The sequence below is a fragment of the Sphingomonas sp. TDK1 genome, assembly GCF_001650735.1.
Lineage (GTDB): Bacteria > Pseudomonadota > Alphaproteobacteria > Sphingomonadales > Sphingomonadaceae > Sphingomonas.
The window spans coordinates 113,223-170,763 of the sequence record NZ_LXVY01000025.1 but is presented as its reverse complement, the minus strand read 5'-3'; the positions used below and the strand labels follow the sequence as shown (position 1 = coordinate 170,763).

The window sequence follows — 57,541 nt, the reverse complement described above, 5'->3', positions numbered from 1 at the left end:
GCACGCCGGCGAGCGTCAGCGGATGCTGGGCGGAAAGGATCGTCTTCAGGTCGGGCATGGGATCTCGTTCGGCAGCGATCTCCTCGCCCGCGCGCGCCGGCCACGGGCCGAAAGGCTAGGAGATCGGAAGGGTCACTCGGAAATGGGCACGTAATTCAGGGTCTTGAGTGCATCGAGGATCGTGCCCCGGTAGCGCTCCGGCGCGGTGTCGGTTCCCATCGCCCAGGCCATGATATCGACGTCCTGCTCTTCCAGCAGCGCCTCGAACAGCGCGATCTCCGCGTCGCTCCAACGCTCGCCATGCTGGTCGAAGAAGCCGCCGATCAGCAGGTCGGCCTCCTTGGTGCCGCGGTGCCAGCTGCGGAAGCGAAGGCGCTTGAGGCGGGTTTCTCGGTCCATGGCGGCTTTCCAACGGCAGGCGTGCGGCTGCACGCCAGAGCGTGGCCGACACGGGGTTGATAACGGGAAGGCAGATAGGGATGCGTGCCGCGAAAGGCCAGTGTGGTCTTCCGGGAGGCGCTATGGAAGGCTTGTTAACCGGAACGCGCTAGGCTCACACTCTCTTTGGGGTGTGTAAGGCTAGGGTACAATGACCGATACGGTGACCAACAAGCTGCGTTTCGTGATGCTGAAGTCGATCAATGGCGAGCCGATGCTCGTCAACATCTCGGCAGTTCGCACCGTCAGCACGATCAACATGGCCGGGGAAGATGTTGGCGTAATTTCATTCGGCAAGGATCACGAGGTCGTGATCGGCTCGTCGGTGCCGGAGGTCGTGATGGCGATCGAGGCCGCGCTTTCCAGCCACAGCCCGATCTTCCTCAACGCCTGAGCCACGGCAGGGGCGCTGCGACCGGTGCAGCGCCATTTGTCAGCCGCCCCGCCGCACGATAGGGCGGGGCGATGCGTCCCGAGCTTCTCAACCCATTGTTCGCCGAAGTCACTGCGCTGAAGGGCATCGGCCCGGCGCTGGCCAAGCCGATGGAGAAGCTGGGGCTGGCGCGGGTGGTCGATGTCGCCTTCCACCTGCCGACCGGATTCGTCGATCGAATCCCGCGCGACGAACTCGACATGGCCGACTCGGGCAAGGTGATCGCGATCACCCTTACGCCCGTGCAATATCGCTTCGGTGGCGGACCGCGCTCGCCCGCACGGGTGCAGGCGGTCGACGCCAAGGGCAACCACGTCAGCCTCGTCTATTTCGGCGGCAGCTCGGGCTGGGCCAAGAAGCTGCTGCCGCTCAACGAACCCCGCTGGGTCTCGGGCAAGCTCGAACATTATGGGCAGGACCTGCAGATGGTCCATCCGGACCATGTCCTGCCGCTCGACCAGGTCGAGAGCGTCGGTGGCCGCGAGGCGATTTACCCCTGTTCGGAAGGCATCACTTCCAAGCGCATCGCCGCGCTGGCTGCGCAAGCGATCGACCGCGCCCCCGAACTCCCCGAATGGATCGAACCGAGCCTCAAGGCGCAGAAGGGCTGGCCGGACTGGCGCCAGGCGATCGCGCGGATCCATGCCGACCCCGCAGACGCCAAGGCGCGGGAGCGGCTCGCCTATGACGAGGTCTTCGCCAACCAGCTCGCGCTGCTGCTGGTGCGCGGCGAGGCGCGGGCCAAGCGCGGGCGTCCGCTCGCCGGCGATGGCCGCCTGCGCGACAAGCTGAAGCTCCCTTATGCCCCCACCGGTGCGCAGAGCCGCACCATCGCCGAGATCGAAGGCGACATGGCACAGACCCAGCCCATGCTGCGGATGCTGCAGGGCGATGTGGGTTCGGGCAAGACGCTGGTGGCGACGATGGCGCTGCTGATCGCGGCGGAAGCCGGTGCGCAGGGCGCGCTGCTGGCGCCGACCGAAATCCTTGCGCGCCAGCATTACGAGACGCTCAGCCGCACGCTCGCCCCGCTCGGCGTCAACGTCGCGATCCTCACCGGCCGGGACAAGGGCAAGGCGCGCGAGGCGACGCTGATGGGCCTCGCCGCGGGCGAGATCGACATTCTGATCGGCACCCATGCCATCTTCCAGGAGGGCGTGACCTACCGCGACCTCGGTCTGGTGGTGGTCGACGAACAGCACCGCTTCGGCGTCGCCCAGCGGATGATGCTGCAGGCGAAAGCGGAGCGCCCGCCGCATCTGCTGGTGATGACCGCGACGCCGATCCCGCGCACGCTGACGCTCGCCCAATATGGCGAGATGGATGTCAGCCGTCTCGACGAGATGCCGCCGGGCCGCCAGCCGATCGAGACCAGCGTCATCTCGGAGGAGCGGCTCGGCGAAGTCGTCGGCGGACTCGGGCGGCACCTTGCGGGTGGCGGCCAAGCCTATTGGGTCTGCCCGCTGGTAGAGGAAAGCGAGAAGAGCGATCTCGCCGCCGCCGAGGCGCGCGCGGCCGAGCTGCAAGCGCATTTCGGCGACAAGGTGGGCCTGATCCATGGCCGGATGAAAGGGCCGGAGAAGGACGCGGTGATGGCGCGATTCTCGGCGGGCGAGCTCGGCGTGCTGGTCGCCACCACGGTGATCGAGGTCGGCGTCGACGTGCCCAACGCAACGCTGATCGTGATCGAGCACGCCGATCGATTCGGCCTCGCCCAGCTCCACCAGCTGCGCGGCCGCGTCGGGCGGGGCGGGGGGCGTTCGGTCTGCGTGCTGCTGCGCGGCAACCATCTCAGCGAAACCGCCCGGGCGCGGCTGGCGCTGATGCGCGAGAGCAATGACGGCTTCCGCATCGCCGAGGAGGATCTGCGGCTGCGCGGCGCGGGCGAGCTGCTCGGCACGCGCCAGTCGGGCGACATGCAGTTCCGGCTGGCGGAGCCGGACATGCTCGGCGCGCTGCTGCCCGCCGCCAATGGCGACGCCCGGCTGCTGGTCGACCGTGACGGCGGGCTCAAGGGCGAGCGGGGGCAGGCGGCGCGGGTGGCGCTCTACCTGTTCGAGCGCGACGCGGCGGTGGGGCTGCTCCGCGCGGGCTGATCAGCGGGCGCGCATTGCCGTGACGATCGGGACATAGTCCGCGTCGGTGATCGGCTGGAGGAGCTGGCAACCCACACGACCGCCCAGTGCCCAGCGGACCTCTGCGCCAGCCTCTCCGAGGATCGGCAGCTGGATGCGCAACAGGTCGCCGGCTTCGAATGGTGCTTCGCAGCGGGCCATCAGTCCTTGCGGCGAGACGTTGACGATCAGAAAGGAGACGGAGCGCGCGTCCGGGCCCACCGCACGCGTGCGATGCTCGACTTCGTCGCGATGCACCAGACGATCGTCGGCGCTCGCCAGCTTGGCACCCGTTACGCTCACACGTCCCTCGTCACGCACTGGAGGTACGCGAACAAGGTAACCTGGGTGCGTAAATGGATGCCGAAGAAGGCTGGTGAACGGTGCGTTAGCCTTGTGGCGTGAGCAGCCCGTGATGCTTTTTGCCGGCCGACAGGCGGACCTCGCCCGAAACCGTGATCGTCGCCGCCTCGTCGTCGATCTTTTCGCCCTCTACGCGGGCGCCGCCGCCCTTGATCAGCCGCCGTGCCTCGCCCTTGGAGGCGCAGAAGCCCAGGCCGACCAGCGCATCGACCACGCTGATGCTGCCGCCGCTGACCGCCAGCGTCGGCAGCCCGCCGCCGGCCGCCCCTTCCTCGAAGGTCTTGCGCGCGGTCTCGGCGGCTTCCTCGGCAGCGGCGCGGCCGCGGCACATCGCGGTCGCTTCGTTGGCGAGGATCTTCTTCGCCTCGTTGATCTCCGCGCCTTCAAGCGCTTCGAGCCGGGCGATCTCGTCGAGCGGCAGATCGGTGAACAGGCGCAGGAAGCGGCCGACGTCGCGATCGTCGGTGTTCCGCCAGAACTGCCAGTAATCGTAATGCGGCAGCTGGTCGGGGTTGAGCCACACGGCGCCGGACATGGTCTTGCCCATCTTGCCGCCGTCGGCCGTGGTGATCAGCGGGGTGGTGACGCCGTAGACCTCGGTGCCGTCGACGCGGCGGGACAGCTCGATGCCGTTGACGATGTTGCCCCACTGGTCCGATCCGCCCATCTGCAGCCGGCAGCCCGCGCGACGCGACAGCTCCAGGAAGTCATAGCCCTGGAGGATCATGTAGTTGAACTCGAGGAAGCTCAGCGACTGTTCGCGATCGAGCCGCAGCTTCACCGAATCGAAGCTCAGCATCCGGTTGATCGAGAAATGGCGGCCGATGTCGCGCAGGAACGGGATATATTCGAGCTTGTCGAGCCAGTCGGCATTGTCGACCATCACCGCATCGGTGGGCCCGTCGCCGAAGGTCAGGAAATTCTCGAACACCGTCTTGATCGAGGCGATGTTGCTGCTGATCGTGTCGAGCGTCAGCATCTTGCGGGCTTCGTCCTTGAAGCTCGGGTCGCCGATCTTGCCGGTGCCGCCGCCCATCAGCACGATCGGCTTGTGGCCCGCCTGCTGGAGGCGGCGGAGCAGCATGATCTGCACCAGGCTGCCGACGTGGAGCGAAGGCGCGGTGGGATCGAAGCCGATATAGCCGGGCACGATCTGCTTGGCGGCGAGCGCGTCGAGGCCCTCGGCGTCGGTCACCTGGTGGATGTACCCGCGCGAGGCGAGCAGACGGAGCAGATCGGAGCTGTAGTCGGTCATGATGCGAGCGCGCATAGCCAATGCGCGCGCCCGCGTCATCCCCGGGCCGTTCAGTCCTGCGTCTGCAGTTCCCAGCTGGCATGCTGCACGTCGTGACGCTTGGCGAGATGCGCGATGATGCTGTCCAGTTCGGCATCGAGCGCGGCGGTCGACACGAGCCGGGCGCGCAGTTCGATGCGCTCGTCAGGCCGCTCGATCGTCTCGATTTCGGCGACGGGATAGCGCATCAGCTCCAGATGATCGGCGAGCAGGTCCCGCAATCGATCGACTTCGGCCGGCACCGTGGTGAGCGTGACGAAATAATGCGCTTCCACCTGTCCGCCGGCGAGCGGCACGCGGTTGATCGCATTCACCACCGGCCGCAGCAGCGTGTTGCCCGCGATGACGAACACCGCCAGCGTAGCCGCCTCTGCTGCCATGTCGCTGCCCGCGCACGCCCCCACCGCCGCTGAGCACCACAAGGTCGCAGCGGTGTTGAGCCCGCGGACGTTCATCCCCTCCTTCATGATCACGCCCGCGCCGAGGAAGCCGATGCCCGAGACGACATAGGAGATTACCCGCACCGCCTCCAGATCGCCGGCGATACGCTGGGCCAGGTCAACGAACGCGGCGGAGCCCAGCGCTACCAGCGCGTTGGTGCGCAGGCCTGCGGTCCGCTGGCGGAACTGCCGCTCCGCACCGATCGCCGCGCCCAGGATCAGCGCCAGCACGTAGCTGAACAGCGTATCCAGATAGGGCATCAGATGGAAGGTGTGGAGGAACTTCATGGCAGTCGCTTTAGGAAGGTTTCGTTGCGCTACCATGGCGCAAAGCGAACTGCGATACGTGCGTTGCCGGCACCGTATAAAAGGCATAGCTTCGGCATGCTGCCGGGGGGCTACGCTATATGATGACGTCACTTCTGCTGCCGTTCCTCTTTCTCGGTGCGGTTGATTGCCATCCGGTGCCCGGCGCCGATCGCCTTTGGGCGCCGTCTACCCGGTTTGTCGTTGTCGGCGAAGTCCATGGGACCAACGAGACGCCGGATGCGCTAGCGAACCTTGCCTGCCTTGCAGGGGAGAGCGGGCGGCCGATTACCGTGGCATTGGAATATGATGCGGATACCCAGCCCGTGATCGATGCCTGGCTGCGGTCGGATGGTTCTGCGGCGGCCCGCACGGCACTGTTCGCCATGCCGTTCTGGCATCGCGATTTTCAGGATGGCCGCAGCAGTGTCGCATTTCTGCGGCTGTTCGAGCAACTGCGCCGGCTGAAGCAGGCGGGCCGGATCCAGGGCGTGGTCGCCTCCGACGTGGCCGACGTCACCGACGCCAAGAGCCGGGATGCCGGGATGGCGCAGGCGTGGCAGCGCGCAAGGACTTCCCCGCATGGGCTGGTGCTCGTGCTGGTCGGGAACCTGCATGCGATGCGGCAGAAGCGCGAAGGGTTCGACATCGTGCCCGCCGCATCCCTGTTGCCCCGCGACCAGACGGTGACAATCAACGCGGTCGGTGATGGCGGCGAGGTGTGGACCTGCCAGCAGGACGGGTGTGGCAAGCACGGCGCCGGCCCGACGCGAGGTGTTCCGGAAGGGATGGTTACCGCGTCCGATCCAGCGGAGTCGTGGGACGTGCGATATAACCTCGGCCGCCCGACCACCGCTGCCGTCCCGGCGGTTCCCAAGCGAGGCGGCTGACACCGGCGGCGTTCCCGCGCTAGGCTGGGCCATGGACTGTATCTTGCTGCCTCACCCGACAACGCCGCCGCGCTCCATCGTGTCCGTGGCCTGCACCCTGCGGCGCACCGGTGCCGCGCTGGACCTGCGCTACACCATCGCAGCTGCGCCGGGCGCGCTGCTGCTCGCTCCGGGCGCGGGACAGGAGCGCACCGACGGGCTGTGGCGCACGACCTGCATGGAGCTCTTCGTCGGGGACGCAGGCGAGGCGTATCGCGAGTATAATTTCTCGCCGTCCGGTGCATGGGCGGCCTATGCGTTCGGGGCGCGGCGGACGGGAATGGCGACGCTTCCGATGGTCACGCAGCCGCGAATAGAGGTTTGCGAGGGCGACGATGCGACGCTCGTCTCCGTCCACCTGCCGGATGTCGGTACCGGTTCGCTCCGCCTCGGCATCACTGCGGTGATCGAGGAAAGGAGCGGCACCAAGTCCTATTGGGCGCTGCGCCATGCGGGAGATGCACCCGATTTCCACGATCCCGATTGCTTTGTGGTGCAACTGCCGCCAGCAGACTGAAATGCTCTTCGGAATCGATCGTCTCCTCGCCGAACCCGGTCTGCGTGCGCCCCTGCAGGGCAAGCGCGTGGCGTTGCTCGCCCATCCTGCGTCGGTCACGGTGGACCTCACGCACAGCCTTGATGCGCTGGTCGCGGCGGGTGTCTCCATTTCGGCGGTGTTCGGCCCGCAGCACGGCGTGCGTGGTGACCTGCAGGACAATATGATGGAGTCGCCCGACTTTACCGATCCGCAGTACGGCGTGCCGGTCTTCAGCCTTTATGGCGAGGTTCGCCGCCCGACCGATGCGTCGATGGATATGTTCGACGTGATGCTGGTCGATCTCCAGGATGTCGGCTGCCGCATCTACACCTTTGTCACCACGCTGCTCTACGTGCTCGAGGCTGCGGCGAAACACGGCAAGGCGGTTTGGGTACTCGATCGTCCCAATCCGGCCGGCCGTCCGGTCGAGGGGCTCACGCTCCGCGCAGGCTGGGAAAGTTTTGTCGGCGCAGGGCCGATGCCGATGCGCCATGGCATGACGCTGGGCGAGCTCGGCCACTGGTTCATCGCGCACTATGGCCTGGACCTGGACTATCGTGTCGTGGCGATGCAGGGCTGGGCGCCGGAGGACGGGCCCGGCTTCGGTTGGCCGACTGCGCGGCCCTGGATCAATCCCAGCCCCAACGCCGCCAATGTCAACATGGCGCGTGCTTACGCAGGCACGGTGATGCTGGAGGGCACCACGCTTTCCGAGGGCCGCGGCACCACCCGCCCGCTGGAACTGTTCGGAGCGCCCGACATCGACGCGCGCGCGGTGATCGCCGAGATGCGGCGCGTAGCGCCTGCGTGGCTGGCAGGCTGCACGCTGCGCGACATGTGGTTCCAGCCGACCTTCCACAAGCATATCGGCCAGCTCTGCTCGGGCGTGTTCCTCCACGCCGAGGGACCTGCCTATGACCACCAGGCCTTCCGCCCCTGGCGTATTCAGGCGCTCGCCTTCAAGGCGGTTCGCGCGCTGTATCCTGACTATGCTCTCTGGCGCGACTTCCCGTACGAATATGTGTTCGACAAACTGGCGATCGACGTGATCAACGGCGGACCGGGCCTGCGCGAATGGGTTGACGATCCGGTAGCTACTCCCGCCGATCTCGACGCGCTGACCCTACCCGACGAAGCGGCCTGGATCGCGGCACGCCAGTCGCACCTGCTCTACTAATGGAGGGCTCGATGGTGGCACCCGAACGCGCGCTGTGCGGGCTGATCTTTGCGGTGGAGGAGGCGCAGGATCGCCCCGGCACGCTGGTGGCCAGCTTGCCGTTCGGCGGCATGACCCTGCTCGAATACCAGATCCGCCTGCTCGCCGGCATCGGTGCCGATCAGGTGCTGGTGGCCGTCGGCAAGGTGACCCCACAATTCCTCGCCGCGATCGAGCGGGCGGGGCGGGGACGGATGAAGGTGGACATTGTCCGCTCTGCCGAGGAAGCGGCCGAGAAGGTGCTGCGCGATGCCGATGTACTGGTGCTGGCCGATGGACTTGTCACCATCGATCCCGTGATGGAGCGGATGGCCGCCGAGCCGCATGCGGCACTGCTGGTGACCGACGACTCCGAGTCAGCGGCGGCGATCGAACGACTCGACATGCGCCATTGCTGGGCGGGCATCGCGCGGATCGAGACGCGGCATCTCGCGCACATTGCGTCCATGCCCGAAGATTACGATTTCCAGTCGGCGCTGCTGCGCGTGGCGGCCCAATCGGGTGCATTGCAGGTACCGCTCGCTCCCGGCTGGGCGCGCGCCGGTCATGCGGTGGAGCGTAGCGGCGAGGGACTGGCTGCGCGCAACGACGCCGTGCTGGCGGCGCTCAGCGACCGGCGCACGATCTGGGCGGATCGCTGGGTGTTCAGCCGCGCCTCGCGGTTCGTGCTGCCGCAGATGATGGCGCGCAATATTCCCGACTGGGCGCCGCTGGCGCTTGGCGGCGTGGTTTCCGTGGCGGCGCTGCTGACCGTGCTGGCCGGGTGGGAAGGGGTCGGCGCCGCGGTGGCACTGCTCGCTACGCTGGGCTTCGCCACGGCCGCCTCGCATGCGGCCTTGCGTGGCGAAGAGCCGCGTGCCCGCCGGATCGAACTCGCCATCCTCGGCCTCTTCGTCCTGATGATCGCGGCGCTGGGATGGCGCGAGTTCCGCGCGATTGCGACCGGTACACCGCTTCTTCTCGCGGCCGGCGCCGTCGTGGCGCAATTGCTGGCAGAGCGGGTGCCGGTGCCGCGTCGACGCTGGTGGGCGAATGCGGCGGCGCAACTGCTCGTCATCACGCCCTTCGCGCTCGTGTCCCACGGCACCATGGGCTTGGCGGCAGTATCGCTTTACGCCCTCGGAACGCTGGCCGCGGCGATCGAGGCGGTGCGCGGCAAGTCTTAGGCTTGGATTAAGCCTGAAGCGCTATGCATGGGGCATGGCGCAGGGCGCTCCCGAACCGCGCGATGGCTTCGCCACCGGCGCACAGGATCTGCGAGCGCGTGCCGCGGCCGCGGAAAGCCATGCCCGCGCGCTCTGCGAGGCGGCTGCCAGCGATCTCGCCATTCCCGAGGCAGTTCGTCTGGACGAGCGTACGCGCACCCGGCTTTTTCTCGCTCTCGATCACATCGTCTCCGCGATCGAAGCCAGTCTGTTGCGCGGCGTCGCGCCCCTGGGTTTTCCGGGCATCGGGCCAACGATGCCGGTGCTGCATGCGGGCGGCTTGGCCGCGGAACCGGCGCTGATCGCCGAGTTGCTTGCCTGTGTGCAGCTTGAGCATTTAGCCGCTGGCCTGCCGCATCACGCGCCCGACTCGCCGTCGCGGCCGAGCTTCCTCAATCGCCTCGCCGATCATCCGGGATCTCCGATCGCGGAAGCCGCCCGGGCGCTGCAGCTCGCCGACAGCCGCGCCCGGAGTCCTGATGCGGGACGCTGGCGGCTGCCGTTAACCTTGCACGCGCGGCTGCTTTGGTTGGTTGCATCCGCGATGCGCGAACAGGCGGGAACTCTGGCCGGCACGGCACTGGACGAGGCGTTATGCGCCGCCGTTCGCGCGGAGATAGCGCATGCCGAGCGTGCGGCAGAGGACCAAGTGGAAGCCGCCGCGATGCGCTTGGTGACAGCGCTCGATCCGACGCCGCGGGAACTGGGCCGACTGCTCGTTGAGGTGCTGCGCGACCGCCATCTCCCGATGCTGCTCGCCTTGCTGGCAAGGGCGGCGGCGGTGGACATGGTCGATATTCGCGCGCTGCTGCTCGATGCGGGCGCGGAGCGGTTGCTGCTGCTGCTGCACACGCTGGCGGTGCCGCGCGAGATCATCGCCGAACTTTGTCTCACCCTTTGCAACGCCGATCCGCGCCGGGACCTTGCCGCGCTGGCCGATGCCATCGACTCGCTTGATCGCGTCGATCCTTCGTTAGGGCGGGACCTGCTCGCGCAACTACGCCTGGCACCGGAATATCGCACGGCGCGCGCTGCTCTAGGGGCGGGGCGCCGCCGGTGAGCGCGATAAAGTCGTTGGATCCCGTCGTGCCGCTCGCGATCGCACGGCTCGATGCCGGGGGCCGGCTGATCGATGCCGAGCCGCGACTGCGGGCGCTGAACGACCGTGCGGGCGGGGAGATCGGGGCGCCCCTAGCACTGCCGGGAATCGCCGCGATCGCGCAGCTTGCCCATCGGCTCGGCATCGCGGTGTCGCGCAGCGTGATTGCCGCCGATGGCGAGGAGGAACTCGATCTCTGGGTGCGCGCGGGACCGGACCGGGGCGGAGTACGGCTGGAGGTCAGTGGATGGCGGTCGCGGCCCGCATGGCGCCCTGCCGGCGACCCCGGGCGCGACGGCGACTTCCTGCGCGCGGCCGGCGACTGGATGTGGGAGACCGATGGCGCGCTGCGTCTCACCTTCCTCTCGCCCGAGGCCGCCGAACGCTATGGGTTCGATATTGGCGAAATGTTGGGTCAGCCGCTGACCCGGTTGTTCGCGCTCGCCCAGTCCGGGGCGGGGCAGTTGCCGATCCTGTCGGCAATGTCGGCGCAGGCGCGGTTCGACGGGCAGCGGGCGGAAGTGCGCGGCACCGGGCGGATGGTCCGGCTCGACGCCACGCCGCGAATCGATCCGATGGGACGTTTCGCAGGCTTCATCGGCGCGGCGCGGCTGCTGGATGTTGATCCGCCGGAGTCGGTCGTGGAATCCCGGGGCGGGGGCGGCTTCCCCCGCGAGTTCGGCAAGCGGCTGGAGCGCGCTCTGCGCAGCCCGCTTGCGCGCATTATCGCCAATGCCGATGCCATCGGCACCCAGGCGGAGGGCCCCATCCGCGGCGACTACGCTGGCTATGCCGCAGATATCGCGAGCGCAGGCCGTCATCTCCTCGGCCTGGTGGAAGATCTGGTCGATCTGCAGAATATCGAACGGTCGGATTTCGCGACCGCATCGGAGACGATCGATATCGCCGACGTTGCGCGACGAGCGGCCAGCCTGTTGTCGGTGCGAGCGGCGGAAGCGGCGGTCCGGATTGACCGTCCCGCCGTCGATGAAGTCCTGCGCGTCCGCGGCGAATTCCGCCGCGCCTTGCAGATTCTGGTCAACCTCATCGGCAATGCCGTGCGCTATAGTCCCCAGGGCGCCGTGGTTTGGGTCCGGCTGGAAAGCGAAGGCGGGATGGGCTGCGTGATCGTCGCCGACCAAGGAAAGGGCATCGCCCAGACCGATCAGGCGCGCATCTTCGAGAAATTCGGGCGGGTCGATCCCAGCGAGCCCGGCGGTAGCGGGCTTGGTCTCTATATCGCGCGGCGGCTGGCGCTGGCGATGGGCGGAGACCTCATGGTAGACAGTGCGCCTGGCATGGGCGCGCGCTTCGTGCTGATGCTTCCGTTGCGAGAGGCGTAGAAGCGCCCGCCTCTTCCTGCGGGCGCTTCCGCCTCATGGCCGATCAACGGCGGCGGCAGACCTCGATGCGATGGCCGCGGCGCCACTCGTCCCAACAAACAGTCCGGCTACGATAGCCATAGCCGCGGTTCCAGCCATGGTGGCGGCCGCGATCCCAGCCACGATGCCGTTCCCAGCGGTCATGACGATCCCAGCGATCATTACGGTCCCAGCGGCGCTCGTGATGGTCACGATAGCGCCAGTCCTGTGCCTGTGCTGCGGGAGCACTTGCCACGCCAGTGAAAGCAACAGCGGCGACAGCGAAAAATTGAACCAGTTTCATGAGCCCGTCCTTTCGTTTCGATGAGGAACGACTAGTCGAGTCTGCACGTCCATTTCCTGAACCGCCTCGTAGGCGTAGGTTCATCTCCGCATCATCGCGCACGTCTTCCGCGGGCGAGAGGTGCCCGTCGCAATCCGATAAAAGGGGGGCAATCAAGCGTGGCATTTTTGCAGCACGTCGGCTCCGACATCGCCTCCGGGCGAATAAGAGTACTCCCTAGTACGATTTCAGCTTGACGTTACGGCGGGCGTCCGTACATGACGCGCGTCACCGAAACGATTGGCGTCGCCTGACAGCCTTCGTTCAGGGAGCCGGGCTATACCGGTCGTACCGCATCGGGCCGGGGTTACCCGAAGCGGATAAGGTGGAACGGTTGGCGGAAAGGCCAAGGCTGTGCTCTGTTGGGGCATTGCCGAGGGGAGGCCTGCATCCGCGGCGTATTGGGAGTGCAGGTGATGGCGTATCTCGATCTTTCAGGGTTCGGCGGGCAGGCTTCTGCATCGGCGGCACTGGTGGATGCTGCGACGTTCTCGCCACTGGAGTGGCAAGTCGTGGCCCTCGCGCGCCGTGACCGGTTATCGTCGCTCGTCAACCCCAGCCGCTGGGCGCAATTCCTTGCACTGTTTTTCGGTGGCGATCGTGCCAGCCCCCGGCTCGCAGACTCGAAGCTGGAAGCGCTGCGCCGGATCGCCGTGCTCACGTGGCGGAACGGTGCTGCTTTGCCAGAGGGTGAGATCAACGCCTTCCACGCCGCCGGATATTCGCCGGATCATCTCGCACTGGTGATTGATCGGATCGGTCAGGTCGTTCGCGATTGAACGAAGGGCGCGGCAAAGCGCGCCCTTCTGCCATCAATTACTGCTTCTTTTCCTGATTTTCGCTGTCGGCGCTGCGATCGATACGTGACGTCATGCCCGTCGCCGCTGCATCCGACTCGGTCTGTTCGCGATCGCTGAACGGCGTCGGCTTCTCGGTCGGCGTCGCTTCCGGCACGGGCGCGACGTTCGCCGGTTCCACCGCAGCCGGCTCCTGAGTCGAGACGTTCACCTCCGCGGGCGTTTCCGGGACGGTGATCTCCGTCACATTGGCGTCGGGCGGGGTGGGGCCGTCGTCCTTGCTATCGCAGGCGGCGAGTGTGATGCCGGCGCCGGCCAAGATCGCTAGAGTACGAAGCTTCATGAGTGTTTCCTTGGCGTTCAGGTTCAAGAGGCAGTGGCGGCGCTGACGGCAGCCCGCGACTCGATTTTTTCGGCGAGCAGCTTGTCCCAGCTATAGGGATCGTCGCGGAAGTTCATCGCGCCGTCCGGACCCGCGAACGCCGTCCAATAGAGCAGATAGACCGCGACTTGGTCGGCGTCGGCAAGGCGGACGCGGACAGTCTTGGTACCCTCCAACTGTGCGGCGATCGCGTCGGGTTGCCAATTAGGATCGTTCTTGAGCAGTAACTCGGCCAGCGGACCCGGCTTTTCCAAGCGTACGCAGCCATGGCTGTCGAGCCGGCTATAGCTGTTGAAGCCCGACTGGACCGGCGTGTCGTGGAGATACACGGCATAAGGATTGTCGAAGTCGAACTTGAAGCGGCCTAGCGCGCTTCTCGGGCCCGACTCCTGCTGGAGGCGGCGATCCGGCCCGGTGCCGATCACGCGGTAGCCATGTGCTTTTAGATACGCCTCGCCCTTCGGCCAAAGCTCCTTGGCGGCGATGCCGCTTGGCACGTTCCACGGCGGATTGAGCACGATCGAGTGAATGCGCGACTGCAGCATCGGCGTTTCGTTGCCTGGGCGGCCGGTGACCGCCTTCATCGACGCGATCGGGCTGTCGCCTTCGAACACGGTCATCACCGCGGCGGCGATATTCACCTGGATCCGCTTGGCCGGCAGCGTCTGCGGCAGCCAGCGCCAGCGCTCCATGTTCGCCATAATCTGGCGGACGCGCGCCTCTACCGGCACGTTGAGCGCGGCCAGCGTACCGGTGGAGACGACGCCCGTCGGGCGCAGGCCATAGCGGCGCTGGGCCCGGAGTACGGCTTCCTGGAGATCCTGGTCGAACACGTCGCCGCTGGTCGAGACTCGTTTGTCCTCGACGGCGAGCCGCTTGCGCAGCGCCTTTACGCGTGCGCCGCTGGCACCCTTGCCGAGGTCGGGCCCTGGCGCGAGCTTCGACCAACCACCGGCGGTCAGGATGGCGCGATAGGCGGCCAAGCCCTTTTCGAGGCCGTCATAGCCTGCATAGGGCGGCGGAAGCGAGCGAATCCAGGCTGCGATGCGATCGCGCTTCACCGCATCGGCGAAGCCGGGCAGGGGATCGAAGGGTGCCGGGCGCAGACCCCAATCGTTGATGAAATCGCTGGCATCGAGCCGCCCCGAATGCACCGCGCGGGCATAATCGAGAGCAGCGCGGGCTATGCCTTCGCTGTCGTTGGGGAGCGTGACCGTGCTCGTCATGCGCCGCAACCCTTGCGACAGCCCCGCTTCCGTCAACAACTGCCGCAGTTCCGCGATCTGCTTGCCGCTAAGCGCCGGCAGCGGGATCACCTGCACCGGCGCCACCACCGGGACGGGGGTCTGCTGTACCTGGGGCGGCGCCAGGGTAGGCCGCGGCGTCTGCACGGCAGGCGTTTGATTCTGCGGCGCGCGCGGGGTTTGCGCCTGGGGGAATCGCGTTGTCGGCAGCGGAGACGGTGTCTGGGCCTGCTGTGCACGAGCAGCCGGAGTCGCGGCGGGCGTCGGCTTCGGCGCAGGGATCAGCCGGAACTGCGCTGATGCCGGCGACGCGATCGCGCTCACCAAGGCCAGCGCCGCAACCCCCTTCACCAAAATAACCTTCGTTCCCACCGGCTTTTTCACTTCGTCCACGCGCAATACTCCACTCGCCGCGTCGTTTACCAACGCATTGGCCTATAGGCGAGGCCTGCCCGATGATGCGAGCGCGAAAACCCGCCCTTGCTTGACTTTCGCCAACGTTGTCGGAAAGCGTCGCCCACGGATATGCCATCAGGGCAGGAGAGGGATCGCTTGGCCACCACACGCTCGACGCACACCACGCTGGCATTCGCCGCGGTAACAACGCTGTTCTTCGCCTGGGGGTTCATCACCTCGCTGGTCGATCCGCTCGTGGCGGCGGTGAAGGGCATCTTCACGCTAACCAATCTGCAGGCGCAGGCCAGCGCCTTCGCTTTTTTCTTCGCCTATTTCGTGGTCTCGCTGCCCGCCGCCGCGCTGGTGTCGCGGCTCAAGGCCGTCCCCTCGATCCTGCTGGCGCTGTGCACCATGGCGGTGGCGTGCCTGATCATGCTGACCGCGGCCAACCTCGCCAATTACTGGCTGGTGCTGCTCGGCCTGTTCGTGCTGGCGAGCGGCATCACCGTGCTCCAGGTCGCCGCGAACCCATTGGCGGCGGCGCTCGGCGACCCGCAGCGCAGCCATTTCCGGCTGGTGCTGAGCCAGACCTTCAACTCCTTCGGCACCTTCCTCGGCCCGCTGCTCGGCGCGCACCTGTTCCTGAAGGGCGTCGAGGTGAAGTCGGGCGCGGTGGTCGATCCGGCGGTCCGTGCGGAGGCGCTGGCGGGCATCGATACCGCCTATCTGTGGATCTGCGGCCTGATCCTGGCGCTCGCCGTGTTCTTCTTCCTCAGCCGCCGCGTCGTCAGCGATGCTGCGCCCGAGCATAAGGTCGGTGGGGGCCTGTTCGCTGCCTTCTCCTCACGCTGGGCGCTGTTCGGCGCGCTCGGCATCTTCCTCTATGTCGGCGCCGAAGTGTCGATCGGCACGCAGATGGCGCTGTTCCTCAACGACAACAGCATCTGGGGCCAGTCCGATGCGCCGTTCGGGGTGCCGATCCTCGGCACGCTGATGGGTAGCGATGGCGTCCATGGCGTGTCGCTGCAGGAAGCCGGCAAGGCCGTCGCCTTCTACTGGGGCGGGGCGATGGTCGGCCGTGCGCTCGGCTCGCTGCTGCTCACCCGCGTCCGCGCCGACAAGCTGCTTGCGCTGTTCACCGTCATCGCGGCGGCGATGTGCCTCTATGTCGTCGCGGTCGGCGGCGTCACCGCGGGCTTCGTCGCGCTGTCGATCGGCCTGTTCAACTCGATCATGTTCCCGGTGATCTTCACCCTGACGCTCGAACGCTCGGGCGCCAGCGAGGAGGCGACCTCGGGCCTGCTGTGCACCGCGATCGTCGGCGGTGCGCTGCTGCCGCTGCTGGTCGGCAAGGTGGCGGATCTGCACGGCTATGCCTTCGCACTGATCGTGCCGGCGCTCTGCTACGTCGTACTGTGCGGCTTCGCGATCGCCGCGGGCCGCGCCAAGCCGGTGCGCGCGGGCGGCGGCGCCTCGCTGCACTGATCGGAAGGGGGCGGGCGGGGGTTTGACGCTCCCGCAGCGTTGCGCCACGCTCGGCCCCTAACGACCAAGACCTTCTCCAGGAGAATCGGGATGTCCCTCCGCCGCCGTTCGCTGCTCGCCGGCGCGCTTGCGCTGCCCCTCGTCGCCCGCGCGCAGACGCAGGAGACCTACCAGCAACGCAAGGAACGCCTGTTGCACGAGGATTTTCCCGAACTCAGCCGCTACGCCGCGGACAATGCCCGTATCCTCGCGAGCGGCGAGAAGGTGAACATCGTCTTCATGGGCGATTCGATCACCGAGGGCTGGAAGAGCAAACGGCCGGACTTCTTTATCCCGGGTCGCGTCGGGCGCGGCATCGGCGGGCAGACCACGCCGCAGATGGTGCTGCGGATGATGGCGGATGTCGTCCACCTCAAGCCGCGCTTCGTCCACATCATGGCCGGCACCAACGACATCGCCGGCAATACCGGCCCGATGACGCGTGCGCAGAGCTATGACAATTTCCGCATGATGACCCAGATCGCCAAGGCCAACGGCATCGGCGTGATCCTTGCTTCGGTGCCGCCCGCTGATCATTTCCCGTGGCGCGAGGGGCTCGACGTCGTCGGCCCGATCCGCGAGATCAACGCCTGGCTGCAGGGCTATGCCAAGGCCGAGCGACTGACCTGGGTGGACTATACCCCGGTGCTGGGCGACGCGAAGGGCGCGATGAAGCCGGGCCTCGCCTCGGACGGCGTGCACCCCACCGAAGCCGGCTATGATGCGATGGCGACGGTGATCGAGCCGATCCTGAAAGCTCGCCGCGCGTGAAGCGACTGCTCGGGTTGGCGGCGCTGCTGGTCGCGGCTCCGGCCGCCGGGCAGACGCTGGAGGTGGTATCGCCCGACGGCGCCAACCGCGTGGTGGTGGCGCTGGATCGGCAGGGCGTGCCCAACTATACGGTGCAGCGAAAGGGCGAGCTGGTGCTGGCCTCCGCACCGATCGCGCTCGACCTGGATCGCGACATGCTCGGCTGGGGCATGGCCGTCACCGGCAGCGAGGCGAGCAGCGCCGACACGCGCTACAAGATCGTGCTCGGCAAGGCGGCCGAGGGGCGCGACCACTACAACCAGCGCATCATCCACCTGCAGGAACGCGGCGGCGCCAGGCGGCGGATGGACATCATCCTGCGCGCCTATGACGACGGCATCGCCTTCCGCATGCTGGTGCCCGTGCAGCCGGCGACCGCCGCCGCACTGGTGCGCTACGAACGCACCGGCTTCTATTTCCCGCAGCCCTGGAAATGCTGGGGGTTCAATGTCGGCCGGTTCGGCTCCAGCCACGAGGGCGAGTTCGATCCCGTAGACACCGCGCGCCTCCGCGATCATAATCTGTTCGACGTGCCCTTTACCTGCGAGACGGGGAAGGGCGCCTTCGCCATCGCCGAGGCCGACCTGATCGACTTCGCGGCAATGTACCTCACCGGCCGCGGCGACGGCGGGCCGGGGCTACAGGTGAAGCTCTCCCCCTCGCTCGACGATCCGCGCATCGCGGTGCACACCCGCATCGGCAGCCCGATCGTCACGCCGTGGCGCGTGGTGATGCTCGCCGACCGGCTCGGCACGCTGCAGGAATCGACGCTGCTCACCAGCCTTTCCAGCCCGAGCCGGATCGAGGACACCAGCTGGATCCAGCCGGGGCTGACCAGCTGGGACTGGTGGAGCGGGCCCTCCATCGCAAAGCTCCCCGGCCAGCGCACGACGACGGCGGTGGCCAAGGCGTTCATCGACTTCGCCGCGGCCAACGGCATGCCCTACACGATGATCGACGAGGGCTGGTATGCCGGGGCCGGCGGCGGCGGGGTGCGGCGACCGGGCGTCGACATCACCAAATGGGCGGATGCGATCAACCTTCAGGAGGTCGCCGACTATGCCCGCGCAAGGAAGGTGCGGCTGTGGCTCTGGGCGCATTGGCAAGCGCTGGACGAGCAGATGGAGGATGCGCTCGCCCTCTACGAGAAGCTCGGCATCGCGGGCATCAAGATCGACTTCATGGAACGCGACGACCAGTGGATGGTCAACTGGTACCAGAAGCTGCTGGGTGCGGCCGCGCGGCACCATCTGATGGTCGATCTGCACGGTGCCTTCGCGCCGCGCGGCCTCACCCGCACCTGGCCCAATTTCGTCACCCAGGAGGGCGTGATGGGCGCCGAGTACAACAAGTGGAGCAGCCGCGCGACCGCGGGCAACGACGTGATGCTCGCCTATGCGCGCGGGCTTCTCGGGCCGATGGACTATACGCCCGGCGGCTTCCGCAACGTTGCCCCCGCGGATTTCCGCACGCGCGGCGACCTGCCCATGGTGCAGTCGACGCGGGCGCACGGGCTGGCGATGTATGTCGTATATCTCTCGCCGCTGCAGGCCGTGGCGGACAGTCCTGATACCTATGCGGCGAGCCCCGCCGGGTTCGACTTTATCCGGCAGGTGCCGACGAGCTGGGACGAGACGCGCTTCCTCGCGGGGGAGACGGGCGCCTACATCGCGCTGGCCCGTCGCAAGGGGAAGACTTGGTATCTCGGCGCGATGAACGACGAGAAGGCGCGGACCGTCTCCGTGCCGCTCGACTTTCTCGGCGCGCGCGGTGCCGAGGCGCGGATCTGGAGCGACGGGGCGGCACCCGATGCGGTGCAGGTGGAGACCAGGCGCGTGTCGCGCGACGCGCCGCTGACGCTCAACCTCGCGGCGACGGGCGGTGCGGTAGCGGTGATCCAGGAGCGCTGATTCGGGCGTTCTGCCCAGATTCTGCCGTATTTCGTCGCCCGATCTTGTCTGTTCATCTGCAGCGAATGGAAAGTTCACCTAGGGTTCATGGCCCGATGCGTCTTTTCGGTCGCATGATTGTTGCAATGCAGCGCCCGCAAACCCCGAAGGGGAACGAGATGCCGTTTCTAAAGAGCCCGGCAAGGTTCCTGCTCCACTATGTCACGCGGCGGCCGCTGGCCTTCGCGCTGCTGGCGCTGCTCGTCATCGGTGGCGCGTCGAGTGCTGTCGGTGTGCAATATGCGATGAAGCTTCTCATCGATTCGATGACGATCGCAGCACCGTCGCACCGCGCGGTGTATTTCGCGCTCGCCGCATTTGTCGGCTTGGTCGCCCTGGAGAATGGGTTGGTTCGCGGCGCAGCCATGTTGTTGTGCAACATCACCGTGGCCAGCGGGGTTCGCATCCGTCTCGACATGTTCCACTATCTAACGGGCCACCATATCGGCTTCTTCCAGAACCAGCGCGGCGGGTCGCTGGGGCACCGCGTCGGCGCGCTTACGGGATCGTTCCAGGCGCTGACGCACCGTATCTTGATGGAGATCACGCCGCCGCTGATCGCCTTCGGTGGCGCGCTGCTGATTTTTCTCGCGATCGACTGGCGTATGGCGGTGGCGATCACTGGCATCTTCGTGGCGGCAAGCATCGGCCTCGTCTTTCTCGGCATGCGCGGCGACAAGTATCACAAGGCCTTCGCTCGCGCCGCGAGCGAGAGCGGCGGCGAACTGGTTGACCTCGTCAGCAACATCGCCGCGATCAAGTCGTTCGGCGCGCGCCGTCGCGAGTCCGAGCGTCTGGCAGGCTTCTTCCAGACCGAGGCTGCGGCACAGAAGCGCGGCTGGATGTTCGTCGAGCGCATCCGTGTGCTTCACGACGTCGCGCTCGTCATTCTGGTCGGTGGTGCGCTCGTCTGGGCGGTCGAGCGCTGGATCGCGGGCGGCATCACGGCGGGCGACGTCGTCGTCGTCAGCGCGATGACCTTCCGCATGCTCAACGGTTCGCGCGACCTGGCGATGGCACTGATCGATACCAGTCAGCAGTTCAGCTATCTGCGGGAGACGCTTGAGATCGTCGGTGCCGCCCACGCGCTGGAAGACGCGCCCGACGCGATGCCGTTGTGCGCGACCCAGGGCGAAGTCCGGATCGAGGGCCTGACCTTCGGCCACCACCCCGGCCGCCCGGTGCTGCACGACCTGTCGCTCGTAGCTGCACCCGGTCAGAAGATCGGCATTGTCGGACCCTCGGGTGCCGGCAAGTCGACGATCCTCCAGCTCGTCCAGCGCCTGCACGATCCGCAGGCGGGCCGGGTGCTGATCGACGGCCAGCCGATCGACCGGGTGACGCAGGACAGCCTGCATCAGGCCGTGGCGGTGGTCCCGCAGGAAGTGCTGCTGTTCCACCGTTCGATTCTTGAGAATATCCGCTTCGCGCGCCCCGATGCCACTGATGCCGAGGTTCGCGCGGCAGCCGAGGCGGCGCATTGCGCGGGCTTCATCGCGCTTCTGCCCAAGGGATATGACACGATTGTCGGCGAGCGCGGGACGAACCTGTCCGGCGGCCAGCGGCAGCGGATCGGGATCGCCCGTGCGTTTCTCAGCAAAGCGCCCATCGTGCTGCTCGACGAGGCAACTTCGGCGCTGGATACGGGCTCGGAAATCGAGGTGCAGCAGGCGCTTGATGCGCTGATGGCGCACCGCACCGTGCTGGCGGTCGCGCACCGGCTGTCGACCGTGGTCGGCTTCGACCGGGTGATCGTGGTCGAGCATGGGCGGATTGTCGAGGACGGTGCACCTCTTGCGCTGCTCCGAGCGGGCGGGGCGTTCCAGCGTCTCTGGGCGCTTCAGGCCGAGGGACTGGACGCACCGATCGAACGCCGCGAGTTTCCGCGCTTCGTGGCGGGAACCGCACGTCGAATGTTCGGCCTCGCTGCGAAGCCATCGATTCAAGTGATCGAGCGGCAAGCAGCCGGTTGATTTCGCTTTGTTGCAAAAATGGTACGTCACATAACAGTTATTGACTGAAACAATGCTGCATGCGACCTTCCCCTGGTATCGGGACGTCTAACGATCCCGAACCAGGGGAGGTTGGCATGGCAGGCTTTTCTACGCGTTCGCGCGCGCGCTTCACGTGCGGCTTGGCGGGAATTGTGGCGGCCGGCGGGGTGATGGTGCCGGCTGCACACGGGCAACAAGCTGAACAGACGGGCGCATCGGCGACCGCGAGCATCGATCAGGAAATCGTCGTTACTGCCCGCAGACGTGCGGAAAGCCTGCAGGACACGCCGGTTGCGATCACCGCGCTTAGTGCGGAGACTCTCCAGGCACGCCAGATCCAGCAGACCCAGGATTTGGAGCGGGTAACGCCCAGCCTGCAGTTCAAGCCTGCCGGCCAGCTTTCCGGCAACAGCGCATCCGCGGTCGTGTTCATCCGCGGCGTCGGGCAGGTGGATCCGACAGCCGCGGTGGACCCAGGCGTCGGCATCTATCTGGATGAAGTCTATCTTGGCCGCGCCGTTGGCGGTGCGATCGACTTTGGTGACATCGACGGCGTCGAGGTACTGCGGGGGCCGCAAGGCACGCTATTCGGCCGAAATACGATCGGCGGTGCGATTCTCGTCCGCACCAAACAGCCGCAATTGGGGGAATGGAGCGGCCGGGCCCGCGCCCGTGTCGGCGAGTATAATCTTCGCGAGGGTTTTGCCGCGCTCAACATCCCGCTGGCCAGCACGCTCGCTGCGCGCGTATCGGGCGGGTATCGCAAGCGTGACGGCTATGTGATCCGCGCCGTTGACGGCCTCGATCTCGGAAACGAGGATGGCTATTCGTTCAACGGCGCGCTCAAGTGGCAGCCTTCGTCCGATTTCGACCTGTTTCTCCGTGGCGACTATTCCAAACGCGACGAGCATGGTGCGCCGTTCGTGTTTGCCGGGATCAACGAGCAGGCGCCGGTGGCGGCTATCGCCAGCGTGGGCGCGGGGTGTCCGGGGGCGACCATTCCCTATGCACCACTCACTGCCGGCGATCCGCGCTTTGGAGCGCCTAACGTGCCGATGATCGCCGATCCGCGCTGCGCCAACGATCTCCAGGCCAAGGGTCCCTTCGCCAATGGCGGCACGGCGCCGGTGCTGAGCAACTCCGAAGTCTGGGGCTTTGGTGCTACCGCCAATATCCGCCTGTCGCCGGTGGCGGCGGTCAAGGTGATCTCTGCCTATCGCAACACCAGCTCGCGCGGCATTCGCGACGGCGACAATACGCCGCTGACGCTGATCACCACTGATGTAGGCTCGGAGTCGGGGCAGTTCAGCCAGGAAGTGCAGCTGCAGCTTGACTGGGGTAAGGTCAGCGCGATTTTTGGCGGCTATTATTTCAATGAGGTCACTGACGAGCGAGCCACGGTGTTCCTTGCCTATCCGCCGTCGCCGCCCGTCATCCGGTCCATCCTGGCCGGCGGCCCGGGTTCGCGTGACCTGCAGGTTTCGCGTCTCAAGACCGACTCGCTGGCAGGCTTTGGGGAGATCAGCGTGAAGCCGGCGGCGGGCCTCGAGATCACCGGCGGCCTGCGCTATACCACGGATCGAAAGACCTTCCTGGGCACGGTGTTCAACCTATTCCCGTCCAACCAGCCCGATCCTAATCCGCTGCCCACGCTGGCGGTGCCGCAGGGCGGCCCGCTATTCCTGTATCACCGGCCTTTCGCCAAGTCCTTCTCGGCGCTTACCGGATCCGCCAGCGTGCAATATCGCTGGACCAACGCGATCAGTACCTATGCATCCTACGCGCGCAGCTTTAAATCGGGTGGCTTCAACACGCGCTATAATGCGGCTCCCGCCGGCAACGTGCCGGTGCCGTTCGACGAGGAAAGCGTCACCAGCTACGAAGTCGGCATCAAGACTAATATCGGTCGGCTGCGGTTCAATCTTGCGGCATTCCAGGCCGATTACGACAATATCCAGCTGATCTTCCGCCAAGGTGTCGTGCCGCTGCTGTTCAATGCGGGCAAGGCGCGAATCCGCGGCTTTGAGGCTGAGGCAAACCTACGCACGGCCTTCGGGCTTAGCATCGACGGCGGCGTGAGCGTACTGGACGACAAGATTCGCAGCATCACACCCGTGCCAGGCGCAACTGCAACGGTCACACCCAGGGACGACCTGCCGCTCACCCCCGCGCTGCAAGCCAATCTGGCACTGGGCTACGACATCGTGCTCGGGAACGGCATGACGCTGACACCGCGCGTGGATGGCAGCTATACCTCGAAGATCACGTTCATCACCGGCAGCATCCCCTTGATCGAGGAGGATGGCTATTTCGTCGGCAATGGATCGGTGACGCTCAAGCTCAACGAACGCTACGAAGTAAGCGCGGGCGTCAACAACATCCTGGATTCGCGGTACCTCATCCAAGGCAACGCATCGCTGGCAACGCTGGGCTATGCCGAGCGCATGTATGCGCGGCCGCGCAACTGGTATTTGCAACTCTCGGGGCGCTTCTGACGAAAACGGAGCGGGGCGTTCAGCCCTCGCCGTTCTCCTCGCCCTCGGCCGCCGGGCTGCGTCGTTCGATGCGGGAGAGAAGATCGAGCAGCAGCCCGCGCTCCTCTTCGGTCATGTCGGACAGCATGCGGCGCTCGTGCGCCTGAATGCGCGCAATGGCATCTGCCATCGCCCGTTCGCCTGCTTGGGTGAGCGTGAGCGAGAAGGCGCGGCGATCGCTTGAATCCACCACCCGCTCAATAAGCTGCTTGTCGACAAGGTCGTTGATCAGCGCCACCATGTTGGCGCGCTTGATGCCCAGCATGCGGCCGGCCGCGCCCTGGTTGATGCCGGGATTGGCCTGCACGATGGCAAGGACGGCCAGGGGCACCTGGCGCAGGCCGGTGCCGTCCATTGCAGCTGTGAAGTCTGCGGTAAAGGCGCTCAGTGCCCGACGCAGATGATAGCCCACCAACGGCGCCAGAGCGCCCAGCATTTCCCCTGACATGAAAGGGGAAAGCCATGTTTCCCGTGCGTCGTCAATCGCTCTCGATCAAAGGCATCGACCCGGCCGGAATGCGGCAAAGAAAAACGGCGCCACCGCCGATGCGGGGCGCCGTTTTCTTCAAGCCGTGTCCGGACTTGCGCCCGGACCTTGCGCTCAGCGCTGGCTGACGGGCACGTAGTCGCGCTGCGTCGGGCCGGTGTAGAGCTGGCGCGGACGGCCGATCTTCTGCTCGGGATCCGAGATCATCTCGTTCCACTGCGCCACCCAGCCGACGGTGCGGGCAAGGGCGAAGAGCGCGGTGAACATCGTAGTCGGGAAGCCGATCGCCGACAGGATCACGCCCGAATAGAAGTCGACGTTCGGGAACAGCTTCTTCTCGACGAAATAGTCGTCCTTGAGCGCCATTTCCTCAAGCTGCAGCGCGACTTCGAAAACGGGGTCCGACACGTTGAGCGAAGCGAACACTTCGCGCACGGTCTTCTGCATCACGGTCGCGCGCGGATCGTAGTTCTTGTACACGCGGTGGCCGAAGCCCATCAGGCGGAACGGATCGTTCTTGTCCTTCGCGCGGGCGATGAACTCGGGGATGCGCTCCGGACGGCCAATCTCGTGCAGCATGTTGAGCGCGGCTTCGTTCGCGCCGCCATGCGCCGGACCCCACAGGCAGGCGATACCGGCCGCGATGCAGGCGAACGGATTGGCGCCCGACGAACCGGCGAGGCGCACGGTCGAGGTCGAGGCGTTCTGCTCGTGATCGGCGTGGAGGATGAAGATGCGGTCGAGCGCCTTCTCCACCACCGGATTCACTTCATATTCCTCGGCAGGCACGCCGAAGGTCATGCGCAGGAAGTTGCCGGTGTAGCTCAGGTCGTTCTTCGGATAGAGGAACGGCTGGCCCACGCTGTACTTGTACGCCATCGCCGCGATCGTCGGCATCTTGGCGATCAGGCGGTGCGACGCGATCATGCGCTGCTGCGGATCGGTGATGTCGGTCGAGTCGTGGTAGAAGGCCGAGAGCGCGCCGACCACGCCGCACATCACCGCCATCGGGTGCGCGTCACGGCGGAAGCCGCGATAGAAGGTCGCAAGCTGCTCGTGCAGCATGGTGTGCCGCGTGATCGTGTTCTCGAACTTCGTCAGCTCGTCCTGCGTCGGCAGCTCGCCGTTGAGCAGCAGGTACGAAACTTCCATGAAGCTGGAATTCTCGGCCAGCTGGCCGATCGGGTATCCACGGTGGAGCAGCACGCCTTCATCGCCATCGATGAAGGTCAGGCCCGACTCGCAGCTCGCGGTCGAGGTGAAACCCGGATCGTAGGTGAAGGCGCCGGTCTGCGCGTAGAGCTTGCGGATATCAACGACGTCCGGGCCGGTGCTGCCCTTCAGAACGGGATATTCGACGTCTTTACCCGCAATATGCAGTTTGGCGGTATCGCTCATGTAGTCGTCCTTTCCTTCGACCCGTTTTCAGGCGGGCGTACGCATCTGATCCGCGATGCGGGCGAGGCTTTCGTCGCGTCCCAGCAGCGCCAAGACATCGAAGATACCCGGGGAAGTTCGGCGGCCGGTTAACGCCGCACGCAGCGGCTGCGCCAGATTGCCGAGCTTCACGCCCGCTTCGTCAGCGACGGTGCGTACCGCCGCTTCGAGCGCTTCCGTATCCCACGTCACCAATCCGTCAAGCGCGGTATGCAACCGAGCGAGCAGGGAGCGCGCGTCGCCCTCTAGCAGAGCGGTCGCGCCCTCGTCCATTTCCAGTGGGCGGGTGCGAAAAAGAAACCCTGCGCCATCGGCAAGCTCAAGGAGATTGGCGGCGCGAGGCTTCAACGCGGCCATGCTGCGGCGCAGAACGTCGTGCTGCGAGTCGCTGGGTTCGAAAGGCAGTCGCGCGGCGACGAGATCCGCGAGGCGATCATCATCCGAAAGGCGAATGTAGTGACCGTTGAGGTTCTCGAGTTTCTTCAAATCGAACCGACTTGGTGATTTGCCGACGCCGGCAAGATCGAACCATTCGATAGCCTGCTCGCGGCTGATGATCTCGTCATCGCCATGTCCCCAGCCAAGCCGGAGAAGATAGTTGGAAACCGCTTCGGGAAGCAGGCCCAATTCGTCGCGATAAGCATCGACACCCAGCGCGCCGTGACGTTTGGAGAGCTTTGCGCCGTCTGCGCCATGGATCAGCGGAATATGAGCATATTCCGGTTCGTCCCAGCCCATCGCACGGTAGATCGGCAGTTGGCGGAACGCATTGTTGAGATGGTCGTCGCCGCGGATCACATGGGTAACCCCCATGTCGTTGTCGTCGACGACTACAGCAAGCATGTAGGTCGGTGTACCGTCCGAGCGGAGCAGCACCAGATCGTCGATCTCGGCATTCTGCACCGTGACGTCGCCCTGCACATGGTCCCGGATCGTCACCGCACCCTCGGTCGGCGCCTTGAGGCGGACGACGTGCGGCTTGGACAGATCGCCATCGGTGCGGTCGCGCCACGGCGACCGGATGCGCAGCGGCTTCTTGGCGGCCTCCGCCTCCGCACGCATCGCGGCGAGTTCGTCCTGGGTCAGGTAGCAGCGATAGGCCGCCCCGCGCGCGATCATCTCGTTCGCCACTTCCGCATGGCGGGCTGCGCGGGCGAACTGGTAGACCTCGTCGCCGTCCCAATCGAGCCCGAGCCAGCGAAGGCCGTCGAGGATCGCCTCGATCGCCGGCTGGGTCGAACGCGCGCGATCGGTATCCTCGATGCGCAGCAGGAACTTGCCGCCATGGTGGCGGGCGAACAGCAGGTTGAACAGCGCGGTGCGCGCCCCGCCGATGTGAAGGAAGCCGGTCGGCGAGGGGGCGAAGCGCGTGACGACGGGCTTGGCGTGGTTGGTTTCTTGTATTGCGCTCAAGCGCGCATGCTCCCAGTCTGTTGTCTCGATGGCCAGTTCAGCCGCTGCGGCCCCTAGCACGGGGTTACCGGGCCTTCAAATGGGGGCGGGGTGGCGATTCCCCAAGGGACCTCCCACGGTATGGGGGGCACTGGAACGTTGGTTGGAAGCGGAGCGGGGGCAATTGCCGCTTTGGTTTCCGGTGCTGTTCGGCGCAGGCATCACCGGTTGGTTCGTTCTTGCCGACGCGTGGCAATGGAGCGGCTTCATCGTCGCCGCGCTTGGATTGGCTACCGGTGGCGTTGTCCTGCCAGGGCGGCCTGGCAGGGTTTTGCTCCTGGCCGGCTTGCTGCTTGCGATGGGCTGCGGCGCGATCTGGTGGCGGGCGGAGAGCGTGCGCGCGCCGGTGCTGGCGCGGCCGCAAGTCGCCACGTTCGAGGCGGAGGTGCTGCGGCTCGAGTCGCTGACGGCGCGCGGACTGGTGCGACTGACGCTTGCGCCGCGAGCCCGGAGGGACCTGCCGCCCAGGCTGAGGGTAAATGTAGACGTGGGCGATATGCCCGAGGGGCTCGGCCCTGGCGCGCGGCTGGCGCTACGAGCACGGTTGGTGCCGCCGCCCGGTCCTTCGGTCCCCGGGGCTTATGACTTCCGGCGCGTAGCCTGGTTCGAAGGGCTCGGCGCTACCGGCAAGGCTTTGGGCCGGGTAACGGTCCGCCGGGCGCCGCCCACGGCCCGACAGGACCTGCGCGCGGCGCTCTCCTCCCATATCGAGTCGCGCCTGCCCGGGAGTGCGGGCGGCATCGCAAGTGCACTGGCTACCGGGGACGAAGGCGCAATCAGAGAAGAGGATAGCGAGGCGATGCGCCGGGCTGGCCTCGCACACCTGCTTTCGGTGAGTGGCCTGCATGTCACCGCGGTTACAGGGGCAGCGATGCTGGTGGTCCTGCGGCTGCTTGCACTCAGCCCGTGGCTGGCGCTGCGGATACGGTTGCCCCTGGTCGCCGCGGGTGCTGGGGCGCTGGCCGCGATAGGCTATACCTGGTTGACCGGGGGACAGGTACCGACCATCCGCTCCTGCGTCGCCGCCCTGCTGGTGCTGGTGGCGCTCAGCCTCGGTCGCGAAGCGCTGACGCTACGGCTCGTCGCCGCCGGGGCGATGGTGGTGCTGATGCTTTGGCCGGAGGCACTGGCGGGCCCGAGCTTCCAACTGAGTTTTACTGCTGTCGCTGCGATCGTCGCCCTTCACGAAAGCCCCCATATGCGACGCCGGTTCGAGGCGCGGGAGGAAGGACTCGCGCGGCGCATCGCGCGCGAGGCGGGCTCGCTGTTGCTCACCGGCATTCTCGTCGAGCTTGCGCTGACGCCGATCGGGCTGTTCCATTTTCATAAGGGCGGCGTGTATGGTGCGGTCGCCAATATCGCGGCCATCCCGCTGACTACTTTCGTGGTGATGCCGCTCGAGGCGCTGGCGTTGGCTGCGGATCTGGTCGGCGCTGGTGCGCCCTTCTGGTGGCTCACCGGCAAGGCGATGGCGTTGTTGTTGTGGATCGCTCATACGGTCGCAAGCGCGCCCGGATCGGTGGGGGCGTTGCCGGTAATGCCTGCTAGTGCCTTTGCCTGCATGGTCGTCGGCGGGCTGTGGCTCGGCTTGTGGCGGACGCGCGCGCGGATCGCAGGCCTTGTCCCGCTCCTTGCAGGGGCGGCTTGGGCACTTGCCACGCCGGGGCCGGACCTGCTGGTGACGGGCGATGGGCGGCACGTCGCGCTGCGCATGGCCGATGGCGGCTTTGCCCTGCTACGTGATCGGGCCGGCGATTTCACGCGCCAGATGCTGGGGGAAAATGGGGGTGTTGAGGCAGATGCCCTGTCGCCCCTTGCTGGCCGCTCCGATGCACGATGCAGCCCCGACCTGTGCGTCACCGATGTTCTTCGCGCCGGCAGGCTCTGGAGAATTGCGGCAACGCGGAGCGCCTATCCGGTGGCGTGGCGCGAACTCGTCACGGTCTGCGCATCCAGCGATGTTGTCATCAGCGAACGACGGCTGCCACGTGCCTGCCACCCTCGCTGGTTGCGCTTGGATCGGACCACCCTGGAGCGGACGGGCGGCGTCTCGATCGACTTTGGTCGCGGCGCACTGCGCACGGTTCGCGGCGCTGGTCACCATCCTTGGCTTGACCCGCCTACCGTCCAGCCGCCATTCAGCGCGGCGAAGGGAGATATACGATGATCCGGATACTGCTTTCGGCCTCGGCGCTGGTGCTGGCTTCCCCGGCGCTCGCGCAGAGCACCGACTGGGCCAAGGTCCGCGCCGAATGGAACCAGCCGATGGCGCCGTTCCGGATTCTGGGCAACGTCCATTATGTCGGGACGGCCGGCATCTCCGCTTATCTGATAACCAGCCCGCAGGGCCACATCCTGATCGACGGCGGCATGCCCGAGAGTGCTTCGCTGATCGCCGCCAATATCGAGAAGCTGGGTTTCAAGCTTGCCGACGTGAAGATCCTGCTGATCAATCACGCCCATTGGGATCATGGGGGCGGCCTCGCTGAGTTGAAGCGCCGCACCGGCGCGCGGCTGCTGGCAAGCGCGGCGGATGTGCCTGCGCTGGAAGCTGGGCGATCGGACTATCGCCCCGACATCAGCATCGCCGCACCGCCGGTGAAGGTCGACGGGGAGTTGAAGGACGGCGAGGAGATTCGGCTGGGCACCAACACGCTCGTCGCGCACCTGACGCCAGGGCACACCAAGGGCTGCACCAGCTTTACTATGCAGGTCCCGTCTGGTGGTGATAGCCTGACGGTGCTGTTCGCCTGCAGCCTGGGTGTCGCCGACCAGCCACTTACGCCAGGTCATGACTATGACGCCGCTCCTGCCGATTTCCGCGCCACCTTCGCCAAGCTACGGGCTACGCAGGCGGATGTTTTCCTCAGCTTTCACGCCGAGCAGTTCGATCTCGCCGCCAAGCGGGCGAAACAGCTTGCCGGAGATGCGGACGCGTTCGTCGATCCTGGCGAACTCGGGCGACGCGTGGATGCGGCGCAGAAAGCGTTTGAATCTGCCCTGAAGGAGCAGCCGGCAAATTAGGGCGCGGACACCTGTTTGCTGACCTGCGCCAGTTCAGCGTCCTTCTCTTTCAGAATTCGGCGCGCGATCCGGCCTTGCGTGACGGCCGCGAATTCGGCGTTGCGCGTGTAATAGAGGCCTTGGAGATAGCCGCGGTCGAACGCGGTCATTTCCGCCGGCGTTTCGGTGATGCGGCTATCGAACAGGGCGAGGATCGTCTCCTTGCTGCCATTGCGGGGCGGCCGCACGCCACCCAGCGCGCGCATCGCGACGTAATCGCCGATCTGGTTGGGCGTCTTGCCGAGCACGGCGGAGCGCTCGATCACGACGATGGCGGCGAGCGTTTCGCGGCGGATGGAGGGCGCAATTCGCGTCGCTGTAGGCAGTTTCAATATGCCGTCCGTATCGATGAACTGGCCATCCGCGCCGCGAATCTCGACATTGCTCCATGCTCGAACAGGGCCCCGTTCATGGACGATGTCGCGGATGCCGCTAAGCGACCGGTCGCCAAAGACCCACCATTTACGCTCGGCCAGCTTGGCCACTTGCTCTTCGGCCCGCTCGACGAACAACACGTAGATATTCGGCTTGCAGCCCTCTCCGGCCAGCTTGAGCCCCGCCAACTCCGCGTCGGCCGCCATTCTAACGCCGATGGACAGAAGCGTTCGGCGGGGAAGCCCTCCGCTCGCGAAGCAGACCGAAACATTGAAACGCGGTAATGATCCGTCCGTCACATAAGGCGTGATTGATCGGGACAACGACTTGATTTCACTCTTTGGCGGCAGCGGCTTTCCCGTGACGACAATGCGGTCGCCTGCCGGCGTGGCGGGCTGCTGCGGCGTCGTTTTGGCGTTTTGCTGCCCTACGGCGCTTTGCTGCGCTCCCGCCCCGACTGGCAGGATACAGCCCGAAACCATCGCGATCATCGCCCACCGATACAGCCGCATCGATCCGCCTTTCCACGCAACATCCTCGCAGATCATGCCACAAGACACGGGAAGGTCGAGCGAAAATACTATGGCGACCAGAGTCTGATCGTGTGTTCATAAAGCCGAACAACAGAAAGGGCGAAACACCGACCCGGTTTCCGCCTTTTCCTACAGGCTTTCGATCAATATCGGCGCAGCAATCCGGCAAGCCGGCCCTGGACGCGGACCTGATCAGGGCGATAACGCTGGGGCGAATAGTCACGGTTCGCCGGATCGAGCCGCACCATCGCGCCTTCCTTGCGGAAATATTTTAACGTCGCCTCCGCATCGTCGATTAGCGCCACGACGATCTCGCCATCCCGCGCAGTCTCGGTGCGGCGGATCAGTGCATAGTCACCGTCCAGGATTCCGGCTTCGACCATCGAGTCACCGGCGACTTCCAGCGCATAATGCTCACCCGCGCCGAGCAAAGCGGCAGGAACCGGAAGCATGGTCGAACCTTCAAGTGCCTCGATCGGGGTGCCGGCGGCGATGCGACCGTGCAGCGGAATCTCCACCACATCATTGGCCGGGGTAGGCAGCGATGCCGGGGCAGCGGCGGTGGTGGCCGGTTTCGGCGTCTTGGCCGCAGGCTTACGCTCTCCGCGCTCGGGCATGCGCAGCACCTCGAGCGCACGGGCGCGGTTGGGCAGGCGACGAATGAACTCGCGCTCCTCCAGCGCGCTGATCAGGCGATGCACGCCCGATTTCGACTTGAGGTCGAGCGCTTCCTTCATTTCCTCGAACGAGGGCGAGACGCCCGTCTCGGCGAGACGGTCGGAAATGAAGCAGATCAGCTCGTGCTGCTTGCGCGTGAGCATCCAATCCTCCGGGTCCAGAACAGACTGGGAACGTTTATGCAATGTTCCGAGGCGCTGTCAAGCGATGTCGAGGATTTCCACCGAGTCGGATGTTTTTGCAGCTGGCGCGTGGGGCAGTCGTACGATCAGGCACGTGCTTCGCGCGAGCGTGCGCAGCATCGAACTGTCCTGGATCGCCGATGCATGGACCTTGCCGTCGATCAGCGCCGCGCGAAGATAATCGGTGCGCGGGCCATTGGCGGGCAGGGGCTCCCCAAGAATGGCGGTGCGGTGCACGGGCAATGGGTCCGCGGCACCGGAACGGTGCGCGATCAATGGCTTGGCAAAGAGCAGGGCGGTGACGAACACCGAGACCGGGTTGCCCGGAAGCCCCAGGACGACCATGTCACCGCGCCGCCCCGCCATCATCGGTTTGCCTGGGCGCAATGCGATCCGCCAGAAATCGATCCTTGCCCCGGCGCCTTCCAGCGCAGGTCGAACAAGGTCGTGGTCGCCCACGGACGCACCGCCGCTGGTAATCAGCAGATCTGCCTGCACCTCGGCAAAGGCGCGGGTAAGAGCGCCAAGATTATCCGGGAGGATGCCGAGATCAATGATCTCGATCGGCAGGTCGGCGAGCTGGGCAGCCAGCATGATACGATTGGACTCGGGAATTTGCGCGTGGCCCATGGCGGCTCCCGGCGCCACAAGCTCGTCCCCGGTCGCCACGATGGCGACGCGAACCTTGCGGTGCACGGGCAGCGTGGCATGGCCCGCGATCGCCGCAAGGGCGATCAGCGCCGGTGTCAGCCGTTCGCCTGCCGCGATCAGTCCGTCGCCCGCCGCGAAGTCGAGGCCGCGGCGACGCACGTTGCGGCCGAGATAGGCGGGGCCTTCACCGGCAAGGCTAAGCCGATCGCCGTCGCGGGCAGCCTCTTCCTGAACGAGCACCGTATCGGCTCCGGCGGGCATCGGCGCGCCGGTGAAGATCCGCACGGCTTCTCCGGGCGCCATGGTGCCGGCGAAGCCCTTGCCCGCCGCGCTCTCGCCGATCACGATCCAGGGGCCGGGCAGGTCCGCGAAACGGATGGCGTAGCCGTCCATCGCCGACAGATCGTTTTCCGGCTGGGTGCGCCGTGCGGCTATGGGCTCGGCCGCCCAGCGACCGACCGCCTCGGCGAGTGGGACCATTTCGACGGGCGTGCGGCCGGCAAGTGCGAGCAGCCGCGCTTGGGCTTCGGCAATGGGAAGGAGTGCCATGGCCCCCGCTTGGCGGGGAGGCGTCCGCGATGCAAGGGGGATCAACCTGGGCGGCGGCTCGCGGTGAGCATGCGCAGGTCGCTGTCGCGGAGCGGCAGACGAAATTCGGCGAGCGTGCGGCCCTGCCGGGTCTGCAGCACGCGGGCGGGACCGCCGCCGATTTCCGGAAGGGCCACCCACAGGGGCGCGCCGGGACAGAAGCTCTGTCGCGCCTCGAACTCGACCTGATGGGCGGTAAGCGCGTGGATGCGGCAGTTCCACCAGGCGGTGCCTTCGCGGACGCGGCCCGGCAGATCCAGGCGGATCGCCAGCTTGTCCTGCAACAGTCCTTCGCCTTCGAGCGCAGCGCCGCCGGGCAAGAGCGCATGCTGGATGCCGCGCAGCCAGGGAAACAGCGTCTGCCAGCCGAGCTCCTCGGCGAAGACGATGCCGGCAGTCTCCCCGATAACCCAACGGACGATGCCGTCGAGCGGTCGCATGCCGTCGAAGGTGAGTTGCACTGCTTCGTCCACCGCGAGGCCGCGTGCCTCGACGCCCACGCCGCCTTGCGAAATGTCGCGCGTGCGGAACTGCTCGACGTCGCCGCCATGGTGCACGCCTACCGTGTGGCGCAGCTCGATACGCGGCAGACGGCGGCGCTCGGCGCTGGTGCGCGCCAGGGCGCGGGCAAGCATCCCCAAAACGTCCACCGGCGCGTCGAAAGCGAGCCCGGCCTCGTTCCCGTCCGACCAAAGCGTGCGGCCGATCAGCGGCTCGCTGCCGCCGACATGGAGCTGTACCGGCATCTGCTCGGCAAGATCCTGCGGCACCTGCAGGCGCGCGCCAGCACGGCCGATCCAGTGGATGCCGCATGCGAGCAGGTCGCTACCCATACCCAGCCGGCCTGCGTCGAGCCCGTCTGCCGGCACCGCGCCCGAAGCGCGCGGTGCCGGCAGATCGTGCGTCAGGCTAAAAATCGTCGCGGACGTGCGCCCCGAATCCATCCTATCATCCCGTCCGAAGGCGGGCACCATGGGGGCAGGGGCCTGAAACCGCAGTTAAGCGGAAGGGTTGCGAAAAGTCTAACGCGCGGTTCAGGCGTCGCGCAGCCCAACGCCCATCGCCGCGCGCGCCTGTTCGGACTCCGAGGAGACTACAGGATAGGCGCAATAGTCCGCTGCATAATAGGCGCTGGGCCGATGGTTGCCCGACCAGCCCACGCCACCGAATGGTGCCGCCGACGAGGCGCCGTTGGTCGGCTTGTTCCAATTGACGATACCCGCACGGATATTCGCCCAGAACTGGTCGTAGAGCCGGGGATCCTGGCTCACCAGGCTGGCGGACAGTCCGTAGCGCGTGTCGTTCGCCTCCGCGATCGCCTCCTCGAACGTTGCCTTGCGGAACACCTGTAGGATCGGGCCGAACAGCTCCACATCCACCTTTTCCCGCGCGTCGGTCATGTCGACGAGGCCAGGGGTGAGGAACGGGCGGTTCTCGATCAGCCGTTCCATATGTCGCAACGGGCGGCCGCCCATGGTCGAGAGGGTAAGGAAGCTCTCCGTGAGCATGTCGGCGGTATTGTTGTCGATCACCGGCCCCATGAAGGGCTGGGGATCGGCGTGCGGCTCGCCGATGATCAGGCGACCGATCAGCTTGTTGAGCTCCGCCATCAGCGGTTCGAACAGCTTCTCGTCGACGATCAGCCGGCGTGCGGCGGTGCAGCGCTGACCAGCGGTGGTGAAGGCAGACTGCACCACCAGCACCGCGGCGGAGTAGAGATCCGGCGTGTTCCAGACCACGATCGGGTTGTTGCCGCCCATCTCCAGCGCGAGGATCTTTTCGGGACGCGCAGCAAACTGGCGGTTGAGCGCGATGCCGGTATTGGCCGAGCCTGTGAATAGCAGCCCGTCAATATCGGGGTGGCTGGCCAGAGCCTTGCCTTGATCCGGGCCGCCGATCAGCAAGCGCACGCAGCCTTCGGGGATGCCGGCGGCGTGGAAGCATTCGACGAGGAAGGCGCCGCTGGCGGGCGTCTTTTCCGAAGGCTTGAATACCACGGCGTTGCCGGCGAGCAGCGCGGGCACGATGTGGCCGTTCGGCAGATGCGCCGGGAAGTTATAGGGACCGAGCACCGCAAGCACCCCGTGCGGCTTGTGTCGCAGCGCGAGGCGCGTGTTCATCGGCGCTTCGATCCGGCGCTGGCCCGTGCGCTCGGAATAGCTGGTAACCGAGATGTCGACCTTGGCGATCACCGTCTCGACCTCCGTACGCGCTTCCCAGAGCGGCTTGCCGGTTTCGCGAGCGAGCAGATCGGTAAAGGCGTCGGCACGTTGTCGGACGACATTTGCGAAGCGGCGCAATGCCTCTATTCGCACGGCAAGCGGGCGAGCCGCCCACTGCGCCCAGTTCGCCCGGGCTATTGCGACTTCGGTATCGGCATCCCCGATCGGGTGACGCCAGAGAATGGCGCCCGTTGCGGGTTCGGTCGAAAGGAGTTCCTGGTCCGGCATTGGGCCTTCTGTTTTCTGGTTCGTTGCCCTGTATGGCGTGGGTATTGCCCGATTTCGCGGCGCTAGGCCAGAGCCTCGCCCATGTGTCGAATGGCCGCGATCTTGGCCGTAAGCGGCCCCCAATCGTCCCGATCGGCAATGGCGGACCAGAGCGATTCGACCTCGTCGATCAGCATCCCGCAGGGTTCGCCCCGCCAATAGCCATGGTCGCGGGCCTTGCGCGGGCGATAATCGGCAAGGCGACTGCGGACCTCGTCGAAGTCGCTGCCATACTGGTCCGGCAGGTTGCCGCCGAACGCATCGAAATAGAAACGGTGAAGCAGCGTGCCCGTTTGACTCAGCGCAACCTCCACCGCTTCGGTGAGCGCGCGGTCGCTGGCGTCGTCGCGCGGCTGAATACCAAGCCGCCAGAGCACGGCATCGGCCTCCTCGCGGTGATAGGCCGGCGCGAAACCTTCCAGCGCGGCAATCAGCGGCGCCTCCTCGGCGATCAGGCGGAGCGATATGGCAAGCTGCATCACATCCCAATAGATCGCTTCGGGCTGGCGGCCGAAGGCGTAAAGTCCCGCATGGTCGAAATAGGCGGCGGTGAAGTTCGCCGCCCAGCTGGGCGTGAAGCGCCAAGGGCCATAGTCGAAGCTTTCGCCGGTGACGTTGATGTTGTCGCTGTTGAGTACGCCATGCACGAAGCCGGCGGCCATGAACTGGCCTGCCATCCGCGCCGTTCGGGCGACGACATGGGCGAGCAGACGCTGCGCTGCGTCTGGCCCATCCTGCTCGCCATAGTAATGGCGGAGCACATAGGCGGTGAGCTTCCGCAGTCCTTCCTCATCCTGGAAATAGGCGAGGCGCTGAAAGGTGCCGATACGGATATGGCCGTGATTGAGCCTGACCAGCACCGCCGAGCGGGTGGGGGAGGGCTCGTCGCCGCGATTGAGCGATTCGCCGGTTTCGATCAGAGAGAAGGTGCGGCTGGTGGATACGCCCAGCGCCTCGAGCATCTCGGTCGCCAGTATCTCGCGAACGCCGCCCTTGAGGGTCAGCCTGCCATCGCCGAAGCGGCTGTGGGGCGTCTGGCCCGATCCCTTGGTACCGAGATCCATCAGCTGGCCGTCGCGGTCGGTCATCTGCGCGAACAGGAAGCCGCGGCCGTCGCCGATCTCCGGATTGTACACGCGGAACTGGTGCCCGTGATAGCGGAGCGCCAGCGGTTGGGGGAGACTGCCGGAGAGTGGCTGGAACCGAGCGAAATACGCGATCCACTCGGCGTCGCTCAGTCCCTCCAGTCCGACGGTCGCCGCGGCGCGGTCGTTGCGGAAGCGAAGGATCGTCTGAGGAAAGCGCGCGGGCGCCACCGGATCGTAGAAGCCATCCCCGAGTTCGAGGATCGCCTGTTGCGGAGCGAAGGCCATGCAGCGATATGGGGCGCGATGGATGCTCGACGCAACTACTCCGATGGCGTTTGGTGGTCGAAAGACGGCCTGCGGCTGCATTATCGCGACTATCCGGGGCGAGACGACCGCCCGCCGCTGCTCTGCTTTCCCGGGCTTACGCGCAATGCGCGCGACTTCGCCGACCTGGCAACGCGTTTCTCGGGCGACTGGCGCGTGCTGTGCGTCGAGTTCCGCGGACGCGGCGAGAGCGCCTATGCCAAGGATCCCATGACCTATGTGCCGCTCACCTATCTGCAGGATGTGGAGGCGCTGCTCGCCGAGCTGAAGGTCGAGAGGTTCGTGGCAGTTGGCACCTCGCTCGGCGGTATCGTGACGATGCTGCTCGCTGCGACCGATGGCGGCAAATTGGCGGGGGCGGTGCTGAACGACGTCGGCCCGGAACTGAACCCAGCGGGACTGGCGCGGATCCGCACCTATGTCGGCAAGCAGGTCTGGTATCCCACCTGGATGCATGCGGCGCGTGGCGTGGCGGAGGCGAATGCGGACGTTTATCCCGATTATGCGATCGAGGACTGGCTGGCGATGGCCAAGCGGCTGCACCGGGTGAACAGCCAGGGCCGCATCGTGCTCGATTACGATATGAAGATCGCCGAGCCGTTTCGCGTGCCGGGCAACGAGGCCGGGCCCGACATGTGGCCAACGATCGACGCGCTCGCCGGACGTCCGCTGCTGGTGGTGCGCGGCGAACGCTCGGACATCCTGCGTGCGGAAACGGCGGAAAAGATGGTCGCGCGGGTGCCCGGCGCGGAACTGGTGACGGTGGCGGGCGTGGGGCATGCTCCTGCGTTGGATGAGCCGGAAGCGGTGGCGGGGATCGAGCGGTTGCTGGCGAAGATTGTCTGAGGTCCCGTTCACATCCTAACGGATGACGGCGTCGCAATCGCTCGCTAAACCCCGGCCCCCATGTCGATCCACATCCTCCATCTTCATTCGACCTTCGCGCTCGGCGGCAAGGAAGCGCGGGCGGTGCAGCTGATGAACGCGTTCGGCGACCGCGCGCGGCACACGATCGTTTCGGCGATGCCCGACCAGCTCGGCGCCCGCGACGCTATCGACAAGCATATCAAGTACGAAATCGCGCTCGATCCGCCTCCGCTCAGCGGCAAGCCTTCGGTCAGGCGATACGAGCAGATCGCGCGTTTCATGCGCCGCTTCGATCTTGTGCTCACCTATAATTGGGGCGCGATCGACGGCGTGATGGCGGCGCGCGTCTTCGGCAAGGGCCTGCCACCGATCATCCACCACGAAGACGGGTTCAACGCCGACGAGGCGGAAAAGCTGAGCACCGTCCGCAACATGTATCGCCGCATGGCACTGCCCGCTGCCAATGCGCTGGTAGTCCCCTCAGACAAGCTCGAGCAGGTCGCGACCAAGTTCTGGAAGCAGCCGGCCGAGCGGCTGGTGCGTATCGCCAATGGCGTGCCGACTGCACGCTATACCGGCCAGCTCGACCCCAAGCTGCTGCCGATGCTGGAGAAACGCCGCAAGGGGGAGGTGTTCATCGGCTGCCTCGCCGGGCTGCGCCCGGTGAAGGACCTGCCGATGCTGGTCCGCGCTGTCGCGGGAATGTCCTCGCGGTTCAAGCTGGTGATCCTGGGCGACGGGCCGGAACGGCAGGCTATCCTCGACCAGGCCGAGACGATGGCGGTCGAGGATCAGGTGTTCCTGCCCGGTTTCATCGCCAATCCGCACCGCTATCTCGGTCTGTTCGACCTGTTCGCGCTGTCGTCGAAGAGCGAGCAGGCGCCGGTTTCGGTGCTGGAGGCGATGGCGGCCGGGCTTCCGGTGGTAGCGCCGCAGGTAGGGGATATTGCGGCAATGGTGTCCGAGCCCAATCGGCGGTATCTTTCTCCGGACCGGACCGAGGTGTCGCTGCGGGACCGGCTCGATCTGCTCGCGCAATATCCCGATGAACGGAAGCGCGTGGGCGAGGCGAACCGGCTACGTGTTGCAGCGTTGTATGACGAGGCTGAGATGGTTGCGGCTTATGCGCGGCTTTATGCTCAAGCAATGGGGCGGCCGGGCGCGCTTGGCTGAGGCCAGCATTTGTTACTCGCTTGTCGCGGCCGTTCCGGCTAGCGTCGCGCGGCAATTTTTGTGGAGGCAGTGTGTTCAAGGGTCTTTCGCCCATCAACTACAACGGTCGTGAAGTATGGCCGCTGGTCGAGGGCGGGAAGGGCGTCGCAGCGACCAACCATGCGAGCGCGGGGGCCTGGGCGGCCGCCGGCGGCATCGGTACGGTCAGCGCGGTCAACGCCGACAGCTACGACGCGGACGGCAAGATCATCCCGCAGATCTATCGTGCCCTCACGCGCCGCGAGCGCCATGAAGAGCTGATCCAGTACGCGATCGAAGGCGCCGTCCAGCAGGTGAAGCGCGCGTTCGAGATCGCCGGCGGAAAGGGCGCGATCAACATCAATGTGCTCTGGGAAATGGGCGGCGCGCAGCGGGTCCTGCAGGGCGTGCTGGAGCGGACCAAAGGGATGGTGGCAGGCGTCACCTGCGGCGCGGGCATGCCCTACAAGCTCAGCGAGATCGCGGCGCACCATGAGGTGAGCTATCTCCCGATCGTCAGCTCCGGTCGCGCCTTCCGCGCGCTGTGGAAGCGGGCCTACTCGAAGGCGCAGGAATGGCTTGCGGCGGTGGTCTATGAGGATCCCTGGCTCGCCGGCGGCCATAACGGCCTGTCGAACGCCGAGGATCCGCGCGCGCCGCAGGATCCCTATCCGCGCGTCAAGGCGCTCCGCGACGTGATGCGCGAAGGCGGTCTGCCGGACAGCGTGCCGATCGTGATGGCCGGCGGCGTCTGGTATCTCCGCGACTGGAACGACTGGATCGACAATCCCGAGCTTGGTGCGATCGCATTTCAGTTCGGCACGCGTCCGCTGCTGACGCAGGAGAGCCCGATCCCCGACGGCTGGAAAGCCAAGCTGATGGAGATCGAGGAAGGGGAGGTACTGCTGCACCGCTTCTCGCCGACCGGTTTCTATTCGAGCGCGGTGCGCAACCCGTTCCTTCGCCATCTGGAAGCGCGAAGCGAGCGCCAGATCCCGTATTCAACCGAGGCGGCGGGTGATCACACCTTCCAGCTCGATGTGGGTGTGAAGGGCAAGAATTTCTGGGTGACCCGCAACGACCTGCTGCGCGCGCGGGAGTGGCACGGCCTGGGCTTCACCAGCGCGCTCAAGACGCCGGACAACACGCTGGTGTTCGTGACCAGCGAGGACCAGCAGGTGATCCGCAAGGACCAGGCCGATTGCATGGGTTGCCTAAGCCAGTGCCAGTTCTCGTCCTGGGCGGATACGGAGACGAACTCAACGGGGCGCCTGGCCGACCCGCGCAGCTTCTGCATCCAGAAGACCCTGCAGGATATTGCCCATGGTGGCGATACCGACCAGAACCTGATGTTCGCGGGCCACGCCGCATACAACTTCAAGCGCGATCCGTTCTATTCCAACGGCTTCGTGCCGACGGTGAAGCAGCTGGTCGACCGGATCCTGACCGGGGATTGAGGAACACACTTCTAAGCCCCTCCTCCTTGGAGGAGGGGTTGGGGTGGAGGGATTCCAGAACGCTTGTCGGTCTCTATCGAGACACTGCCCCACCCCAAGCCCCTCCCCTGAAGGGGAGGGGCTTAAGCGTTCAAAGCCATCCCTCGAACACCTGATCCGGCGGGCGGTGGCCATCGGCCCAGCTGCGGATGTTGGCGATGACCTTCATTCCCATCGCCTCGCGCGCTTCGAACGTGGCGGAGCCAAGGTGCGGCAGCAGCACCACGTTCTCCAGATCCATCAACCGCGGATCGACGTTGGGTTCGTCGACATAGACGTCGAGCCCAGCGCCGGCGATACGGCGGTCTCGCAGGGCGGAGAGCAATGCCTCCGGGTCGACGATCTCGCCGCGCGCGGTATTTACCAGCCAGGCTTCGGGACCGAGCAGATCGAGCCGCCGCGCGTCGATCAGGCCGTTGGTGGTGGCGGTGTGCGGCGTGTGAATCGTCAGGATGTCGATCGCTTCCAGCATCGCGTCGAGATTGTCGTGATAGGTGGCCCCGAGTTGGTGCTCGAGCACCTCATGCACCCGGTGCCGCCCGTGATAGTGGATCTGCAGCCCGAAGGCGCGCGCCCGCTGCGCCACCGCCTGGCCGATACGGCCCATGCCCAGGATGCCGAGCTTGCGGCCGCCGATGCGGTGGCCGCGCATGCTCGTGGGGCTCCAGCCGCGCCAGGCGCCGGAGCGGACGAGCTTGTCGCCCTCCACCAGTCGCCGGGGCACCGCGAGGATCAGCGCCATCGCCATGTCCGCTGTGTCGTCGGTCAGCACGCCGGGCGTGTTCGTGACGACGATGCCGCGCGCGCGCGCGGCCTTGAGATCAATATGGCCGACTCCCGCACCATAGTTGGCGATCAGCCGCAGCCGCTCTGGCGCGGCGGCGATCAGCGCTGCCGTGATGCGATCGGTGACGGTGGGAACCAGCACATCTGCGTCGGCCATGGCGACGGCGAGGGCGGCCGCATCCATCGGTACATCATTGCGATTCGCGACCGATTCGAACAGCGCTTCCATCCGCGCCTCGCTGGCTTGCGGCAGCGCGCGGGTGACGATCACCCGGGGGCGGGACGGTCGCTTGGGATCGGCCATATGACTGGCTTGGCCGGTGTGGACGGCGCAGTCAACGGTTGAAGCGTGGGGCGTGCTGGTCGATAGACGGCACATGCAGCAGCGGCATCTCTCGATCGGTATCGCAGCCCTGGCGCTTGTCGCCTTGGCCACCCCCGCGCAAGCGGAGCGCAAGCCGCCTTATTATGCGTCGCTCAAGGCGAGCAAGGCGCGGATGCGAACCGGACCGGGGCGCAACTATCCCACCAACTGGTTCTACCAGCGGCGCGGGCTGCCCGTGAAGGTAATCGCCAGCTACGGCGCCTGGGTGAAGGTGCGCGACCCGGACGGCGCGGAAGGCTGGATGCAGGCCAACCTGCTTGACGACAAGCGCACCGCGATCGTGGCGGGCGGCGTGGCAGAGCTGCACAGCAGCCCATCGAGCGACTCGCACATCAGCTGGCGCGCGGCGCCCGGTGTGGTCGGCAAGATCAGTGCGTGCAGCGGCGGCTGGTGCTGGTTCGATGCCGGGGGGCGCGCGGGCTATGTCGAGCAGGCGCGGATCTGGGGGACGGATCCAGGCGAGACGGTTCGGTAGGGACCGCTACCAGGCCCCTTCTCCCTCCTGCAGGGGGAGGGGTTTCAGCACGTCCGCCGGACTCCGCTAGACACTTCGCCACTCCATCCCCTCCCCTTCAGGGGAGGAGTTATGGCGTAGCTCAATCCATCAGTTCCACGGCCACTGCAGTCGCTTCTCCGCCCCCGATGCAGAGCGAGGCAAGTCCGCGCTTCTGGCCGTTGCTTTCCAGCGCCGAGAGCAAGGTCGCCAGCACCCGCGCGCCGCTCGCGCCGATCGGATGACCAAGTGCGCAGGCACCCCCGTGAATGTTTACCGCATCATGGCTGAGCCCGAGTTCGTGCATCGCGATCATCGTAACGCAGGCGAACGCTTCGTTGACTTCGAACAGGTCCACATCGCCCGTTTCCCAACCCGCCTTCTCCAGCGCCTTGCGCATCGCGAAAACGGGCGCGGTGGTGAAGCGTGCCGGCGCATGGGCGTGGGCGGCGTGCGAGACGATGCGCGCAATCGGCGTCAGCCCCAGCTTCTCCGCCGTCGAAGCACGGGCCAGCACCAGGGCCGCGGCGCCGTCCGAGATCGACGATGCATTGGCGGCGGTGATCGTGCCGTCCTTGGCGAAAGCGGGCTTGAGCGTGGGGATCTTGGCCGGATCGGCCTTAGTCGGCTGCTCGTCGAGCGTCACGGTCACCACGCCCTTACGCCCCTGCAGTTCGACCGGGACGATCTCGCGATCGAAGGCGCCGCTGGTCTGTGCCGCCTTAGCGCGCTCCAGGCTGGCGATGGCGAAGGCGTCCTGCGCCTCACGGGTGAACTGATATTCCTTCGCCGTCTCCTCGGCGAAGCTGCCCATCAGGCGGCCGGGCTCATAGGCGTCTTCCAGCCCGTCGAGGAACATATGGTCTTTCAGAACGTCATGGCCGATCCGCGCGCCGCTGCGGTGGCGCATCGACAGGTAGGGCGCGTTGGTCATGCTCTCCATGCCGCCGGCGATGAGCAACTCTACCGAGCCGGCTGCAAGTGCCTCCGCGGCCATGATCGTCGCCTGCATGCCCGATCCGCACATCTTGTTGATCGTCGTCGCTTCGATGTGCTGGGGCAGGCCCGCCTTCAATGCGGCCTGTCGGGCGGGCGCCTGGCCCAGTCCGGCGGGAAGCACGCAGCCCATATAGATGCGCTCGATCGCCTCGCCCTTGAGACCGGCCCGCTCGACTGCTGCGCCCACTGCGGTGGCGCCAAGATCGGTTGCTGCCGCATCCGCGAGGGTGCCCTGAAAGCTTCCCATCGGCGTACGGGCATAGGACAGGATGACGACAGGGTCGGCGGACATAAAGGCTCCTCTCGGGTGTTTGCCGGTGATCTAGGGGGACAGCGCGCGGTTTGCAAAAGCCATCGCGCTCCCGCAGGAAGGGATCCGTGCGTGAACCTTGTCGACATCCTGAAATGGAGTGCCTCGATCAGCGGCATGATCGCGGCGTTTCTGGTCTCCCTGGACCTCGGGAGGCGGGTCACCGGCTGGGGATTCGCCCTGTTCGTGGCATCCAGCATCTGCTGGATCAGCGGCGCGGTGGTGACGGACGACGAGCCGCTATGGACCCAGAACCTGGTGCTGTTCTGCATCAACGTCTTCGGGGTGTATCGGTATCTGATCCGCAAGCGAAAGCCGCATGACACCGATTGACCATTGGGGCTGGCCTGTCCTGCTCGGGCTGCTGGGCTCTGTGTTCGGCAGCTTCATCGCGACGGGGGCGATCCGGTGGCCCGAGGGGCGTGGCGTGGCGCAGGGGCGATCGGCATGCGATTCCTGCGGCACGAGTCTCGGTGCTGCAGAGCTGGTGCCGGTGCTCAGCTACATCGTGCAACGGGGGCGCTGCCGCCATTGCGCTGCCCGGATCGCGCCGAGCCACTGGTTGACCGAGGTGGTTGGGCTAGCGATCGGCGTGGTGGCAGGGCTTGCCGCGCCGGGTGTCGAGGGTGTCGTGGGCGCCGTGTTCGGCTGGCTGCTGCTGGCGCTCGCGGCGCTGGACCTCGCAGCCTTCTGGTTGCCGAACGGGCTCAATGTTGCGTTGGCCGTCGTCGGGCTCTGCGTGGGGGCGGCCGGAAACGGCGTACCGCTCAGCGCGCGCGTGATCGGCGGCGTCGTTGGATTCGCGGTGCTGTGGCTGGTCGCACGGGTCTACAAGGCGCTGCGTGGGCGGCAGGGACTGGGAGGTGGGGATCCCAAGCTATTCGGGGCGATCGGCTGCTGGCTCGGCTGGGACAATCTGCCGGTGGTTCTGCTCGCGGCAAGCCTGATCGGGCTTGCGGTGGTGCTGGCGATGATGGTGGCAGGGCGGCGTGTGCGGGCTAGCGATCGGCTGCCTTTCGGGGTGATGCTGGCGGCTGGCGCCTGGGCGGTATGGCTCGGGCCTCAACTCGTCCCGCAGCACATAGGCCCGGTGGAGCTGGTGACATGGCAGCCGGCGCCGATCAACCATTGATCCACGGCCCGGCGCACGCCAAAAAAAAGGCCGCCCCGGAGGGCAGCCTATGAAAGTCTTAGGAGAGGATGCCTGAAAGGCCCGATCGTTCTGCACCGCACCGGCATCTGCTGCAAGTGCGAACTGTTACCGGTATCATTGCAAAAATTGCAACCTGCCAGCGTTGTCAGCTGCGAATTGGTTAATTCCTAGGTAAGGGGTGGGGATGACTGCATTGAAATTGGACGATTTTCTGCCGTACCGCATGTCCATCGCCTCCAATGCGGTCTCGGACGCGGTGGCGAGTGTCTACCGGTCGCTTTTCGGCTTGCGCATTCCGGAATGGCGTCTCGTCGCCGTGCTGGCGGAGGGCGGGGCGATGAGTCAGCAGGCGCTCTGCGGCCGCACGCAGATGGACAAGGTGACGGTGAGTCGAGCGGCGATTGGCTTGGTCGAGCGGGGGCTTATCGCGCGTGCTACGAACCCCAGTGACCAGCGGTCGCACCTTGTCGCGCTGACGCCGGAAGGGTGGCAGCTCTATGAGCAGATCGCACCGAAGGCGCTTGAGATAGAACGCGCTTTGTTCGCTAGCTTCTCCGATTCGGAGCGAGTGCAGCTTGCGGCGATGCTGGTCCGGATCGAGGCGGCCGCCGCGACGTTCAAGGCCGCCTGAAGCTGACCCATGCCGTCGGTTGACCGCGCGCATTGCGTCGAAAGGCGCAGAGGGGGGAGCAAAATCCGCAATAGACCGTTACGAGAGCGGGCGGGCCGGTCGAAATCGCGGCTCCCGGAGGAGGCGCGTGGGTAAAGGGGTTCGGGTGGTTTGGGTCGCCGCGTTGGCGGGGGCAGGGTTCGTGCCCGCTATCGCACACGCCCAGCTAAACGATCCTAAGCCGGGGCAGGGCGCCCCGCAGTCCGCGTCGCCTGCGCAAGACCAGCCTGTTGCCGCTGACGCGCAGGAGAACGCACCGATCGTCCCAGACAAGACGTTCGAGCAGGCGCTTCCCAAACTCAGCGACGATATCAATGCGCCGCTGGAGCCGCTGGGCGGCTTCCAGAAGCCGGCGACCACCGCGCCGCAAAAGCCCGCACTGAATCCAAGGGCGACCGTGCAGCCCGCGCTGCCGGCATCCAATGCTACGCCGGCGCTCGGCACGGCAGCGCAGGGTGTTTCGCCTGCTGGCGACCAGGGGTTCACGCCTGCTGGTCCCGAATCGCCGGAGATGCTCGCGCCGCTGCCCCCGCTCGCCGCGTTCAAGGTCGAGCCGGTCGGCGATACTGCGGACGACGCCGAGAAGGCGCCCGCCATCCGGTACACGGTGCAGGTCGACGGGCTGGAGGCGCTTCGGCTGGAAGACGAATTCCGCCAGCTATCGGCGCTTCACCACGGAAAGGGCAAGGCGGCCAACGCCGCGATGGTTTCGGCTCGTGCGCGCGAGGACGAGAAGCTGGCGCTGCGGCTGATGAAGTCGCTCGGCTATTACGACGCCACAGCCTCGTCCTCCATCGCACAGGATCCGCCGAATTCCGGCGCTGTCAAGGCGACGATCATCGCTTCACCCGGCAAGCTCTACCGCTTGGGTGCCGTACGCGTGACGAGCGATCCGACCGTGCCGCCAGGCCTGCTCGACCGTGAGCTGAACCTCAACCCGGGGGATCCGCTTGAGGCAAATCGTGTGCTCGGGGCAGAGGCCAACGTTTCGCTGCGCCTGCCGCAGCAAGGCTACCCCTTCGTCGAGCTGGGCCAGCGGGACGTCGTACTCGACGATGCAACGCACACGGGGGACTATACCTTGCCGGTAACGCTGGGCCCACGGGCGAGCTTCGGTAAGATCCAGACCGCCGGCCGCAGGCAGGTTTTCACGTCGGAGCATATCGAGATCTTCCGGCGGTATCGCGAAGGCCAGATCTATGACAGCCGCAAGGTCGACGACCTTCGGCAGGCGCTGATCGCGACGGGCCTATTCTCTACCGTGTCGGTTGAGCCGCAGCGCACCAATGCGCCAGGCCCCGACGGGACTCAGCAGGTGGATCTGCTGGTACGCCAAGTCGCGGGCAAGGCGCGAACGCTGGCTGGCGAACTCGGCTACAGCACGGGGCAAGGTATCAAGGCGCAGGCGAGCTGGGCGCATCGGAACTTGTTCCCGCCCGAAGGCGCGCTGACCGTCAGCGGCATCTTCGGTACCCAGGAACAGGCGCTGACCACTACCTTCCGCCGGTCCAATGCCGGCAAGCGCGACCGGACCTTCCTGGTGACCGCGTCGCTCAATCACAGCGATTACGATGCGTTCGAGGCGTTCACCACAACGCTTTCTACGCGTATTTCGCGTGACTCCACCCCAATCTGGCAGAAGCGCTGGACCTATTATTATGGCGCCGAGCTCGTTGGTTCGAACGAGGATCGATACAATTACGATCTCGGGAAACGCGACCGGGGCACCTGGCTTATCGCTGCGATCCCGACCTTCCTGGGGTATGACACGTCGGACGACTTGCTGAACCCGACCCGAGGCTATCGCATCAAGGGCAATTTGAGTGCCGAAACGTCGGTACGAGGTTCGGTGCGGCCTTATGCGCGCATGATGCTGGAGGTAGACGGCTATTACCCGATTACCAGCAGTATCGTGCTGGCAGGTCGGGCGCGGGCAGGGTCGATCAGCGGCGTTTCGCGCGACGACCTGCCGCCTTCGCGGCGCTATTATGGCGGTGGCGGTGGATCGGTCCGCGGCTTTGGATATCAGGAACTGGGCCCGCGCTCGCCGGACGGCAAGCCAGTGGGCGGTCGTGCGTTCAACGAGTTCGGCATTGAGGCGCGCTATCGCTTCGGCAATTACGGCATCGTGCCGTTTCTCGATGCGGGCCAGGTCTATGAGGGCACCACGCCTACGGGCCGCAACCTGCGCTTTGGCGCAGGCATCGGCGGCCGGCTCTACACGAATTTCGGCCCGCTGCGCGTCGACGTGGCCACGCCGATCGCACGCAAGAAGGGCGAGTCGAAAATCGCGCTCTACATCTCGATCGGGCAGGCATTTTGATGGCGGACGAAGTGCCCGAAACCGAGACCGTGACGGTGGTGCGCACCGGCCGATCGCTGTGGGTGAAGATTGTCAGCTGGATCGCTGTCGGCCTGGTGTCGATCGCTGCTCTGGCGGGGCTCGCCGTACTGGGGCTCGACACGCAGCCTGGTCGGCGACTGATCGCCGACCAGCTGGCGCGGCTGAAACTCGAATCCGGGCTGAGCTTCCGTATCGGTCGGATCGACGGCTCGATCTATGGCGGCATGGTGCTGCGCGACGTGCGCGTGAGCGACACAAAGGGCGTGTTCGCCACCGCGCAGGAGATCAAGCTGGACTGGCGGCCGCTGTCCTACCTCAAGAACCGGATCGACATCCGCAACCTGGAGAGCCCGGAAATCCGGCTCGCACGGCTGCCCGAGCTGAAGCCGTCTGGGGATCCCGACGCGCCCCTGCTGCCGGACCTGAACGTCGACGTCGCGCGCCTGAACGTGGCGCGGATCGATATTGCGCCGGCGGTGGACGGCCAGCGTCACATTGCGCAGCTCAGCGGCTCCGCGCATTTGTCGGATGGGCGCGCCCAGTTGGTGGCGGACGCCGGAACCATCGCGGCACGCGGCGTAGCTGGTGGTGATCGCGTTACGTTGAAGCTGGATGCGGTGCCGCAGGCCAATCGGCTCGACATCGACCTGCGCCTGAACGCCCCCAAGGGCGGCCTGGTTGCCGGTCTCGCCAAGTTCCAGGCACCACTGGTAGCGACCGTGCAGGGCGCGGGCGACTGGAAGCACTGGGCCGGCAAGGGAGTTGCGACACTAGGTGGCGGCAGCCTTGCCGATCTCGACGTGACGGCCGATAACGGTCGCTTCCAGATCCGCGGGATGACGCACCCGGGCCTGTATCTTCAAGGACCGGTCGAGCGGCTGACTGCGCCGGGATTGCGGCTTGATACCGATTTCCGTTGGGCGGATCGCAAGGCGGACGGCGTGATCAAGCTCAAGTCCGATGCGCTTTCCGCGCAGGCCCAGGGCTTGGTCGATCTCGGTAACAATGTGTTTCACGGCGTGCACGTAGATGCGATGCTGCTGAAGCCGGGCACGATCGCACCGAAGCTGGTCGGGCGATCGGTGCGGGCTTCGCTGGCGCTGGAAGGCGCTTTTGCGACTCCGCTGGTCGACTACAAGCTGTCCGCCGGCGCGATTGGCTTCGGCGAGACAATAGTCGAGCAGCTTTATGCCGAAGGTCGGGCGCGCGTGGATTCGGATCGCATCCTGGTGCCGGTGCGCGCCCGCGCCGCGCGGGTCTCGGGGCTCAATGCGGCAGCGGGCGGGCTCGTCACTAACCTCACGGTGAATGGCGATCTCGCCATCTCGGGCAGCCGTATTCTCTCGGACAATCTGCGGCTGAAGTCGGACAAGATCGACGCTACCGCAATCGTCGCTGCCGACATGGCCAAGGGGCGCTATACCGGCGCGCTCAAGGGGCGGATCAACGATTATACCATCGCCGGGGTTGGCGTGGTCGACCTGAGCACTGATGCAGAACTCTACACCGCTCCCGGCGGGGGCTGGGGCATACGCGGTAAGGTCGCTGGACGTACACGGAAGCTGTTCAACGAGGGCGCGCGCAACTTCCTTGGCGGCAACACAGTTGCGTCCGCAAGGCTGAACCTCGATCCCCGCGGGGTAATCGGCATCGCCGATGTCCGCGTCCGCGCGCCCCAGTTTCGCGTGTTGCGCGGGCAGGGGACGTACGACCCCGCCGGGCCGATCCGCATCACGGCGGACGCGATTTCCGATCAATATGGTCCGCTCAGCGCGCAGGTGACCGGCACGCTCAATGCGCCGCAGCTACTTCTTCGGGCGGAGAAGCCGGGGCTGGGCATCGGGCTCGCCAAGGTCGAGGCCAAGGTGGTGGGACGCGGCGACGCCTATGCAGTGACCTCCACCGGCGAGAGCAATTACGGGCCGTTCAATGCGGATGTCCTTGTCCGCACCGGCAAAGCGCTGGCGATCCAGGTCAATGCCGCCCGCTTCGCGGGCATGGACATTGCGGGCCAGTTGCGGGCGACACCCGCGGGGCCGTTCGCTGGCCAGCTGACCTTCCGCGGATCGGGCGTGGACGGCATCGCCATGTTGGGCGCCGAGGGCAAGTTCCAGCGCGCGGATGTGCAGGCGACGGCAGCCAATGCCGCCATTCCCGGCGTTGCTGAACTGACCATCGGCCGCGCCATCGCCACCGCAAGCATCGTGCTTGCGGATCAACCGCAGGTCGTCGCCGACGTGCAGATCGCGAATCTGAAGCGAGGCGAGTTCCTGCTGCGCACCGCCCGCGCCAAGATCGACTATCGCGGCGGCAACGGTACGGTACAGGCGGTGGCAAGCGGCTCTTCGGGCGTGGCGTTCGACGTTGCGCTGAATGGCCGGATGACGCCGAATTTGTGGACGGCGGCACTCCAGGGGCAGGCGAGCGGCGTGAAGTTCCGCACGCCACAGGCCGTGCGGATCGCGGTCGAGAACGGGACCTACCGCCTGCTGCCGACGCAGATCGATTTCGACCAGGGCAGCGTGCGCCTTGCCGGTCGCTATGGCGACGGCACGGTGCTCCAGGCCCGGCTGGACAAGCTGGACCTGGCGATCGTGAATGCCTTTGTGCCGGATCTCGGCATCGGCGGTGCCGCGACCGGCAGCCTCGACTTTGCGCAGACGTCGCCCGATGCGTTCCCAAGCGCGGATCTGCGCTTGGAGGTCGACGATCTCACCCGCTCGAGCCTCGTCCGCGTCTCGACGCCGGTCCACATCAGTATGGTCGGCAAGCTGCTTCCCGATGGCGGCGACCTGCGTGCGCTGATCCGGCGCGGGACGACGACCATCGGTCGTATCGTCACGACGTTGCGCCCGCTCGGGCCGGGCGCCGGCAGCTGGACCGAAAGACTGATGGCGGCGCCCCTCTCCGGCGGAATCCGCTATAACGGCCCATCGGCGCTCCCCTTTGCCTTTGCCGGGCTGCCCAACCAGCAACTGACCGGCCCGATTGGCATGGCGGCGGATTTCAGCGGGAGGGTGGATCGCCCGCAACTGAACGGCGTCGTCCGGGCCGACAACCTGACCTACGATAATGAAGGCACCGGTACTCGCCTGACCAACCTGAAGATCGACGGCCAGTTCTCCAACGATGCCTTCGTCTTGAACCAGCTAAGCGCCAAGGCTGGCGACGGTACCGTCAGCGCCAGCGGCCGGGTGGGTCTGTCATCGGCAGAGGGTTTCCCGATGGCGATCACCGTCAAGCTCGACGACGCGCGGCTCGCACGGAGCGAGGCTTTGGGTGCCACGGCGAGTGGCAACCTGACCATCACCAAGAATGCCGACGTCCAGAAGATCGAAGGCCAGATCAACATCCCCGAGGCGAATTACCAGATCATCCGCCAGGGCGCGGCCGAGATTCCGGAACTGACCGGCGTGCGGCGCAAGGGCGATGCGGATCCGAACCAGCAGGCACAGGCGCGGAAGCCGGTGCGCGCCTTCGGCAATTTCGACCTCGCCATCCGCGTCCGCGCCAACAACCGCCTGATGGTGAGCGGCATGGGCCTCGAGTCCGAATGGCAGGCCAACATCACCATCGGCGGCACGACGCTGGCGCCGCAGATCCGCGGCACGATGGAAGTGGTGCGCGGCACCTACAGTTTCGCCAGCCGCCGGTTCGAGCTGACCAAGGGCGTGATCAGCTTCCAGGGCGCGGAGCTGACCAACCCGACGATCGACATCTCCGCCAACACCACGGCGGAAGGCGTCACCGCGATCCTCAACATCACCGGCACCGCGCAGAAGCCGCAGATCGCCTTCACCTCCAACCCGGCGCTGCCGCAGGACGAGGTGCTCTCGCGACTGTTCTTCGGCACCAACGTGACCAACCTCTCGGCCACCGAGGCCATCCAGTTGGCGGCGGCGCTCAACTCGTTGCGGGCGACCGGCGGCGGGCTCAACCCGCTCGGCCAGCTCAAGTCGGCGACGGGCATCGACCGGTTGCGCGTGCTGGGCGCCGATGACACGACCGGCCGCGGCACCTCGCTGGCGGCGGGCAAGTACATCACCAACAATATCTATATCGAGATCATCACCGATGCGCGCGGCTTCACCGCGACGCAGCTCGAAGTGTCGCTGTCGCGTGCATTGAGCGTGCTCTCGCAGACCAGTTCGTTCGGCGGATCGGGCGCGACCCTGCGCTATTCGCGGGATTATTGAGGTGGCGTAGCCCGCATAGTCGTGCAACCATGCCTCCCGGAGAGGCAGAAACTATGCGCGAACATTTCGACGTTCTCGTCGTGGGCGCGGGGCTGTCGGGCATCGGTGCAGGCTATCATCTGCAGACGCATTGCCCGGGCCGCACCTATGCGATCCTCGAGGGCCGGGAGCGGATGGGGGGAACCTGGGATCTGTTCCGCTACCCCGGCATCCGATCCGATTCCGATATGTACACGCTCGGCTTCTCGTTTCGACCCTGGACCGATGCCAAGGCGATCGCGGACGGCGACGCGATCCTGCGCTATCTGGAGGATACCGCGCGCGCGTTCGGGATCGACCGCCGCATCCGCTATCGCCACAAGGTGGTGGCCGCCGCCTGGTCGAGCGAGGAAGCGCTCTGGACGGTGAGCGTGGAGACCGACGGCCGCACCCGCCAGTTCAGCTGCAGCTTCCTGTTTCTCTGTTCGGGCTATTACAAGTACGATCAGGCGTATCTGCCCGCCTTCGCCGGACGCGAGACCTTTCACGGCCGCATCGTCCATCCGCAATTCTGGACCCCTGACATCGACTATGCCGACAAGCGCGTCGTCGTGATCGGCAGCGGCGCGACGGCGGTCACGCTGGTGCCGGAGCTCGCCCGTCGCGCGGCCCATGTCACCATGCTGCAGCGATCCCCCACCTATATCGTGGCCCGGCCTTCGCAGGACGGCATCGCCAACTGGCTTCGGCGGTATCTACCCGGCAAGACCGCCTATGCCCTGACGCGCTGGAAGAACGTTCTGCTCAGCCAGTATTTCTATGCGCTGGCGCGCAAGCACCCGGCCAAGGCCAAGGAGCGGCTGGTCGACATGGTTCGGTGCGAGCTGGGCCACGACTATGACGTCGCCACCCATTTCACCCCCAGCTACAACCCCTGGGACCAGCGGCTGTGCCTGGTGCCCGATGCCGACCTGTTCGCGGCAATCCGCGATGGCCGGGCAGCGGTGGTGACGGACCGGATCGACCGTTTCACCCCGGAGGGCCTGAAGCTGCAATCGGGGCGCGAGTTGCCTGCCGATCTCGTGGTTACCGCGACCGGCCTGCAGGTGCAGTTGATGGGCGGTATCCCCGTCACGGTGGACGGCGAGGTCGTCGATTGGGCGGAGCGGCTGACCTACAAGGGGATGATGTTCTCCGGCGTGCCCAACCTCGCCATCGCGTTCGGCTATACCAATGCCAGCTGGACGCTGAAGGCGGACCTGACCGCGCGCTATGTCTCCCGGCTGCTGGGGGCGATGGCGAAGCGCGGGATGCGGCAGGTGACACCGCAGCCGGCGGCGCCGGTGGAGGCACAGCCCTTTCTCGACTTCACTTCGGGCTATGTCCAGCGCGCGCGCGGCCTGCTCCCGCGGCAGGGCCATCGCAAGCCGTGGCGGGTCCATCAGAGCTATACGCGCGATCTGATGGCGCTGAAGTTCGGCCGCATCGACGACGAGTTGGTCTTCTCCAACCCCGAGCCGGCGAAACGCCGGGCCGCCTAGGCGAGCAGCGCCCGCGCGGCGGCAACGCCGGTCTTGTACGCACCGTGGACGGTCGAGAACTCGGTGGGAGAGCAGGCCTCTCCGGCGAAGCGGATCCGTGGATCGATCGGCGTCGACAGGGCGCGCCGGGCGAAGGCGCGGCCAGGCAGCGCGTGGCTATAGCCGCCGCGAATATGGGTTTCGCGGCTCCAGGCCGATCCGGCAAGCAGGCGCAGCCGCTTGCGCCACTTGCCACCGAGCAGCGCGCACAGCTCCTCGATCGCGAAGTCGGCAGCCCCCTGGAGACCGCGCGCAGCCATCTCGCGCGCGCCTTCACCGCCCAGCATCGCCTCGATGATCGGCCGTTCGAACGGGCGCAGCGTGTAGGTGCCGGTGATCACGTTGCGCGGATCGCCGAGCAGATGGGCGTTTGCTTCGAGTTCTTCGGCGCCCTGGTCGACGGCGAGGAACAGCTTGTCGGCCAGGCCGAGCGGCAGCGCCGCGGCGGCATGAAGCAGGTCGTCATGTCCCGCGATGGTGATGTCGCCGCGCGCCAGAATGTCGGTGGAGACGGTAACGATCACATGCGCCGCCTCCAGCGTGCCGCGTCCGGTCTGCAGCTTGAGGCGGGTGCCCGATCGGTCGATCGCGGTCACCGGCGTGGCAAGCGCCGTGCGCAGGCACCCGGCCTGGGCAGTGACCAGCGCGCCATAGCCGGCGGGCACGCGCCAGTCGGTTTCGGTGGCGGCATCTTCATAGGCGAGATAGTCGGCGATCGAGAGCTTGGCGGTATCGACGCCGTTGACGAAGCCGCTGACGGCATCGATCCAGACGCTCCATGGGCTGTCCGGTACCAGCGCAGCGCCCGCGCGGTCGCCCGGCGGTGGATCCTTGCGGATGCGTTTCTCGAACGCGCTGAAGGCCTTGGCGGCATCCTTCTGCTCGGCGCGCGAGAAGCCGAGTTCGCGCCACTGTTCACGCCAGCGGGGCAGGGTACGATCCAGCTCGAAGCCGTGTAGCGCAGCGATCTCGACCCAGGGGTTGTGCTCGGCCGAATGGAGCCAGCCTGCGCCCAGATCGAGCGCCATGCCGTCGACATGCTCGGTTCGCGCCCGGCCGCCAAGGCGCGCATCGGCCTCGACAAGCAGCACGTCCTTGCCTGCGTCCGAAAGGGTGCGGGCGGCCCCGATGCCGGCGGCGCCGCCGCCGACGACGATTACGTCAAATGCTTGCATCGCCTGGAGAAACGCGCGTCAGGCCGAACGGCTGCGCAGCAGCGCCGAACGCAGGCATTCGCATACCAGCTCGTCGCGCTGGTTGTGCATCTGATGCCGCCAGGTGACGATGCCCTGGCCGGGCCGCGATTTGCTGGGGCGCAGCTCGACCACCTCGGAGCTGGCGCGCAGCGTGTCGCCGAGGAAGACCGGCTTCGGCATGACCAGCTTGTCATAGCCGAGATTGGCGACCAGCGAGCCGGCGGTGGTGTCGGCTACCGTGACGCCGATCATCAGGCTGAAGGTGTAGGTCCCGTTGACGAGGATCTGGCCGAATTCGGACGCGCGCGCGGCCTCCGCATCCAGGTGCAGCGGCTGGGTGTTGTGGGTGAGGGCGGTGAAGAGAAGGTTGTCCGTCTCGGTAACCGTGCGCCGCAGCGCGTGCTCGATACGATCCCCGAGCTGCCATTCGTCAAAAAAGCGTGCCATTCAGCCTTCGTCCTGATCCAGTTTCAGCTTGAAGCCGAAATGGCTCTTGGTCCAGCCGAGCTTTTCGTAGAAGCGGTGCGCGTCGGTGCGATCGCGCATGGAGGTGAGCTGCACCATCCGGCAGCCCCGGGCGCGGCATTCGGCGACCGCCCATTCGATCATTGTGCGGCCAAGTCCTTCTCCGCGCAGGGGCGAAGCGATGCGAACCGCCTCGATCTGGCCGCGCCACGCGCCGCGGAACGCGATGCCGGGAAGGTAGCTCAGCTGCATCGTGCCGATCACGGCGCCGTCCCGTTCTGCGACAATCAGCCGTTGATTGGGATCGCGATCGATGTCGGCGAAGGCCATCTCGTAGCGCGGATCGAGCGGCAGCGAGGCATCCTCGCGGCCGCGGCTGAGCTCGTCGTCGTCGAGCATGGCGACGATCGCGGGGAGGTCGGCGAGGACGGCGTCGCGGAAGATCATGCCGCCTTCTCCACGCGGACGAGCAGCGTGCCCTCGGTGACCTGGCCGCCCGCAGTGACGGGGAGTTCGGCAACGGTGCCGTCGAACGGCGCGGTGAGCGCATGTTCCATCTTCATCGCCTCCAGGGTAACGAGCCGCTGGCCCTTGGTGACCTGCGCACCGGGGGCGACGTCGACGGCGGTGATGCGGCCCGGCATGGGGGCGAGCAGGGCGCCGTCGGCGGCGGCGCCGGTGCCGCTGCCGTCGGTTCGCAGCGCGCCCACCCGAAATGCCGCGCCGCCTTCGCAGATGAGATCGCCGTCGAAGTAGATGTCCTCGCGATCATGGAAGGCATAGACCTCGCTTGCGTCATACGCGACGTCGACGGGCGCGCCGTTGACGGCAAAGCGGATGTGGCGGTTCGGCGCCGCGTTGACGCGGAACCCCTGGAGCTTGGCCAAGCGATCGGTTCGAAGCCGCGGATCGGCAACGGCCATCAGTCGCTCGGCGGCGAAGTGCAGCAGGTTCGTGCTGGGCTGAGGGGCCGCCGTCAGGCGTTCCAGATTGTCGCCGATAAAGCCGGTCGTCTGCATCCCTTCGCGAAACACGCGTTCGTTCAACAGGCGGCGCACGAACCAGGCATTGGTTTTGACGGGATCGACGGCGATCTGTCCGCACGTTTTCGCCAGCTCGTCTATGGCGGCGTCGCGGGTCTCTGCGTGGACGACAAGTTTGGCGATCATGGGATCGTAGAAGGGAGATACGGCGCCACCCTCTTCGACGCCCGTCTCGACGCGCCCGGTCGGCGCCAGGAATAGCGTTTCGAGCCGCCCCACGCTGGGCAGGAACCCCTTGGCCGGATCCTCCGCATAGAGCCGTGCCTCCATCGCCCAGCCGGTGATCGACAGCTCTTCCTGCCGCTTGGGCAGCGGTTCGCCGCTGGCGACGCGGAGCTGCCATTCCACGAGATCCTGCCCGGTGATCTCCTCGGACACCGGATGCTCGACCTGGAGCCGGGTGTTCATTTCCATGAACCAGATGCGGTCGGCGCGCAGGCCTTCGCTGGCGTCGGCGATGAACTCGATGGTCCCTGCGCCGACATAGTCGACCGCCTTGGCCGCGCGCACCGCCGCTGCGCAGATCGCGTCGCGCGTCTCGGCGTCCATGCCGGGGGCGGGGGCCTCCTCGATCACCTTCTGGTGGCGGCGCTGGAGCGAGCAATCGCGCTCGAACAGATGGACCACGTTGCCCTGGGTGTCGCCGAACACCTGCACTTCGATGTGGCGGGGCGAGAGGATGTACTTCTCCAGCAGCACCCGATCGTCGCCGAAGGACGAGGCCGCCTCGCGCTTGCAGCTGGCGAGCGCGTCGGCGAAGTCGGCGGCGGCTTCCACCCGCCGCATGCCCTTGCCGCCGCCGCCCGCGACCGCCTTGATCAGCACCGGATAGCCGATCGCATCGGCCTCCGCCTGGAGCCGCTCGGGGGACTGGTCCTCGCCGAGATAGCCGGGGGTGACCGGCACGCCGGCCGCGATCATCCGCGCCTTGGCGGCGTCCTTGAGGCCCATCGCGCGGATGCTGTCCGGCTTCGGCCCGACCCAGACCAGCCCGGCGGCGAGTACGGCCTCGGCGAACTCCGCGTTCTCGGAGAGGAAGCCATAGCCGGGGTGGATCGCCTCGGCGCCGGTCGCCTTGGCCGCGGCGATGATCTTCTCGCCGACCAGATAGCTTTCGCGCGCTGGGGAGGGGCCGATATGCACGGCCGCGTCGGCCTGGCGCACGTGGAGCGCGTTGGCGTCGGCATCCGAATAGACCGCGACGGTGCGGATGCCCATTGCGCGGGCGGTGCGGAGGATGCGGCAGGCGATCTCGCCGCGATTGGCGATGAGCAGGGACTGGATCACGGGTGGCGCTCCGGAAAGCCGTGGCGGATGTGGAGCGCGGCGAGC

50 protein-coding genes (2 of these 50 only partly in view) are annotated in these 57,541 nt (G+C 66.4%); 26 read left to right on the top strand and 24 right to left on the bottom strand.

The window, feature by feature from the left end; translation table 11 throughout:
- A protein-coding gene (gene mfd, locus A7X12_RS14155) for a transcription-repair coupling factor (protein WP_064312214.1) crosses the window boundary here: on the bottom strand, positions 1-58 show its 5' end (the start). Its footprint begins 3,416 nt before the window's first position; 58 of the gene's 3,474 nt are visible here — the first part of the coding sequence; its start codon is at positions 56-58; its stop codon lies off the left edge, out of view.
- A gap of 74 nt (positions 59-132) precedes the next feature.
- Positions 133-399 (bottom strand): FAD assembly factor SdhE, encoded by a 267-nt coding sequence (locus A7X12_RS14150; RefSeq protein ID WP_064312213.1) that lies wholly within the window; start codon positions 397-399, stop codon positions 133-135.
- Positions 400-589: 190 nt separating this feature from the next.
- Here A7X12_RS14150 and A7X12_RS14145 point away from each other — a divergent pair, with 190 nt between their 5' ends.
- The gene (locus A7X12_RS14145) at positions 590-832 is read left to right on the top strand and encodes a hypothetical protein (RefSeq protein WP_064312212.1); all 243 of its coding nucleotides are present in this window, start codon (positions 590-592) and stop codon (positions 830-832) included.
- Between the two features lie 71 nt (positions 833-903).
- A complete protein-coding gene (gene recG / locus A7X12_RS14140) occupies positions 904-2,967 on the top strand; it encodes an ATP-dependent DNA helicase RecG (protein WP_064312211.1) in 2,064 nt (687 codons plus the stop codon).
- Here recG and A7X12_RS14135 read toward each other — a convergent pair whose 3' ends face one another.
- The 3 genes from A7X12_RS14135 to A7X12_RS14125 form a co-directional block, all read right to left on the bottom strand.
- Complete coding sequence (locus tag A7X12_RS14135) at positions 2,968-3,288, bottom strand: PilZ domain-containing protein (RefSeq protein WP_084445444.1); 321 nt, start codon at positions 3,286-3,288, stop codon at positions 2,968-2,970.
- Positions 3,289-3,373: 85 nt separating this feature from the next.
- A complete protein-coding gene (gene tyrS / locus A7X12_RS14130) occupies positions 3,374-4,603 on the bottom strand; it encodes a tyrosine--tRNA ligase (RefSeq protein WP_064312241.1) in 1,230 nt (409 codons plus the stop codon).
- A gap of 50 nt (positions 4,604-4,653) precedes the next feature.
- Positions 4,654-5,370 (bottom strand): MgtC/SapB family protein, encoded by a 717-nt coding sequence (locus tag A7X12_RS14125; RefSeq protein ID WP_064312210.1) that lies wholly within the window; start codon positions 5,368-5,370, stop codon positions 4,654-4,656.
- Between the two features lie 119 nt (positions 5,371-5,489).
- On the opposite strand from A7X12_RS14125, the gene A7X12_RS14120 reads away from it, so the two are divergent.
- From A7X12_RS14120 to A7X12_RS14095, 6 genes are read left to right on the top strand one after another with little or no spacing between them, the layout of a single operon-like run.
- Positions 5,490-6,278, top strand: a complete 789-nt coding sequence (locus A7X12_RS14120; RefSeq protein ID WP_064312209.1) for a hypothetical protein — start codon at positions 5,490-5,492, stop codon at positions 6,276-6,278.
- A gap of 31 nt (positions 6,279-6,309) precedes the next feature.
- Complete coding sequence (locus A7X12_RS14115) at positions 6,310-6,834, top strand: DOMON-like domain-containing protein (RefSeq protein WP_064312208.1); 525 nt, start codon at positions 6,310-6,312, stop codon at positions 6,832-6,834.
- Between the two features lies 1 nt (position 6,835).
- Positions 6,836-8,032, top strand: coding sequence for an exo-beta-N-acetylmuramidase NamZ family protein (locus A7X12_RS14110; protein ID WP_064312207.1), 1,197 nt, complete (start codon positions 6,836-6,838; stop codon positions 8,030-8,032).
- 11 nt (positions 8,033-8,043) lie between these two features.
- Entirely contained in the window at positions 8,044-9,237 is a 1,194-nt protein-coding gene (locus A7X12_RS14105; RefSeq protein WP_064312240.1) for a hypothetical protein, read from the top strand.
- 34 nt (positions 9,238-9,271) lie between these two features.
- Complete coding sequence (locus A7X12_RS14100; protein WP_064312206.1) at positions 9,272-10,336, top strand: hypothetical protein; 1,065 nt, start codon at positions 9,272-9,274, stop codon at positions 10,334-10,336.
- Positions 10,337-10,362: 26 nt separating this feature from the next.
- A complete protein-coding gene (locus tag A7X12_RS14095) occupies positions 10,363-11,718 on the top strand; it encodes a sensor histidine kinase (RefSeq protein ID WP_232318515.1) in 1,356 nt (451 codons plus the stop codon).
- 43 nt (positions 11,719-11,761) lie between these two features.
- Here the strand turns inward: A7X12_RS14095 and A7X12_RS14090 are convergent, their stop codons facing one another.
- On the bottom strand, positions 11,762-12,040 hold the full coding sequence (locus tag A7X12_RS14090; RefSeq protein WP_084445441.1) for a hypothetical protein: 279 nt from the start codon (positions 12,038-12,040) through the stop codon (positions 11,762-11,764).
- A 455-nt stretch (positions 12,041-12,495) separates the two neighbouring features.
- On the opposite strand from A7X12_RS14090, the gene A7X12_RS14085 reads away from it, so the two are divergent.
- On the top strand, positions 12,496-12,858 hold the full coding sequence (locus A7X12_RS14085; protein ID WP_064312238.1) for a hypothetical protein: 363 nt from the start codon (positions 12,496-12,498) through the stop codon (positions 12,856-12,858).
- Positions 12,859-12,895: 37 nt separating this feature from the next.
- Here A7X12_RS14085 and A7X12_RS14080 read toward each other — a convergent pair whose 3' ends face one another.
- Positions 12,896-13,219: a hypothetical protein gene (locus A7X12_RS14080; protein WP_064312237.1), complete on the bottom strand. Its 324-nt coding sequence runs from the start codon at positions 13,217-13,219 to the stop codon at positions 12,896-12,898.
- Between the two features lie 23 nt (positions 13,220-13,242).
- Positions 13,243-14,895: a L,D-transpeptidase family protein gene (locus A7X12_RS14075; RefSeq protein ID WP_064312236.1), complete on the bottom strand. Its 1,653-nt coding sequence runs from the start codon at positions 14,893-14,895 to the stop codon at positions 13,243-13,245.
- A 159-nt stretch (positions 14,896-15,054) separates the two neighbouring features.
- Between A7X12_RS14075 and A7X12_RS14070 the strand changes: the two genes are divergently transcribed.
- The 5 genes from A7X12_RS14070 to A7X12_RS14050 all read left to right on the top strand — a co-directional run bounded on the left by A7X12_RS14070 (position 15,055) and on the right by A7X12_RS14050 (position 23,670).
- The gene (locus tag A7X12_RS14070) at positions 15,055-16,383 is read left to right on the top strand and encodes an MFS transporter (protein WP_232318514.1); all 1,329 of its coding nucleotides are present in this window, start codon (positions 15,055-15,057) and stop codon (positions 16,381-16,383) included.
- 90 nt (positions 16,384-16,473) lie between these two features.
- Positions 16,474-17,193: a GDSL-type esterase/lipase family protein gene (locus tag A7X12_RS14065; RefSeq protein ID WP_064312203.1), complete on the top strand. Its 720-nt coding sequence runs from the start codon at positions 16,474-16,476 to the stop codon at positions 17,191-17,193.
- Positions 17,190-19,142, top strand: a complete 1,953-nt coding sequence (locus tag A7X12_RS14060; RefSeq protein ID WP_064312202.1) for a glycoside hydrolase family 97 protein — start codon at positions 17,190-17,192, stop codon at positions 19,140-19,142. Before A7X12_RS14065 ends, A7X12_RS14060 begins: the two co-directional genes overlap by 4 nt.
- 158 nt (positions 19,143-19,300) lie before the next feature.
- Positions 19,301-21,154: an ABC transporter ATP-binding protein gene (locus A7X12_RS14055; protein ID WP_064312235.1), complete on the top strand. Its 1,854-nt coding sequence runs from the start codon at positions 19,301-19,303 to the stop codon at positions 21,152-21,154.
- Positions 21,155-21,270: 116 nt separating this feature from the next.
- The gene (locus tag A7X12_RS14050; RefSeq protein WP_064312201.1) at positions 21,271-23,670 is read left to right on the top strand and encodes a TonB-dependent receptor; all 2,400 of its coding nucleotides are present in this window, start codon (positions 21,271-21,273) and stop codon (positions 23,668-23,670) included.
- A 19-nt stretch (positions 23,671-23,689) separates the two neighbouring features.
- Here A7X12_RS14050 and A7X12_RS14045 read toward each other — a convergent pair whose 3' ends face one another.
- The 3 genes from A7X12_RS14045 to gltX all read right to left on the bottom strand — a co-directional run bounded on the left by A7X12_RS14045 (position 23,690) and on the right by gltX (position 27,046).
- Complete coding sequence (locus A7X12_RS14045) at positions 23,690-24,064, bottom strand: MarR family winged helix-turn-helix transcriptional regulator (RefSeq protein ID WP_232318513.1); 375 nt, start codon at positions 24,062-24,064, stop codon at positions 23,690-23,692.
- Between the two features lie 246 nt (positions 24,065-24,310).
- Positions 24,311-25,594, bottom strand: coding sequence for a citrate synthase (locus A7X12_RS14040; protein WP_064312199.1), 1,284 nt, complete (start codon positions 25,592-25,594; stop codon positions 24,311-24,313).
- A gap of 27 nt (positions 25,595-25,621) precedes the next feature.
- Positions 25,622-27,046: a glutamate--tRNA ligase gene (gene gltX, locus A7X12_RS14035; protein WP_198162034.1), complete on the bottom strand. Its 1,425-nt coding sequence runs from the start codon at positions 27,044-27,046 to the stop codon at positions 25,622-25,624.
- A gap of 79 nt (positions 27,047-27,125) precedes the next feature.
- Between gltX and A7X12_RS14030 the strand changes: the two genes are divergently transcribed.
- Together A7X12_RS14030 and bla are read left to right on the top strand one after the other, a co-directional pair.
- Positions 27,126-29,252 carry a ComEC/Rec2 family competence protein gene (locus A7X12_RS14030; protein ID WP_064312198.1) on the top strand — a complete coding sequence of 709 codons (2,127 nt, stop codon included), beginning with the start codon at positions 27,126-27,128 and terminating at the stop codon, positions 29,250-29,252.
- Positions 29,249-30,109 carry a subclass B3 metallo-beta-lactamase gene (gene bla / locus A7X12_RS14025; RefSeq protein ID WP_064312197.1) on the top strand — a complete coding sequence of 287 codons (861 nt, stop codon included), beginning with the start codon at positions 29,249-29,251 and terminating at the stop codon, positions 30,107-30,109. Before A7X12_RS14030 ends, bla begins: the two co-directional genes overlap by 4 nt.
- Here bla and A7X12_RS25590 read toward each other — a convergent pair.
- From A7X12_RS25590 to A7X12_RS13995, 6 genes are all read right to left on the bottom strand, one after another.
- A complete protein-coding gene (locus A7X12_RS25590; RefSeq protein ID WP_232318512.1) occupies positions 30,106-31,035 on the bottom strand; it encodes a hypothetical protein in 930 nt (309 codons plus the stop codon). The two genes, bla and A7X12_RS25590, sit on opposite strands and share 4 nt — an antisense overlap.
- A 164-nt stretch (positions 31,036-31,199) precedes the next feature.
- A complete protein-coding gene (lexA, locus tag A7X12_RS14015; protein WP_064312195.1) occupies positions 31,200-31,877 on the bottom strand; it encodes a transcriptional repressor LexA in 678 nt (225 codons plus the stop codon).
- Between the two features lie 57 nt (positions 31,878-31,934).
- On the bottom strand, positions 31,935-33,116 hold the full coding sequence (locus tag A7X12_RS14010; protein WP_064312194.1) for a molybdopterin molybdotransferase MoeA: 1,182 nt from the start codon (positions 33,114-33,116) through the stop codon (positions 31,935-31,937).
- A 41-nt stretch (positions 33,117-33,157) separates the two neighbouring features.
- Positions 33,158-34,099 carry a PilZ domain-containing protein gene (locus A7X12_RS14005; RefSeq protein WP_232318511.1) on the bottom strand — a complete coding sequence of 314 codons (942 nt, stop codon included), beginning with the start codon at positions 34,097-34,099 and terminating at the stop codon, positions 33,158-33,160.
- A gap of 90 nt (positions 34,100-34,189) precedes the next feature.
- Entirely contained in the window at positions 34,190-35,605 is a 1,416-nt protein-coding gene (astD, locus tag A7X12_RS14000) for a succinylglutamate-semialdehyde dehydrogenase (RefSeq protein WP_064312192.1), read from the bottom strand.
- Positions 35,606-35,667: 62 nt separating this feature from the next.
- Complete coding sequence (locus A7X12_RS13995; RefSeq protein ID WP_064312191.1) at positions 35,668-37,017, bottom strand: protein adenylyltransferase SelO family protein; 1,350 nt, start codon at positions 37,015-37,017, stop codon at positions 35,668-35,670.
- Between the two features lie 18 nt (positions 37,018-37,035).
- Between A7X12_RS13995 and A7X12_RS13990 the strand changes: the two genes are divergently transcribed.
- From A7X12_RS13990 to A7X12_RS13980, 3 genes are all read left to right on the top strand, one after another.
- Positions 37,036-37,902 (top strand): alpha/beta fold hydrolase, encoded by an 867-nt coding sequence (locus A7X12_RS13990; RefSeq protein WP_064312233.1) that lies wholly within the window; start codon positions 37,036-37,038, stop codon positions 37,900-37,902.
- Between the two features lie 60 nt (positions 37,903-37,962).
- Positions 37,963-39,096 carry a glycosyltransferase gene (locus A7X12_RS13985; RefSeq protein WP_064312190.1) on the top strand — a complete coding sequence of 378 codons (1,134 nt, stop codon included), beginning with the start codon at positions 37,963-37,965 and terminating at the stop codon, positions 39,094-39,096.
- A 71-nt stretch (positions 39,097-39,167) separates the two neighbouring features.
- Positions 39,168-40,571 (top strand): NAD(P)H-dependent flavin oxidoreductase, encoded by a 1,404-nt coding sequence (locus A7X12_RS13980; RefSeq protein WP_064312189.1) that lies wholly within the window; start codon positions 39,168-39,170, stop codon positions 40,569-40,571.
- A 130-nt stretch (positions 40,572-40,701) separates the two neighbouring features.
- Here A7X12_RS13980 and A7X12_RS13975 read toward each other — a convergent pair whose 3' ends face one another.
- Positions 40,702-41,700, bottom strand: coding sequence for a 2-hydroxyacid dehydrogenase (locus A7X12_RS13975; protein WP_064312188.1), 999 nt, complete (start codon positions 41,698-41,700; stop codon positions 40,702-40,704).
- Positions 41,701-41,773: 73 nt separating this feature from the next.
- Between A7X12_RS13975 and A7X12_RS13970 the strand changes: the two genes are divergently transcribed.
- Positions 41,774-42,256 carry an SH3 domain-containing protein gene (locus tag A7X12_RS13970; protein WP_064312187.1) on the top strand — a complete coding sequence of 161 codons (483 nt, stop codon included), beginning with the start codon at positions 41,774-41,776 and terminating at the stop codon, positions 42,254-42,256.
- Between the two features lie 121 nt (positions 42,257-42,377).
- Here the strand turns inward: A7X12_RS13970 and A7X12_RS13965 are convergent, their stop codons facing one another.
- A complete protein-coding gene (locus A7X12_RS13965; RefSeq protein WP_064312186.1) occupies positions 42,378-43,565 on the bottom strand; it encodes an acetyl-CoA C-acyltransferase in 1,188 nt (395 codons plus the stop codon).
- Positions 43,566-43,655: 90 nt separating this feature from the next.
- Between A7X12_RS13965 and A7X12_RS13960 the strand changes: the two genes are divergently transcribed.
- The 6 genes from A7X12_RS13960 (at position 43,656) to A7X12_RS13935 (ending at position 53,466) form a co-directional block, all read left to right on the top strand.
- A complete protein-coding gene (locus A7X12_RS13960) occupies positions 43,656-43,916 on the top strand; it encodes a hypothetical protein (RefSeq protein ID WP_232318510.1) in 261 nt (86 codons plus the stop codon).
- On the top strand, positions 43,903-44,715 hold the full coding sequence (locus tag A7X12_RS13955) for a prepilin peptidase (protein ID WP_064312185.1): 813 nt from the start codon (positions 43,903-43,905) through the stop codon (positions 44,713-44,715). The genes A7X12_RS13960 and A7X12_RS13955 overlap by 14 nt, the downstream gene beginning before the upstream one ends.
- 205 nt (positions 44,716-44,920) lie before the next feature.
- Positions 44,921-45,367: a MarR family winged helix-turn-helix transcriptional regulator gene (locus tag A7X12_RS13950; RefSeq protein ID WP_064312184.1), complete on the top strand. Its 447-nt coding sequence runs from the start codon at positions 44,921-44,923 to the stop codon at positions 45,365-45,367.
- Positions 45,368-45,494: 127 nt separating this feature from the next.
- Complete coding sequence (locus A7X12_RS13945) at positions 45,495-47,729, top strand: autotransporter assembly complex protein TamA (protein WP_232318509.1); 2,235 nt, start codon at positions 45,495-45,497, stop codon at positions 47,727-47,729.
- Complete coding sequence (locus A7X12_RS13940; protein WP_064312182.1) at positions 47,729-51,946, top strand: translocation/assembly module TamB domain-containing protein; 4,218 nt, start codon at positions 47,729-47,731, stop codon at positions 51,944-51,946. Before A7X12_RS13945 ends, A7X12_RS13940 begins: the two co-directional genes overlap by 1 nt.
- Before the next feature lie 53 nt (positions 51,947-51,999).
- The gene (locus A7X12_RS13935) at positions 52,000-53,466 is read left to right on the top strand and encodes a flavin-containing monooxygenase (RefSeq protein WP_064312181.1); all 1,467 of its coding nucleotides are present in this window, start codon (positions 52,000-52,002) and stop codon (positions 53,464-53,466) included.
- Here A7X12_RS13935 and A7X12_RS26615 read toward each other — a convergent pair.
- The 5 genes in view from A7X12_RS26615 to A7X12_RS13910 are tightly spaced (at most 18 nt apart) and all read right to left on the bottom strand, a layout consistent with a single transcriptional unit that may run on beyond the window.
- Complete coding sequence (locus A7X12_RS26615) at positions 53,463-54,680, bottom strand: flavin monoamine oxidase family protein (protein WP_064312180.1); 1,218 nt, start codon at positions 54,678-54,680, stop codon at positions 53,463-53,465. The genes A7X12_RS13935 and A7X12_RS26615 overlap by 4 nt on opposite strands.
- An 18-nt stretch (positions 54,681-54,698) precedes the next feature.
- On the bottom strand, positions 54,699-55,148 hold the full coding sequence (locus A7X12_RS13925) for a MaoC family dehydratase (RefSeq protein WP_064312179.1): 450 nt from the start codon (positions 55,146-55,148) through the stop codon (positions 54,699-54,701).
- Positions 55,149-55,613, bottom strand: coding sequence for a GNAT family N-acetyltransferase (locus A7X12_RS13920; protein ID WP_064312178.1), 465 nt, complete (start codon positions 55,611-55,613; stop codon positions 55,149-55,151).
- Positions 55,610-57,496, bottom strand: coding sequence for an acetyl/propionyl/methylcrotonyl-CoA carboxylase subunit alpha (locus A7X12_RS13915; RefSeq protein WP_064312177.1), 1,887 nt, complete (start codon positions 57,494-57,496; stop codon positions 55,610-55,612). The genes A7X12_RS13920 and A7X12_RS13915 overlap by 4 nt, the downstream gene beginning before the upstream one ends.
- Positions 57,493-57,541 carry the final stretch of a DUF3088 family protein gene (locus tag A7X12_RS13910; protein WP_064312176.1) on the bottom strand. Its footprint extends 263 nt past the window's final position, so 49 of the gene's 312 nt are visible here — the last part of the coding sequence; the start codon falls outside the window, past its right edge; the stop codon is at positions 57,493-57,495. The genes A7X12_RS13915 and A7X12_RS13910 overlap by 4 nt, the downstream gene beginning before the upstream one ends.

Bases quoted from the DNA above. Each gene is read 5' to 3' on its own strand.
- A7X12_RS14090 (WP_084445441.1), bottom strand. From the start codon at position 12,040: ATGAAACTGGTTCAATTTTTCGCTGTCGCCGCTGTTGCTTTCACTGGC.
- A7X12_RS14030 (WP_064312198.1), top strand. From the start codon at position 27,126: ATGGGGGCGGGGTGGCGATTCCCCAAGGGACCTCCCACGGTATGGGGG.
- A7X12_RS14125 (WP_064312210.1), bottom strand. From the start codon at position 5,370: ATGAAGTTCCTCCACACCTTCCATCTGATGCCCTATCTGGATACGCTG.
- A7X12_RS13955 (WP_064312185.1), top strand. From the start codon at position 43,903: ATGACACCGATTGACCATTGGGGCTGGCCTGTCCTGCTCGGGCTGCTG.
- A7X12_RS14080 (WP_064312237.1), bottom strand. From the start codon at position 13,219: ATGAAGCTTCGTACTCTAGCGATCTTGGCCGGCGCCGGCATCACACTC.
- A7X12_RS14010 (WP_064312194.1), bottom strand. From the start codon at position 33,116: ATGGCACTCCTTCCCATTGCCGAAGCCCAAGCGCGGCTGCTCGCACTT.
- lexA (WP_064312195.1), bottom strand. From the start codon at position 31,877: ATGCTCACGCGCAAGCAGCACGAGCTGATCTGCTTCATTTCCGACCGT.
- A7X12_RS14115 (WP_064312208.1), top strand. From the start codon at position 6,310: ATGGACTGTATCTTGCTGCCTCACCCGACAACGCCGCCGCGCTCCATC.
- A7X12_RS13965 (WP_064312186.1), bottom strand. From the start codon at position 43,565: ATGTCCGCCGACCCTGTCGTCATCCTGTCCTATGCCCGTACGCCGATG.
- A7X12_RS14085 (WP_064312238.1), top strand. From the start codon at position 12,496: ATGGCGTATCTCGATCTTTCAGGGTTCGGCGGGCAGGCTTCTGCATCG.
- A7X12_RS14045 (WP_232318513.1), bottom strand. From the start codon at position 24,064: ATGGACGGCACCGGCCTGCGCCAGGTGCCCCTGGCCGTCCTTGCCATC.
- A7X12_RS13970 (WP_064312187.1), top strand. From the start codon at position 41,774: ATGCAGCAGCGGCATCTCTCGATCGGTATCGCAGCCCTGGCGCTTGTC.
- A7X12_RS14100 (WP_064312206.1), top strand. From the start codon at position 9,272: ATGGCGCAGGGCGCTCCCGAACCGCGCGATGGCTTCGCCACCGGCGCA.
- A7X12_RS14050 (WP_064312201.1), top strand. From the start codon at position 21,271: ATGGCAGGCTTTTCTACGCGTTCGCGCGCGCGCTTCACGTGCGGCTTG.
- A7X12_RS14105 (WP_064312240.1), top strand. From the start codon at position 8,044: ATGGTGGCACCCGAACGCGCGCTGTGCGGGCTGATCTTTGCGGTGGAG.
- tyrS (WP_064312241.1), bottom strand. From the start codon at position 4,603: ATGACCGACTACAGCTCCGATCTGCTCCGTCTGCTCGCCTCGCGCGGG.
- A7X12_RS13990 (WP_064312233.1), top strand. From the start codon at position 37,036: ATGGATGCTCGACGCAACTACTCCGATGGCGTTTGGTGGTCGAAAGAC.
- bla (WP_064312197.1), top strand. From the start codon at position 29,249: ATGATCCGGATACTGCTTTCGGCCTCGGCGCTGGTGCTGGCTTCCCCG.
- A7X12_RS13925 (WP_064312179.1), bottom strand. From the start codon at position 55,148: ATGGCACGCTTTTTTGACGAATGGCAGCTCGGGGATCGTATCGAGCAC.
- A7X12_RS14040 (WP_064312199.1), bottom strand. From the start codon at position 25,594: ATGAGCGATACCGCCAAACTGCATATTGCGGGTAAAGACGTCGAATAT.
- A7X12_RS13985 (WP_064312190.1), top strand. From the start codon at position 37,963: ATGTCGATCCACATCCTCCATCTTCATTCGACCTTCGCGCTCGGCGGC.
- A7X12_RS13975 (WP_064312188.1), bottom strand. From the start codon at position 41,700: ATGGCCGATCCCAAGCGACCGTCCCGCCCCCGGGTGATCGTCACCCGC.
- A7X12_RS14145 (WP_064312212.1), top strand. From the start codon at position 590: ATGACCGATACGGTGACCAACAAGCTGCGTTTCGTGATGCTGAAGTCG.
- A7X12_RS13935 (WP_064312181.1), top strand. From the start codon at position 52,000: ATGCGCGAACATTTCGACGTTCTCGTCGTGGGCGCGGGGCTGTCGGGC.
- A7X12_RS13920 (WP_064312178.1), bottom strand. From the start codon at position 55,613: ATGATCTTCCGCGACGCCGTCCTCGCCGACCTCCCCGCGATCGTCGCC.
- A7X12_RS14120 (WP_064312209.1), top strand. From the start codon at position 5,490: ATGATGACGTCACTTCTGCTGCCGTTCCTCTTTCTCGGTGCGGTTGAT.
- A7X12_RS13940 (WP_064312182.1), top strand. From the start codon at position 47,729: ATGGCGGACGAAGTGCCCGAAACCGAGACCGTGACGGTGGTGCGCACC.
- A7X12_RS26615 (WP_064312180.1), bottom strand. From the start codon at position 54,680: ATGCAAGCATTTGACGTAATCGTCGTCGGCGGCGGCGCCGCCGGCATC.
- A7X12_RS14065 (WP_064312203.1), top strand. From the start codon at position 16,474: ATGTCCCTCCGCCGCCGTTCGCTGCTCGCCGGCGCGCTTGCGCTGCCC.
- A7X12_RS14005 (WP_232318511.1), bottom strand. From the start codon at position 34,099: ATGGATTCGGGGCGCACGTCCGCGACGATTTTTAGCCTGACGCACGAT.
- recG (WP_064312211.1), top strand. From the start codon at position 904: ATGCGTCCCGAGCTTCTCAACCCATTGTTCGCCGAAGTCACTGCGCTG.
- A7X12_RS14110 (WP_064312207.1), top strand. From the start codon at position 6,836: ATGCTCTTCGGAATCGATCGTCTCCTCGCCGAACCCGGTCTGCGTGCG.
- A7X12_RS25590 (WP_232318512.1), bottom strand. From the start codon at position 31,035: ATGCGGCTGTATCGGTGGGCGATGATCGCGATGGTTTCGGGCTGTATC.
- A7X12_RS14150 (WP_064312213.1), bottom strand. From the start codon at position 399: ATGGACCGAGAAACCCGCCTCAAGCGCCTTCGCTTCCGCAGCTGGCAC.
- astD (WP_064312192.1), bottom strand. From the start codon at position 35,605: ATGCCGGACCAGGAACTCCTTTCGACCGAACCCGCAACGGGCGCCATT.
- A7X12_RS13950 (WP_064312184.1), top strand. From the start codon at position 44,921: ATGACTGCATTGAAATTGGACGATTTTCTGCCGTACCGCATGTCCATC.
- A7X12_RS14055 (WP_064312235.1), top strand. From the start codon at position 19,301: ATGCCGTTTCTAAAGAGCCCGGCAAGGTTCCTGCTCCACTATGTCACG.
- A7X12_RS13995 (WP_064312191.1), bottom strand. From the start codon at position 37,017: ATGGCCTTCGCTCCGCAACAGGCGATCCTCGAACTCGGGGATGGCTTC.